Raw genomic sequence first — 56,383 nt, forward strand, 5'->3', positions numbered from 1 at the left:
AGTCCAAGAATAACTAACAAACTTTAACTTCAAACCATTCATTTCAAATTCATCATTACTATCTTCCATTTGTGTAAATCCATTTTTCTTTAACACTTTTTGAGAAGCTGTATTATTACTTGTTGTTTTCGCCAAAATTTGTTTGATGCCCAGTTCACTTACTTTTTCTAAAAGCAATTGCAAGGCTGTTTTGGCAATGCCTTTTCCGGTATGCTGCTGTCCTACTCTATAGCCCAGATGACCAGTTTTACTGTTTTTGTTTATATCAACTAGATTGATCCTGCCGAGAATAGTGCCTTCTTGGTCTTTAATTAAATAAAAATAGGAAATCCCTTCGCTCTGTTCTGCAAGCAGGGCTCGATGCCTGCTTCTAAAAATTTCAGGTTTATAATAATCATTTCCGCGGGAAAGAACCATTTCCTCGAAAAAGGCCCGGTTTTCCAGTTCAAATGCATATAGATTTTTTTGGTCCGTGCTTTTTAACTTTTCAATTGAGATATCCAATAATTATCTCCTCCCATTAGATAATCTGCTCTTTTGTATGCAGTATTGCAAAATCGTCATTCATTACTAGCTTTTTCGCGTTCTTCTCTCTCCAGTAAATATCTCTCATAAGCATCTTTTACTCCATCATTAATATCTACTGGCACTAAATGTTTATGTAGATCCCGCAATAAGATAAATGCTCTGAAAATTACTCCGACAATAATTGCATATAACATATACCAGCCAATAGGTCCAAAGTAAACTAAAATACCTAAAAGCCCGGCAAATAAAATACACCCTACTAACTTCATAACATCCTCCCTCACTAAGTAAACAGACTTTCAAGAATATATTGAATGGATCGAAAATATTGAAAATAAAATTTCGAGATTTTAGGAATCATAAACAGTGTTGCCAAAATAATTTAAAAAGAAAGGTTAATAGAGGTCAATTCAAAAATGATATGCTTCACAGGGATCGCTCTTTCCACATGTCTGGTGCTGATAAAATCGCCTCTACAAACGATCGTTACTACTCTCAACTCTCTTTTCGATCAGTTACTAGCTATTTATTCGTTGCTCTTTATATAATTTCCATAGCTGCAGTCCATCCGACTCAAAGCCATGATACGCTCCCATCCAGCGGGGATACGTCACAGGAATGACAGTGCAGATAAACTGGAACATAGTATATATGGATATCCCCCACAGTAATGACCTGATATCAGTATGCGGCCATACCCAAGCCATGCTTCCAAATATAACGCCAAGCAATAAAGATATAAGGGGCCCGCCTGCTAAAGCTGCTATCCTTTGCATCTTGTTCAGCTTACCGTCCCAGTAGGCAAAACCGGTGTAAGACCAGATAATATGGAAGTGCATCCTTCCCAGTCTAAAGTTTTCCTTATTGTCTTTTTTTCTCCCTAAATAAATATGTACAGGTGACTTGGATGTTGCCAGGACACCAAGCCCATGCCCCACCTCATGCAGCAGCGTGCAGAGTGGAATGATGATCACATATATAATGAACATTGCAAGCATGGATCTCCGCCCTTCTCTTCTCCTACAGATCAAATTCTTCCGTACCGCTTTCCAAGATCATAAAAGTTCCCTGCTCGCAGTCTATCTCAGCCAGGGCGCCATACGGCAAAATGAACTTAGGCTCAGTATGTCCGAAATTCAGATTATACAGGATCGGCAGTTCTTCCAGATCATATTCTTTCATGACAGAGCGAATTTCTCTTTTATATTCCTCGTAGTACTTCTCATCCTGCGGTTTGCCGAAAATGATCCCGTTTGCTTTATGCAGGATGCCTTGCGTTGCATAATTACGCAGCCAATACCTGATCATCTGTGGATCCGGCTTTTCTTCCGAAGTTTCAAAAAATAGTATGCTATTGTCCCAATGCTTGTTTTCCGGCCAAAGCGCGGTTCCCTTGGCAAACTCCAGCACTTCAATGCAGCCGCCTATTAAACGTCCTTGAGCTGTGCCTGAACCTTGAAGCACTTCATAACCGGCATTTTTCCGCATCGTCCGCTGTTTCCCTTTATTCTCTTCGATCCATTCCAGACGTTCACTTGTCCATTCATATCCCGGCTGGATTTCACCGATGATTTCATTCGAGAAGAGAGTCCGGTTCACCATTTCCACTGTGTAAGGATCCATTTCGATATTTTCAGCAAAATCGGTCAGGATTGCCGGGCCGTAAAATGAGGAAATACCTGCTTTCAGGCAGAATAAATGGGAAATCGTCACATCCGAGTAACCCATGAGAACCTTTGGATGTTCACGCATCACGTTGAAATCAATATACGGCAGCAGGCGGATGCTGTCTTCCCCTCCGATATTGGCGATAATCCCTTTGATGCTGTCATCTTCAAATGCCGTCATCAAATCTTCAGCACGGGCCTGAGGCGAATCATAAAGATAATCTGCGCCTTTTAAACTGTTTGGCATCGGCACCACTTCCAGCCCGAACACGTCCTCCAGTCTTTTGACTCCCTGTTCATAGCGCCAGCGCAGATTGGGTTCACCGGCGCCTCCCCACGACGTACTGACTGTTGCTACACGATCGCCAGGCTGCAGTTTTTTTGGTTTAATCAGCATAAGAATTTCCTTCCTTTCATTGCAGAACGCGTTTTCACTATAATACTTCGTTCAATTATTTCACTTTTCATAAGATTACACAACCGTCTCTGTATCAAAAAACGGACTGCAAGCCTTTGAGGGCCGCAATCCGTCTCATACTTCCTATTTAACATCTTTTTTGACAACTGCCACATGGACAATCTGCCCGTCTTTCGCTTCATTGACAACTGCGCTACCGGTAGACTGCCGATTCGTGTTCTTCAGCGACATTGGATCGATTTCTATCTTTTGATCCTTTGCTGTCAGCAATATAAACTGCTCGTCTTCATTCACCGTTATTGCATCTACAATATGATACGGATTGGTTTTCAGTTCTTTAAGGACCGTGACGCCTCTTAACGCCCTGGCAGCCGTTTCGAATTCTGCTACATTCATTCGTTTTACTGAACCGCGCTGGGTTGCTAAGAAAATATTTTTCGTTTTCTCCGTCACTACAATAAACGCTGCCAGTTCATCTTCCGGCTTCAAATTGATGCCTTTTACACCGCCTGTACGTATACCGGTGATCGATAATTCAGTTAAGCTGAAACGCAAAGCATAAGCCTGTTTGCTCACTAACAAGATCTCTTCATTACCCGCTGCGATCTGCGCTCCGGCCAGTGTCTCGCCTTTTTTCACATTCATTGCTTTGAATGAACGGTTATAACGCTGCACTTGGAAATCTGTCAGCTTGGACAATTTCACATTGCCGTTTGAGGCCGCAGTTAAAACGCTCAAGTTTTCGTCAAATTTTTCGAGACTGATCACGTCCACCAGTTCTTCGTTTGGCTCAAGGCTCACAATACTCGATACATGCTGACCTAAATCACGCCAGCGTATGTCAGGAAGCTCGTGGACAGGCTGATAGATGTAATTACCCAATGAAGTGAACAGCAGGAGATGATGCTGCGTATTCATCGCAGACTCCAATAAATAATAATCGGATTCTTTCATTTCCTGTCCCACACCATTGGACGCAGAATAAGAACGCATACTCGTACGTTTAATATAGCCGCCTTTCGTCACAGATACCATGACTTCCTCGCTTGGAATTAAAATATCCATATCTACTTTCAGCTCTTCTATCTTTTCAACAATGACAGAACGGCGAGGTTCGGCAAACTGCTTACGGATGGCTTTGATTTCTTTCACTAGCACAGCGATTAATTTCGACTCGCTTGCCAGAATTTCCTCAAGCTCGGCAATCAGTTTACGCAGTTCCGCTTCTTCCTGTTTCAATTCTGTAATATCAGTATTAGTCAGGCGGTATAACTGCAACGAAACGATCGCTTCTGCCTGTACTTCCGTAAATTCATACGCTGAAATCAAGTTCTGTTTTGCATCTTTTTTGTCTTTTGAAGCACGAATTGTCTTAATCACTTCATCGAGAATGGACAAGGCATGCATTAAGCCGTCGACGATATGCAGACGGTCTTTGGCCTTGCGGATATCGAAATTAGAACGTCGTGTGATGACGTCTTTCTGATGATCAATATATGCGTCAAGCAGCATCGGCAGAGACATCAGCATCGGCCGTCTGCCTGCAATGGCGATCATATTGAAATTATACGTAATCTGCAGATCAGTATTTTTGAGCAAATATTGCATGATCGCATGGCTGTCCATGTCCTTTTTCAGCTCTACAACAATTCGCATGCCTGTACGGTCGGATTCATCGCGAATTTCCGCGATCGCATCAAGTCTGCGGTCATGACGCAGCTCATCCATTTTTTTGACCAGATTCGCTTTATTTACATCATACGGGATTTCCGTAATGACAATTTGGGATTTACCGGCTTTTAACTGCTCTGTTTCCCATTTTGCACGAATAATGAAGCGTCCCTTACCCGTTTTATAAGCCGTTTTGATGCCGTCGGTTCCTTGAATAATGGCTCCCGTTGGAAAATCCGGGCCGGGAATAACCGTCATCAATTCTTCAACACTGACATCAGGTTTTTTTAGGCGCATCAAAACGGCATCGATCACCTCATGAAGAGCGTGAGGCGGGATGTCCGTTGCATATCCTGCTGAAATTCCCGTTGCTCCGTTGACTAAAAGGTTCGGAAAACGACCAGGCAATACGGTCGGCTCGAGTTCCGTATCATCAAAGTTCGGTGCAAAATCGACCGTTTCTTTACGAATATCGCGCAGCATCTCACTGGCGATCGCGGATAAGCGGGCTTCTGTATAACGCATCGCAGCTGCAGAGTCCCCGTCGACCGACCCGTTGTTTCCGTGCATATCAATCATTTCGTGTCGCAGTTTCCAGGATTGGCTCATCCGCACCATTGCATCATAGACAGACGTATCTCCGTGCGGATGGTAGTTACCGATCACGTTACCAACTGTTTTAGCTGCCTTACGGAACGCTTTTTCATGCGTATTTCCTTCATGGAACATCGCATACAAAATCCGGCGCTGAACCGGTTTTAAACCGTCACGAGCGTCCGGAATTGCGCGGTCCTGAATGATGTACTTACTGTAACGCCCAAATCGGTCGCCAATCACTTCTTCTAAGGGAAGATCTTGAAAAGTTTCTGAATGGGTCATTCCATATCCCCCTCAACATGTATAAATGCATTGTCTAAAATATTATGTTCTTCAATTAAGCCGAAATCGACATTTTCTTCGATCCATCTTCGGCGCGGTTCAACTTTATCGCCCATCAGTGTCGTCACACGGCGCTCTGATTTCGCACCATCTTCAATCGTTACGCGAATCAAGGTGCGCGTTTCCGGGTTCATCGTCGTTTCCCATAATTGATCGGCGTTCATCTCGCCGAGACCTTTATAGCGTTGGAGCATATAGCCTTTGCCGATCTTTTTCATGGCGGCGTCTAAATCGTCTTCAGTCCAGGCATACGCAAGCTTTTCACTCTTTCCGGAACCCTTAAACACTTTAAACAGCGGCGGCAGTGCGATATACACTTTTCCAGCCTCAATCAAAGGTTTCATATAGCGGTAAAAGAATGTCAGCAGCAGCACTTGAATATGTGCACCGTCTGTATCCGCATCCGTCATGATGATGATTTTATCATATGCGGCATTTTCAATTTGGAAATCTGCGCCGACGCCTGCCCCGATTGCATGAATGATCGTATTAATCTCTTCATTTTTCATGATGTCTTCGAGCTTGGCTTTTTCCGTATTGATCACTTTACCCCGCAATGGCAAAATCGCCTGGAATGTACGGTCACGTCCCTGCTTGGCAGATCCTCCGGCAGAGTCACCCTCCACCAGATATAATTCGTTTTTCGCGGCATTTCGTGATTGAGCCGGAGTCAGTTTCCCGGACAGCAAAGTATCTGATTTCCGTCTTTTTTTACCGGAACGCGCATCTTCTCTTGCTTTTCGCGCCGCTTCACGCGCCTGGTGGGCACGAATGGCTTTACGTACAAGGTTTGCACTTAATTCCGCGTTTTCCTCCAAGAAATACAGTAATTTTTGAGAAACCACCGCATCGGTCACAGTACGCGCTTCACTCGTACCAAGTTTGCCTTTCGTCTGTCCTTCAAACTGCAAGATTTCTTCAGGAATACGAACGGAAACAATTGCAGCGATTCCTTCCCTGATATCCGCTCCGTCCAAGTTCTTATCTTTTTCCTTCAGCAGACCTGCTTTTCGTGCATATTCATTCACAACACGTGTCATTGCTGCTTTCGCCCCGGTTTCATGCGTTCCGCCGTCTCTCGTCCGTACATTGTTGACGAATGAAAGAATCGTTTCTGCATAGCCGTCGCTGAATTGGAAAGCAAATTCGACCTCTATGCCGTCATTTTCACCTTCCAGATACGCCACATCATGCAGGACGTCCTTCTCTTCGTTCAAATACTCAATAAATGCTTCGATACCTGATTCATAATGAAAAACGTCTTTTTTATCGGTACCTTCTTCTTGCAGAACAATCTTTAAGCCTTTCAATAGAAACGCAGATTCACGCAATCTTTCAGCCAGCGTATCGTATTGATATTTAATCGTTGAAAAGATTGTGCGGTCCGGTTTGAAATGAATGATTGTACCTGTTTCTTTCGTTGTGCCGATCTGCTCAAGCGTCGTAGCCGGATGTCCGCCGTTCTCAAAACGCTGCCGGAATTTCTTGCCGTCACGGAAAATCGTCACTTCGAGCCATTCTGATAAGGCGTTGACCACAGATGCACCTACACCATGCAGACCGCCGGATGTCTTATATCCGCCCTGTCCAAACTTTCCGCCTGCATGCAATACAGTCAAAATGACTTCTGCTGTCGGTTTTCCTGACTGGTGCTTTCCTGTTGGCATGCCCCGTCCGAAATCCCGGACACTGACACTGCCGTCTGAATGAATGGTTACATCAATCTCTGATCCGAAGCCTGCTAATGCCTCATCTACAGAGTTATCCACTATTTCATAAACCAAGTGATGCAGCCCGCGGGTATCCGTCGAACCAATATACATACCCGGTCTTTTGCGTACGGCTTCTAAACCTTCTAAAATTTGAATGGAACTATCATCATATGTGTTTTGAATTTTTTCCTTCGCCAAAATGAAACCCCCGTCAAACAAATGTTCTCTTAATTTAATCATACCTCTTCTAATAAAAGCTGTCAAATCAACGTTTTCATGCAGTCAACTTATTGTATAGAAGAAATCTCAGGATTGCAATGCAGAAAAGATGACAACCTAATGAACGACAGCTTCCGACATTTCGAATAACAGGCTTTGCTATGGCCTGTGTAAATCAGTTATTGTTCCAAACTTACTCTTCTGCTAAACTTAATGCAAACAAGTAATCATGCAAAAGGGGTTCATTATGGAAACTTATCTAATCATTCTGGCGGCCTACCTGCTTGGTTCGATCCCGTCTGCATTATGGATCGGGAAACTATTTTATCAAACAGACGTCAGAGAGCATGGAAGCGGAAATATGGGTGCAACTAATACGTTTCGTGTATTGGGGAAAAAAGCAGGAATCATCGTTACTCTTCTCGATATTTTTAAAGGGACTGCAGCAGTGCTATTGCCGCTGCTTCCTTACTTTCACGACAATACAATTCATCCGCTGATACTCGGGATTGCGGCAGTTCTCGGTCACATCTTCCCTCTTTTCGCAAACCTCAGAGGCGGGAAAGCGGTAGCTACTTCCGGCGGTGTTTTACTTGGATATAATTGGCCAATTTTCATTTTGGTCGTCCTTACGTTTCTAATCGCATTGAAGCTGACGAAGATGGTCTCTTTAACTTCCATCATCGTTTCAGTGCTTGGGCCTGTGTACTGTCTGATTTATTATTTACTAACAGGCGACTTATACTTATTCCTGGTAATTTCGCTGATGGGCTTTTTCATTTTTTATAGGCACAGAGCCAATATTAACCGTATAAAAGAGGGAACAGAACCAAAAATAAAGTGGCTATAGGCTGCTTTGGGAGAAAGGGCGTTTTACTTCTTGAATATCAACATATCCGAAAATGCAGAACACTGGTTTAAAGATGAAATGGAAGCTTCACCAGGTGATTATGTAAAGTTTTTTGCACGTTATGGCGGATCAAGTCCCCTTCATGAAGGCTTTTCCTTAGGCATTACGAAAGAAATACCTGATGAAATAGCGGTGGAAACCGTTATGGATGGTGTTCATTTTTATATTGAAGAACGTGATATATGGTTTTTTGATAATCATGACTTGCAAGTGGATACTGACCCCGCGAGCGAAGAATTAGCTTTTTCATACAGTAAGAATTCCTGACATAATAGGACATATTAAACGGCAAGAATAACTTACAGGTTATTCTTGCCGTTTTTAAATCGAAGCAACTGCTCGAGACGCTGTTCTGCCTTCAATATCTCCATTTGCCGCTCTCCCAGCAGGTCAAAATGCGGATATTTCTCTCTTGCATGCATCCATTCAGGACGCAAGCCATATTGTCTTCCCCAACTGATCAGTTTCTCTATATCACAACATCCTGCCTTTGTGACAGTATTGACACCGGGAAACCGGTCATCAAGCCAGTAATGCGTCAAAAACGCGATTTCTCCCCGGCTTACCGCCTCTTTCCAAGCTTGCAGTTCCTGTCGCTTAATACCGAAAGCCATCAGTTTTCACTTCGCTGAATCTCTGCATATTTCGCATCCCATTGCGGATCGATTTTGCTTAATGAAACAGGACGGAAACTGCCTTTTTTTACTAAAACATGTTCAGATACAGCTGACGCTGCTACCACTCCGTCGGCATGCAGAATTTCGTAACCATAGACCGTACGCAGTCTGCCGTGCGATTCTACCCATGTCCGCACAGAGATGGTCTCTCCATATGTAATCGATGTCTTATACTTCACAGACAGCTCGGTAACAGGCGACAAATAACCGTCCTTCTCCAGCTGCGCATAATGAAACCCTAGATCCTGAATAAGTGATGTCCGACCAATTTCCATCCAAACTAAATAGTTCGCGTGGTAAACGACACCCATTTGATCGGTTTCTGCATAACGAACCTCAATTTCTTTTTCACTTGTAAACATTTTTCTTCACCTCATTATCCAGTATAGCGAACGAAAAATGACTTTGCTTGCTATAGCATTTCAAACATAGAAAAAAGATGTCCAACGGAGTCGGACATCTCTTTCTTATAGTATTATCAGTTTGTTTTCAACTTGTCGCGAAGAACCATTTGCAGGATTCCGCCGTGACGGTAGTAATCGATCTCCACTTCAGAGTCGAAACGTGCAAGCACTTCAAATTCAGTTTCCTTGCCGTCCGGAGCTTTTGCTATAACTTTAAGGATTGAACGTGGTTTTACGCCTTCAGCGATATTGACACAGATTTCTTCCTCACCAGTCAAGCCTAGAGATTCAACGTTCTCACCATTGATGAATTGCAGCGGAAGTACACCCATCATCACTAGGTTAGAACGGTGGATACGCTCGAAGCTTTCTACGATAACTGTTTTGATTCCCAGCAAGTTCGTGCCTTTTGCTGCCCAGTCACGAGAAGATCCCATTCCGTAGTCTTTACCGCCAAGAATTGCGAGACCTGTTCCGTCCTGCTGATACTTCATAGCCGCATCATAGATCGGCATAACTTCTTTGTTTGGCCAATACGTAGTGAATCCACCTTCAGTGCCTGCTGCGATTTGGTTACGAATACGGATATTCGCAAACGTTCCGCGCATCATGACTTCGTGGTTACCACGGCGTGAACCATAAGAGTTAAAGTTACGCGGCTCTACGCCGTTTTCGCGCAAGTAGATTCCTGCAGGTGTATTCAAACCAATTGCTCCGGCAGGTGAAATATGGTCAGTCGTGATGGAATCACCGAACTTACCGATTACACGCAGGCCTTTTAGCTGTTCGATATCCGTTGGTTCTTTCGAAAGGTTTTCGAAGAACGGAGGATTTTGGATGTAAGTTGAAGACTCATCGAAATCGTATAGAGAATCGTCAGTCGTTTCAATTGCATTCCAAGCTTCGTTTTCAGTGAATACGCGGGCATATTCTTTACGGAACAATTCAGGAGTAACTGTAGCGTTCAAAACATCATTGACTTCTTGAGTAGAAGGCCAAATGTCTTTGAAGAATACGTCGTTTCCATCTTTATCCTGTCCAATCGCATCTTTAGCGAAGTCGATGTTCACCGTTCCAGCCAGCGCATACGCAACAACCAATGGAGGTGAAGCCAAGTAGTTCGCTTTAACGAATGGGTGTACGCGGCCTTCAAAGTTACGGTTACCTGAAAGGACAGACGTTACTAGAAGATCTTCGTCACCGATTGTTTTTTCGATTTCCGGAAGTAATGGACCGGAGTTACCGATACATGTAGTACATCCGTAACCTACTGTGTTGAACCCGATTTTGTCCAAGTACTCAGACAAACCAGAATCATTCAAGTAGCCTGTTACGACTTTTGAACCTGGTGCCAATGAAGTTTTCACATAAGCAGGAGGCGTAAGTCCTTTTTCTACAGCTTTCTTCGCAACCAATCCAGCCGCTAACATTACGTAAGGGTTTGAAGTGTTTGTACAAGAAGTAATCGCTGCGATAGCCACATCGCCCGTTTTCAGGTCAACCTTGCGGCCGTCTTCAAACTTGATTGTGCCTTTTTTCTCAAGCTCTTTTGGTGTAAGACCGAAGCCTTGAGTCCCTTCTGGAGCAACAACTGCGTCTTTGAAAGACTGTTGCATTTCAGTCAATGGAATCAAGTCTTGCGGACGCTTAGGACCTGAAAGGTTTGCAGCGATATCACTTAGGTTGATTTCAACCACTTTTGTGAATGTCGGCTCTTCCTTTTCAGGTGTGAAGAACATATCATTTTCGATCAAATATTGCTTCGTTACAGCGATATGGTTTTCATCGCGGCCTGTTAAGCGCATATAGTTCAATGCTTCTTCATCAACCGGGAAGAATCCGCAAGTAGCACCATATTCAGGCGCCATGTTAGCGATTGTCGCGCGGTCGGCAAGTGGCAGTTTAGATACGCCTGGTCCGAAGAACTCAACGAATTTCCCTACTACGCCTTGTGCACGAAGTGTTTCAGTAACTTTCAATGCCAAGTCAGTTGCAGTCGTTCCGTCCGGAAGGTCTCCAACTAATTTAACACCGATTACTTCAGGAATTGGGAAATAAGAAGGCTGTCCAAGCATTCCTGCTTCAGCTTCAATCCCGCCGACGCCCCATCCAAGTACTCCGATACCGTTGATCATCGTTGTGTGGGAGTCAGTTCCCACCAATGTATCAGGGTATGTTTCGAATGTGCCGTCTTCACTTTCAACAGCGTGAACAACATTTGCAAGGTACTCCAAGTTTACTTGGTGAACGATACCCGTTGCAGGCGGTACTGCACGGTAGTTGTCATATGCTTTTTGAGCCCAGCTCAAGAATTGATAACGCTCAGCGTTACGCTCGAATTCAAGCTCCATATTCATTTGAAGAGCCTGCGGCGTGCCGTAGCTGTCTACCTGTACGGAGTGGTCAATAACCAGGTCCACTGGAATTTCTGGGTTGATCTTATTAGGATCTCCGCCTTGTTCCTTCATTGCTGAACGTAATGACGCAAGGTCGACTACAACAGGAACACCTGTAAAGTCCTGAAGGATAACGCGGGAAGGTTTGAACGGCACTTCAGCATCTGCGTTCTGTACAGTGCCCCATTTTGCCAGGTCTTCTACGTGCTCATCTTTGATTACGTATCCGTCGTGCTGACGAAGAACTGATTCCAGCAATACTCTCACTGAATAAGGAAGTTTCGAAATGTTTGAAAGGCCTGCTTCTTCTAAAGCTTTTAGGCGGTAATAGTTATATGTCTTTCCATTCACCTTGAAAGACTGACGGCTGTTGTGTAAATTGCTTTTTGCCATGATTTGGTCTCCTCCTTTATGTACTGAAAGATAATAAATACACATCTTTCCTCTACTCCATCATAGTATAGCAAAGAAGATTAGTAAAATACATATAAATTATAGGTTGATATAAGAAAAACCAATGACTAAATCAATTATCATTAAGTATTCTCAATTAGTTATTCCGATTCTCAAATAGACGGCAATACACTAGGAAGAATTTCCTTTCTGATACCTATCATACAAATTCTGTCTTTTAAAAGGGTTTTTTCCTCACTGTCTTTACACATGTCTGGATATTCAGCCGCCACTATGCCAGAATACTAGTAAGGAGCTGATAAAATTGAATAAAGCATTATTGGTTGTAGATTACACAGTAGATTTCGTGGCAATCGACGGAGCACTGACTTGCGGCGAGCCAGGGATTGCGCTTGAAGACTATATCGTACAGTTAACAGAGGATTTCCTCAAACAGCAGCAGCCCGTTTTCGTCATAAATGATCTTCATGAAAAAGACGATCCATACCATCCTGAAAACGCCCTGTTCCCTCTTCATAATATCCGGGGAACAGCAGGAAGAAATCTCTACGGCAAAATGAATGATCTTTACAAAGCGCACGAGCAAAAAATTATCGGGATGGATAAGACAAGATACAGTGCATTTGCCGGCACTGATTTAGATATTCAGCTGCGCGCACGCGGCATTACGGAAATTCATCTGACAGGCGTCTGTACAGATATCTGTATTTTACATACTGCAGTGGATGCCTACAATAAAGGGTATAAAATTTTCATCCATCAAGGCGGTGTTGCAAGCTTTAATCCGGCAGGCCATAACTGGGCACTGTCTCACTTCCAGAACACTCTCGGCGCTACTGTTTTGCCTAATTAACAGCCCAAAGTTCAGCAGTAAACAAACTGTCTGAACTTTTTTTATTTTCATCTTCAGGATAAAAAAGGTTTCATGTATTAAAAAAATGGTAATACAAATACTAAGCAAGAGATACACACAAATTCTTAAAGGAGATGAACAGCATGAGTTTTCTTTGGTTCTTAATTATCGGAGGCGTCATTGGTTGGTTAGCTGGACTTATTGTAGGCAGAGATATTCCAGGCGGCATTATTGGTAACATTATTGCAGGTATTGTCGGTGCATGGATCGGTGGTGCATTGTTAGGTGAATGGGGTCCGCAGATCTCCAGTTTCTACTTTTTACCAGCATTAATCGGGGCGATCGTACTTGTCTTTATCGTCAGTCTGATTATGAAGAGTATGCGCAGAGCATCGTAAATTTAGACATAAAAAGTGGAGTCTTCCTTAATTGGAAGCTCCACTTTTTTATTTTGCTGCTTGTATTTCCATTTCATTCGCTTTACGCTGCTCTTCAAATTCATTAAAAAACCAGAGCACATCTTCTACATACGTTTCACTGTGATTATAATGGAAGATAGCTTTTTCTATCTGACCGTCTGCCGCTCCGCTTTTGGACAGATAGTTCGCCGCACTGAATATCGCGTCTTCAATATTAAATGGGTCCGCGATTCCGTCTCCGTTTGCATCAACCCCGTAACCGCCATATTTTTTAATGACTGCAGGATCGGTTTTATCTTTTTCCGGGATACTTCCCTTCCCAAGTTCTTTGCAGCCCGGATAACCCCAGCCAACAAATGTACAGGGCATAAACTGCATTGGACCTTCTGCACCTGCCGGCGATACATCTGTATTCATAGTGGAAAATCGCGTCTCAATCCGATGATGTGCTGCGAGCAGTGTCCAAGGAATACCGTATTCTTTGCCCGCGGCGATGTAAATCGGAATATATTCCTCCGGGATTGCGGTACCGGTCTGCCTCTCCTGCATACTTAACAGAGTCGATGCAGATTTCCTGATGACGTCATTATTTTCAATACTTGTCCAAAGGATTGCAGCAATCGTGAAGACGGTGACGGCAACGGGTATTAAAAAGATCAAGAAGGCGATTTTTATACGAATTGACCGATTGACCTTTTTTTTCTTCATTGCCTCACCTCTTCCTCATCTTAGTTGCCTTCTTTAATCAGCGCTTTCATGTCTTTTACGATTGTATCATAAGGAACATCATCTCGCCCGTCATATAATTTTACGACTTCCCCATCCTGATTCACCAGGCCAAATGAAACACTGTGCAGCACTTGGTTACTGTTCGGAATTTCTTTCACGACTTGTTTGAATGAAGACGCCGCCAGCTTCTCGATCGTTTTCATATCATAGCCTGTGAGCAGCTCCCATTTATCACGCAGATGCTGATCGTCAACTCCGAGTTCCTTCTTATCATTGTCCGTAAGCGCAACAAATGCTTCCATATAATCTTTTAAAGCTTCCGGCGTATCCGTTTCAGGATCAATGCTGAAGGCCACTACTTTGTAATCCTCCACATTTTTTTCCTGCAATTTCTTTTGCAGCGTGAACATATTGCTCATCATCGGCGGGCACGCATCTTCACAAACTGTGAAAATAAACTGTGCCAGCCATACTTCGCCTTTCAAATCTTCATTCGACACTTTTTCATGATCTTGATTGGTAAATTCAAATGGTTCCACTTTGTACTTGTGATCAGGCTTAAATCCACCGCCGCACGCACTCAGCACGAGCACAAATATGAGTGTCAGCAGCACCAAAAACTTTTTCTTCATCATTGATTCCTCCACCTTGTAATAGTCACTTCATCATATCGAAAGTTCCTTTATCAAACAAGGCGGAGGTCTGTTCCTATTTGGCTAAACATTGACGGTTTCGTGAAGTTCTCATGAAGTTCAGCGATTTTTTATATCGGAGAGAACTTCATGGATTGCTTCAAGCTTTACTTCAAGCCTGTGCAGCAGGTAAAACGATACGAATATCGGAAATCCCACGTCCTGAATGAGTTGCAGCCAATGCTCCATTTGCGTCTCCTCCTTTCTTCTTTGGATGTAAAAAAGCCGGCATTCCGTAGAATGCCGGCTCCTGCTATTAACGTGTCAGTAGAACCTGCGTATCCCGCTCTACAATCCGTGCACTTTTAATTTGTGCCAACGGAGAATCTTCTACAACAAATACTCCGCTGTTGATCACTTGCTGCATAGCTGATTCCACTTGTTCCGCTGTTACATTGTCTCTTGGAGCCTCCACAGTCAATTTCACCGGTTCTTCAGCTGCCGTCAAAAAGTTCAATTCCAATACTTTTGCCATTTTCCCGTTCCTCCTTTTCTTCCTTAGTCATTTTGTATTTCTTCTGTTACGACCTTCTCAACTTTGATCAGCAAGTAGCTTGATAAAGAAGCTAATTGAGTCAATGCAATATGCAGGCTGTCTGCTGAAGACTGGCTATTGAGATTCTTGTACGTCTTGACCTTGCGGATGATGCTGCCCTTTTCATTCGTTCCAGCATTGAAGTGAATCTTGCCGGCTGCAGAATTGAATTCCAGTGTAGCTGCCATGTGTATCACCTCCTTTCACCCTCTATATAGAGTGAAAGATCAAAAAGGATACTTTGTTAGTGAAATATTTTTCAAATGATTCTATAATGGAGAGTAGAATGGAAGAGGTGAATAACTGTGCAGGACCTATTTATGTGGTTTATCTTATTCTGGGGCATTGTAATGATCGGTTTATTCGGTATCGGCGGATTTTTCATGTTCCGAAAGTTCCTGAAAGTCTTTCCGAAAGAAGACGGCAAATCGACATTGGACTGGGAAGAGCATTATGTCAACAAATCACTGCATTTATGGAACCCCGAAGCTAAAGGAATGTTAAATGAACTGGTTACGCCGGTACCTGAATTATTCCGTGATGTAGCGAAGCAGAAAATCGCTTCAAAAATTGGACAGATCGCATTGGAAGACCGCGCAAAAACAATTGAATTTGACCATATTATTAAAGGATATATTCTCGCGACACCTAAGCGGGATCACAACTTTCTTCGCAAAAAGCTGAATGAAATGGATGTCGACATGCAGCCGTATGAACATTTATTCGGCTGATAAGTGAAAAAGCAATCTGCCCATAAAAGGACAGATTGCTTTTATTTTATGTTTTTTTCGAGTTTCTTATATTTCACGAGCATCCCAATCCGCCAAGGCAGAATCATGGAGAATGCCAGAATGAAGAACATTCCGCCAAGCTCGCCCACATCAATTGAGTTGCTGAGTACGATTTTACCAATCATCCGCAAAATCAGCAGACTGAACAAAATAATAAGGAAAGCTTTAGACTTCTGTAAGTAAATCCCATCTTCCTTCATTTCGAACTTCGTTGTTTTGATTAAGAAAGCCGAGAAGATTAATCCGACGAGACTCGCTTCGAGAACCTGTGTCCAGGGAACCTGAAACTCGTCAAACAAGAACATCAGCATCCCGGTCGACATGAATAGCGGCGGCAAAATTATTTTCTTAACCTGTATCGGCTTATTCGATGCTTTCGCCCGCATCGTATAAACAAATGTTGTCATTACAAGAAAAATTACTGTCGAACCGATAATCAGATAGACCGGCGGAATGCTTGTGAAAATATAATCGACTAAATCTTGCGGCTTACTCATCTTCTGCTTTCCCCCACTCTTCCAGATCATCCAGCCGCCTTGTCAAATCATTCATTGGAACGATCCGTGCAAAACGCGCCATTTCCCTTTGCTGATGGAACAATAACACAACAGGGGCTGTAAAGAGTCCGAGCTGGCCTGCAAGTTCAGGAACTTCCGCGGCATTCACGCGGTAAAACGGAAATGCATAGGATTCCCCGAGTGCCGCCACTTGCGGATAAAGTCCTTCACAAACAGAACAATGATCGGTTTTTACAAACAACAGAAATTGCTTGGAGCTGTTCAATAGGGATTGCCACTCATTAAATGAATGAATCTCCTGCATACTGCACCTCTCTTCTGTTTGGTTACTTTTTCATTAGAAGCCCTGGAAATCACCGAAAATCGGGCTGAGCAGACTAGTGAAATAGACCATGCCGTTAAAGAACAGCACAATACCAAATACAATCATCAAATATCCGCCTGCCTTAGTGATCGTCATGCTGTGTCTGCGGATCCAGCTGATTCTTGTGATGAAGAATGACAGGAAGAAGAATGGAATCGCAAAGCCGAGCACGTAGAGCATCATATACAGCATACTCGAAGCCGGGTTCGTAGCCGCCAGGTAGATGATCGCACCGATTATGGGTCCCATACACGGCTGCCACCCTGCCGAGAAAGCAAGTCCGATCAGCGCTGTACCGAAATAACCTGCCGGACGGTTTTTAAATTGCAATTTTTTCTCTTTCATCAAAAATTCCGGTTTGAATAATCCGATTGTCATCAGACCAAAAATCACAATGAAAATCGCGCCAAGCTGACGGATTAAATCTTGATACTGTAAGAAAATCGAGCCAATGAACGATGTACTGAATCCCAGAATAACGAATACTACAGAGAACCCAAGTAAAAAGAACAGCGTATGTAAAATACCGGTACGGCTCATTCCTTTTGACTTATCACCCAAATCATCCAGTGACATACCGGTGATATACGATATAAAGGCCGGGTATAGTGGCAGCACGCAAGGAGAGATGAAACTTAAAAAACCTGCTCCGAACGCAAAGAATATATTAACATCCGCCCCCAAAGTAATTCCTCCTTCATGATCAGGAATAGTAGAAAGCTGACAGATCATTTCTGTTCTGTCAACTTTCCCACTCTATCGTACCAAAACTGTCTATAGATTACGCTTCATTTGTTTGTGAAATCTTTTTGACAATCTATCAGCTATTCTCCTGTACACCGTTTTGCAGTTCATACATCGTATAATACAATCCTTTTCTTGTCAGCAATTCAAGATGTGTCCCTTTTTCAACAATTTCACCGTGATGCAATACGAGAATCAGTTCAGCATCCTGTATGGTACTGAGTCTGTGAGCAATCGCAATCGTCGTGCGGCCTTCCCGCATTTTCGCCAAGCTTGACTGAATCGCCACTTCCGTTTCCGTATCAATATTCGCTGTCGCTTCGTCGAGCACTAAAATCTTCGGCTGCATGGCCATAGTCCGTGCAAATGCAATCAGCTGACGCTGGCCGCTCGAAAATGTAGAACCTCTTTCTGACACTTTGTGCTGATAGCCTTCCGGAAACTCCTCAATGAAACGGTCCGCCTGTACAAATTCAGCTGCTTCCCTGACATCCCGGTCAGTCAGCGCGGAATTATGCAGCCTGATGTTGCTCGCGATATCCCCGTAGAACATAAAAGGATCCTGCAGAACCAATCCAACTTTCGTTCGCAACTCTTCCATTGAATACTCTTTCAATGAAACGCCGTCTATCAGGATTTCGCCCTGCTCATATTCATAGAAACGCATAAACAGGTTAATGATAGAACTCTTCCCGCTCCCTGTATGGCCGACAAGTGCGACTGTTTCGCCGGCATTTGCAGTAAAGGAAATATTTTTCAGCACTTCGTTCCTTCCATCATAACTGAATGTTATATTGCGAAATTCGATCTTACCGTCCGTTATTTTTTCATTTGTTCCGGCCGTTTGGACAGGCTCCAGCTGCGGATCATCAATTAACGCGAAAACTCGTGATGCCGAAACGATTGCCTGCTGGAACATGGACATCCGCTGCATCACTTGCTGAACCGGCTGAAACAACCGAGTAAGCAGCGCAGTAAACGCATAGATAATCCCAACATCCACCGCAGTCGTCAAAGATGTCACACCAAAGTAACTGAGCGCTGCAATGACCGTGGCGGTATACAGCAAATCGATAAACGGTCCAAGCAGCAGACTGTCGAACTTGATGTTTCGCATCCCTGCACGATAATGCCCTTCATTGACCTCAATGAATTCATCAGACAGCCGCTTTTCCTGACGAAATGCCTGAATCATTCCCATTCCTGAAAGTGACTCGGAAATTTTCGCGTTCAGCTGACTGAGCCGTTCGCGAATATCCTGATAAAAATCCGCACTGTAATAACGGTATACCGATACAATCACCAGGAACAGCGGCAACAGCACCAATGTATAAAGTGCCAATCTTGCATCTAATGAAAACAGCGCAATGTAAACACCTATCAGACCGAAAATCGCCTGCAGAAAGGTTACCGCCACATTGTCAAACATTTCCTTGATCGACTCCGTATCATTCGTTACCCGTGAAACGATGCCGCCCGCAGGTGTCTGATCAAAATAACGTAGTCCCATTTTCTGTACTTTCGTAAATACGTCAATTCGTAATTGCTGGATAATCGACAGCGCAAGTTCCTGGAAACGCAGCGTTTCAAAATACAGCGCAATGACGTTTACCAGCTGCAGTCCCACATAAGCAATCGCAATGATCCAGACCTGCCGTGCAGGAAATTCACGCGGCACGACATAGTCATCGATAAATAGCTGGATGATCAGCGGACCGACAACTGTTGCCGTAACTGTAATCATCAGCAGAACCATCGCAATGAATGCACTTCGTTTAAATGGCAGTACATAACGCGCCAGTCGCATAAATGTTTTCAGCTGGTCTTTGGCTGACAGATTCACCTGCTTATTCATATGTCTCGCCTCCTTGCTCCACAATCGACTCAAGCTGCTGCAGTTCGTACATCTCTTTGTAGATTCCCTGCTTCTTCAGCAAGCTTTGATGATCTCCTATTTCTGCCACTTTTCCTTCTTCCATCACAATAATCTGATGTGCATGTTGAATCGCGCTCAGACGATGTGATGTGATGACAGTCGTCTTACCTGTCCGCTGCTCTTTTAATGAATGCAGAATAGCCTCTTCTGTTCTGGCATCGACTGCTGAGAGCGAGTCATCCAGAAGCAGCAGCTCCGGATTCATCAGCAGCGCACGCGCGATTGAGATTCGTTGTCTTTGTCCGCCTGACAGCGACACGCCGCGTTCTCCGACCATCGTTTCATACCCATCGGCGAACGCCAGAATATCTTCATGAATATGTGCCGCTTTTGCAGCCGCCACAATTTCCTGCTGATCAATGGCAGGATTTGTAAAAGCGATATTCTCACCCAGCGTTGTAGAGAAGAGGAAATGATCTTGCGGAACATAGCCGATCGCCTGCCGCAGACTTTCTTTCTTATACCGCGTGATCGGTATTCCGCCATACGTAATTGAGCCCGTATACCCTTCGAATTCACGCATGAGCAATTTCAGAATAGCGGTTTTCCCTGATCCTGTCCTTCCCACTATGCCGAGTGTCTCACCCTGCTTTAATGTAAAGTGAATATCCCGTAATGCCGACTCCGTATCGTCAGGAAACGTAAAGGTGCCAATATCAAATACAATATCTCCTTGAGGCAGCTCATCAACCGCGCCGGGCCGGTCCTGAATTTCCTGCTCTACCGACAGCAAGTCTTGTATTCTGCTGTAAGAAGCATTCCCGCGCTCCACGATATTAAATAAGAAACCTATGGCAAACATCGGCCATGTTAAAAGTCCGAGATATGAAATAAATGCAATCAGTTCACCAATCTTCAAGTCGCCGGCTATGATGAAACGGGTGCCGAAGACAAACGCCAAAATATAAGACACCGCAAAAATCAAGGCAATCGTCGGATCAAATAATGCATCGATTTTAGCAACCCGCATATTTTTTTGCACTACTTTTTCTGAACGTTCGGTAAACGCTTTAATATCTTTTTTTTGCTGACCGAATGTTTTCAGTACTTTGATGCCTGAAATACTTTCCTGCGTCTTGTCATTTAAATCCGAGAAGGCTTCTTGGGCAACCATAAAACGCCGGCGCAGCAACCGTCCGTAATAACTTGTCAGAATAACCATGAACGGAATCGGGATCAATGCAATCAGCGTCAATTTCCAGCTGATCGTCAATGCCATTGTCAAAATGACAAACCCGCCGGTCGACACTGAATCGGCAAGCGTCAAGATTCCCATACCTGCCGTCTGCTGTACAGCACTGATGTCGTTAGTCGCGTGCGCCATCAGATCCCCGACTCTCCTGCGCTGATAAAACGAGGGAGACATACGGGTAAAATGCTGGAATAAGCGCTCTCTCATTGTTCGTGCCAGATAAACGGCAGAACCAAAGATCATCACTCGCCATAAATAACGGCCCATGTACATCAAGACGCCTGCCGCCGCCAGAATAATCATCCATCGCTTCAGCATGCCCGCAGTGAGCGTTCCTTCTGCCACAGCATCGACAATCATTCCAATGATTTTCGGAGGTGCAAGCTGCAGTACCGCAACGAGCATTAAGGCAGTCACCCCGATAATATACTGCTTTTTCCGTTCTTTAAAAAACCAGCCCAAATCAACTAACACTTTCATATTTGTTCCTCCTTGCGTAAGACGGCCTAGTTTCTATTTGATTTTATCAGACTGCTTGCTATACCGAAAGTTCCGGAAATGCAATTTTTCGGTTTCTGAAATAATTCAAACAGCCTGCATCATTTATAATGACCGCCAATCAATTGATTCCTGCGGTAAGCAGTTCCTCCTGACGTAACAGAGACAGCACGCAGAATGGAGGCTGAGCCATATTTCATCCGCAGTTCATCCATTACACGTCCGATTTGCTGCTGTTTCCAGTTCGACGGTTCAAACAGACTGAGCTGCAGACCGTAAGATTCTTCGAGATTGGCAAGACTGACAGAAATGTGGCGGACCGGCCGGCCGTCGTGATGGATTTCTATCAGTTCCATACAGGTGCGGTAAACAATCATAGTTTGATCTGTTGCTTCCGTCAGCGTTTTTCTCCGGTTAAATCCACCGCCGAGTGCATGTTTTGAGTAGCCGAAAGAGAGCTGGACCGTCCTCCCTTTCTTGCCCGCCAGCCGTGTGCGCATTGCCGTATCCTCACACATTTCGAGCACCACCGTTAAAATTTCGTCCATTGTTATGTAATCGCGCAGCAATGTCTGGCCTTTCCCATAGCTGATCTGTCCTTCGATCAATACCGAGCCGAGCTCCGAATAATCAATACCGTGCGCATGATAATACAGCTGATTTCCCATGACGCCAAACTTCTTCTCAAGATGATCGAGCGGTGTGTGCGCCAAATCACCGACTGAATACACCCCCATATCCTCAAGCGTCCGTTCTAGCCTCCGTCCAATCCCCCACATATTACGAAGCGGCGCAATCGGCCACAGTTTCTCTGGTACATCCTCGTACGTCCAGTATGCCACTCCTGTTTTCTTCGCTTCCAGATCAAGCGCCAGTTTCGACAGCAGCATATTCGGCCCTACTCCGCAGGCAGAACGCAGCTGAAACTGCCGGTACAGTTCATCCTGTATCCGGTCAATCAGATTTTCTAAGGGGCCCCATAACTTTTCCGTCCCTGTAAAATCGACAAAACTTTCATCAATACTGTATACATGAATCGCTTCTTTCGGCACATAGCGGTTCAGCAGCTTTGTCAGCTCCATCGAGACATCAATGTAAAATTGCATTTTCGGTTCGATCAGCTGGATGCTCGGATCATTCGGAATTTCATACAGCCGCATGCCTGTCTTGATGCCGAACTGTTTTTTGAGCGGCGGTGAAGCAGCCAGGACAACGCCTCCCTTGCGTTCGATGTTGCCGATAATCGCAATCGGGGTTTCCATTACGTCAAGCCCTTCAATAGCTGCCGCGCAGCTTGCATAAAAACTGCGCATATCGAGACAGGCGATTTGTTTATTCGGTAATTGCTCCATATGGCCTTCACCCTCCGAAAGAACAAGTGTTCCTTTCGTTGTATTATACCCACCATCATGATGTTCAATCAATGGGAATTAGCGGGTTTGCTGCCTATTTCCGCAGCAACATCATGTAAGGCGTAAAAAAACAGCCAAACCTCTGCAGGTCGGCTGTTCCTATGCCAATCAGATCGTAATATCTTCTGGCGGCTGTCCTTTTTTATTCATCAGGCGGATTGATTCAGGCTCAATTTTCAAAATCACGAGATTCGGATCATCAGGTCCTTCAAACCAGTTTTTCATCTGGTCATTCCACATCTTTTCTTTCAGTCCTTCATCGGATGAAATGGAGACACGTCCCAAATATTCAACAAATGCGTCTCCGAATCCTTCCCCATCATAGCCAAGCAGGATATGCGTGTAAGGATTATCCTTCAGCTCATCCACCTTTTCAGTCTTTTTGTTAGTGGGTGTATACAGGGTCAATCCATCATTCATAAATGTCATATAGCGGGTGTATGGCTTATTATTGTCCACCGTCGCCATTGTCCCGATGAAACTTTCGTCAAGAATTTTCTTCACAGTATCTTTTGCAGTCATCTGCATCCGCTCCTTTCGCGATTACTTCTACTATTCCCATCCGAACTATTTTTAAACAATGGAAGAAAGCCGCGGTACATTAAAGCGTACTTCATACAACTACTCAGGATTTTCACCAAAGTCTGTCCAGGATAACTTGTTTGGTACACTGCAGAACAATTTACATGATGCTCAATAGGCTGATTGGCCGTAACAAAAGAAAAGGATGAGCCTAAATCAAGAAAGTTTTTTGGAATTATAACCTCGGTTTCCATACGGCTGAAGTTTTTCGAGCCACTTATTCTCCAGATCAGCCAGCGCTTCTTTTTCATTAAAATAGAGACTTTCTTTCTTTTCCAGTGTTTCTAAGATATCTATTTGAAAAGCTTCTTTGCCAAATGCTTTCCAATCTTTCTGAAGCTGCTCATTTATATAAACGCCCGTTTCCAAACTGAATTTCACACCGTTCAGTGTCTTGAAATTCCGTGTGCTTCCTATGAAAACCTTTTGATTGGCATTGTTCTTAATTTGAAAAACACCAGCTTCAATTGTAGTCTCCTTATAAATCTGTTTCAATTCTTTTTTTCGATCCATTTTGCCATTCCTGCCTTCGTTTAACTTATTTTAGCCAATACTGGCTTCCGTCCTGTGCACGATCCAAAAATCCATATTCAATTAAATACCTTCTGATCAACACATAATCTTCATAAATAGCTTTCAAGATGTTATTTATTTCCTGCTCATTGTAGGTAATTTCAGGACTAAACTGTTTTGCAATCTCCCGTAGAACAATCAGACGTTGTTTTTCCTTCGGGGGGAACTTTTTAATGGGACCGCCGCTTCCTTCAATGAAGAATTTTGCAATCGTTTCCTTTTGCTCTTGTTCCGTAATATTATATCGGCTGTCGATCAGTCTTGCGGTAGTATGAGGATGCACGAAAGCCGGGGCGAGGTCGTCCCGTTCATTCAGCAGTTCCATCATGGCTAAAAATGTCTTGGCCTGCCGTTCTTTCTCCTTTAATACAAACCGATGATGCCGGACTGTAGAAAGACTTCCAATTTCAAGTTCCTGCTGAATCTCTTTATCACTCTTCCCCCGATAGAATAGACGAAGAAGGTCCCTTTGGTGATCTGTGAGACCCGTCAGCTTCTTATCTAACCCGGTCAAATAATCAAATACAGAACAGTGAGTGCATTCAATATGAATTCTCATGTATCTCTCTGCATCATAAAACATATTCTCATAAGGATAAATAATTCCTTTTTCTGTTTTCGTACCGCACAGCAGACAAATATAAGTATCCTCCTGTTCGATATAGCCTTTCTTCATCTCAGATAAAGAAGAATTCCAAAAAAGCGCTGATAGCTCCATATGCAAACACATCCATTTAATATTTGAATTAAAGCAAACAAAGTATATACTCGTTTACTTTATATCTGTTATATTAAACTTCTTATGAGGAAACGTCAACAAGAAATACAAACACATCTAACGCTTGTTTGATTAATAACAAACAAAACAAGTAATAATTTGCATTAATTGCTTTATAATTAGAAACAGCCTGGCACAACTCGCCAAACAAGAAGGCTCATGGTACACTAACCAAAAATACACAACACGGAGGCTGAGAACCATGTGTTTATTGGCTTTTCAATTACAAAAACACTCTAAATATAAACTTATTATGATGGCAAACCGCGACGAAACATACAATCGGCCGACTGCCCCTGCTGATTTCTGGCCGGATCATCCTGATATCCTGGCAGGACGCGACCTGGAGCAAATGGGCACATGGCTCGGCATCAATAAGCGGGGAAAGATCGCAGCTCTGACAAATTACCGTGATTTCTCTCTTCCTGAAACCGGCGGGCAGTCACGGGGGCATATCGTCTCTTCCTATCTCCAATCGAATGAAACACCTGAATACAGCGGGTTCAATGTGCTGGTGGGATCCAGTGAAGAACTGTACTATTACTCCAACATCGAACAGAAAACCGAACACCTAAAAAACGGCACACATGGTCTGAGCAACGCCTTCATGAATACGCCGTGGCCGAAAACGGAAGCGGTAAAAAAACTTCTATGCGATTATGCAGAAAGCACAAATGAAATTGATGTAGATGTTTTATTTAATATGATGCAGCGCGCAGAAAGGTTTCCATCTGAGCAATTGCCGGACACAGGTGTCGGAGGAGAACTGGAAAGTATGCTGTCTTCCATATTCATCGCTTCAAAAGAATACGGCACCCGTTGCACGACAGTCCTGCTGGTAGATTCAGAAGATCAAGTATACTTTGAAGAACGAACATTCAAAAACGGTGTATTTGCCACAGCACAAAAATTCAGCTTTAAAATTGAAAACCCGACTGCATAAATATGCGGCCGGGTTTGTTATCTTTATAACACATTTATACTATTTTCATATACCAATAAAATCATTATATTTCCATCTTCACATCACTATATCCATATATCTTTTAAATTCAGCCAATGCTATTTCTTTATCCCCCGTAATGAAAAGACGTTTTCCTCCAGCTTCGATAATCCGGTAATGTCCTCCTGCAGTATGCTGCTGCAGACGATATTGCTGCCACTGACCGACTTCCGTCCACCAATTAACCGCAGCTGCAGAGCCGATCTCGCGTGAATGAATCACCGGATGCACAGCAATCTCCGCCAATTCTACCGGATCATCCCCCATGACTGACCGCAATAACGAACTTTCCCGGAACAGCGCACAAACCGCAGCCGCAACCGTCCAGCTCAGCTCTTGGCGGCCTTTCTCCAATTGGACAAGCGTCTTCTTTGAAATCCCCAATATCTCCGCCATCTGATCCTGCGTATAATTCATTTCCGTACGAACCAGCTTCAATCGTGGAAGTATTAAATCAATCACGGTCTGTTTATTCACCTAAGCACCCCTTTTACACTAAAAGTGTATTAATACACTTTTAAAGTATTTAGTTACTTTTAGAGAAGTAAGTAATAAATATTGTAATTAGTAGTAATGATGTACTCAGTCTATCATATAAACAAAGGCTTTACATACTCAACTTTTGGACTGCAGGCATAGAAAAGCCTGCTGAATTATTGCGTTCAGCAGGCTGATGACAAATCATTTATTCGGCCGCGGTAGCTCTCCATCCGCTAATGTCTTCTTCTAACGGAATCTGTGCGGCACGAGCTTTCAAAGCGGAGTAGAAGAACAGGGCTACTAAGAAGATCGAGATGACAGAGGCACCTATATACGAAACATTCATCAGCAATCCAAATCCAATGGCCGCGTTCAGGATGTAGGTGGTCGTCGCCATCAGCATGAACGTGCCGGGAAACCAGTAATTCTTCAAAAATACCGAACAGACTAAAAAAAGAGAATCGCAGTCATTTGCTGTCTGCGATCCAGTAACTCCTGATAGACCATGTTTTGAAAAAGTCGAAACCGCGTCAAAATGAAAGCGACAGCGATGATCATCTCGACCCGCTCAAACATGATAATGAGTAAATCAAACATCGCCATCCTCCATTCTGCCGGATCGGGTAACTCTATTTGGACCTCATCGCTTTATTGACAACTGCCACTACTTCCGTGCGCGACATTTTCTCCCGTCCTTCTTTCAGTGCATCTAATGTACTGTGTGCTAAAGCGAGGGGAATTTTACAGAAGTTCAGTATCGTTTTTGTCTCAATGTCTGTAATATACTTGTCTGCCAGTTCGAGATTTTCTTCCGCATAGCTGAACATTTGCGGCAGTTTCCAGTCATTCGGGAAGAAATCCACATCGCGTTCCGCATCTTCTTTATAGTTGCGGAGAATGTTGACGGACTGCAGACCGCGGCCGAATCCAATCGCCAGGTCCCTGTCTGTTTCCGTGCCGTCATACCAGCGCCAGATATCTGTCAGCATGACGCCTACTAAACCGGCAACATAATACGTATAATCGTCTAAATCTTCACGGGTTTTGACTATCCAGTCCTTCTCTGCCCATTTCGCCATACCTCTGCCCATAATCGCAGTCGATTCAAGCACTTTATCGGTTACCGTTTCGGGACAGAATTCCACCCAGTCAGCCAGACGAAGAGTGACCTCGGGCAGCAGCGAGCGGTATGGCGAATACAGTTCATCAAGCGCAGGTTGAATCGGTGCGTTCTCCGCAATTTTATTCTCGAGTATCGTACAGGTTTCATTAAGCAACACAATTTTGTCTGCTGATTCAATTTTTTCATGGTCTTCTATCTCGTCGATCGCACGCATGCATAAATAAGCTGATGCTACGGCCTCTCTTACGTTTGGTTCAAGGAGTTTGATAGGTATAAAGAAAGTACGGCTCGTTTCTTTCAATACTTTCATTGCTTCTTTTTGTAGTTTCGTGTCCATTTTCACTTCAAAATCCCTCCATCAATCACTGTGCGTAATTCTGCATTCAGTATGACAATATTTAAATAGATTTTTACATTATATCATTCATTCTAACATTAAGTCGTTTTGAAAGGATTGTCAAAATCCAATGAAAAAAGCTGAATATCCTTGTGGGGAGATTCAGCTTGCTGAAGAATGCCAGTGCGAGCAGCAAGCTGCACATAATAATCAAAGTGAGCAGGATCTGCTGAAGGCCAGTATATACTTATGAACTGGTTCACATGAATGCAGTTAGTTTCCATTTTCTATATGGTTCCTAACCGGCCATTCATCGCTATTTTCACTCAGATAACGTATAATAGAAATAGCAAAAGAAGGAGAATTCATTTTTCCCTTAGTATAAAAAAGAGGTGTCATTACTTGAAGCAATTCGAAACAGCATTACCTGAGCAGTATGAAACATTAAAAAAACAGGCCAATTATACGTCTAGCTGGCGAAAGCGTTTAGATGCAGTCGAAACGTTATCGGCTTATCAACATGAAAAAGTCATAGATTTATTAAAAAATCGGATGCAGCATGATACCGTCAACAAGGTGCAATTAGCAGCCTACGAAGCACTGGTGGCGTTTGGTGAAGACGCAGACAAACCGTTGCCTGCACGTTTTGATATTATCAAAGGCACAGACAAAATTTTCCTGCGGGTGAAAAAGAGCTTGCCGAAGGATCATACTGCAGCAGACTTTGCGGATAAACTGAAACGTATGCGCTTAGATGTCTTTGATGCCTATGAAGGTGACAAAGGTGCACAATTTATGAACTGGTTAGAAGAACGCTGGGCTAAACTGTAATCAGCAGTTTTACAATTAATGAAGAAAAGCCATTCTCTCCGTTTAATGGAGGGAATGGCTTTTCTTAATTTACGGCGTGGTTCATGGAAACTACTATCAAAATACAATGCTTCTGCCCTTTGATCATCTATCTTTATTGTTTTCGATTACTTCTTATAAAAGAAAGACCGGCCGAGACGTTCCACTGCTGAAGGAGCGAGGGCATATAACTTACTCGTCAGACCCATGATTTTAGGCAGATTCACTTCCCGTTTCGGCTGACTGATCAACTCCATAATAGAGTGCACAACACTTTCCACCGACAGCAGCCGGGCCCCGAGCGCTTGCTTATAACTGCCCGTTAGATCCGCTGAATCGATGAACGGCGTGTCAATCGGTCCTGGATGAATTACGGAAACATCAATCTGATAAGGCGCTGCTTCCATCCGCAGTGCATTCGTATAGCCGATTAATGCATGCTTTGTCGCAGCATACACAGACGTTTTAGGGGTAGCCACCTTTCCCGCCTGTGAGCCAATGAATAATAACTGTCCGCTTCTGCGTGCCATCATGGCAGGCAGAAGTCGTTTCGTCAGCTGCATCGGAACGAGTACATTCGTCTCTAGCATCGCTTCCATTTCTCCATCTGAAACCTCGTGGGCTAAATTAAATTTCCCCACTCCAGCAGAAAAAACAACCACGTCTGGTTTACCAATACGTGATACGAGCCAATTCAGCTGCTCCACATCCCGAAGATCTGCACAAAACCCTTCGACACCAAGCTTTTTAAGATGCTCGAGCGCCTGTGCATTACGCCCAGTTGCCATAATATGCAAACCCGGCACACCGGCAAGCCGTTTCGCTAATGCAAAACCGACACCGCTCGTCGCACCCGTGATCAAAATGACCTTATCTGACGGCATACTGATGAACTCCGTTGTCATCCAATATTTCGTCAATGAGTTCTTTATCGACTAAATAATCCAGCTGGCCGATCGTTTCAGACAATGTCAGTCCCAGTTCTTTTTCATAGACTGCCGGGAATAGACGTTTAGTTAGCTCAAAAACAGTATGCGGCTGCTCTTTCAGCATGCCCAGAACTTTCATCGCACGGTCCTCCTGTTTTTGAAGACGTTCTGTAATTAACGAATAAGCGTTCAGCACTTCTCCGCCATGTCCCCCATAGACAATGCGGACCGGCAGATCTAACAGCCGGGAAAGTGATGCATTATATTGAAGTAAAGCTTTAGGACGTCCCTGCTCTTTCTCAAACGGCGGTTCTATCAGCGGATTCGATGAAACTTTCTCCAATAACAGATCTCCGCCGAGTAAAATGCCTTCTTTTTCATTAAATAAGGACAGATGGCTTTGTGCATGACCGAGAGATTCCTGCACTTTCCAGCCAGGATGACCCGGCAGATCATCTCCCTCGCCCATTATCCGGTCAACCGGACGATTGCCCATCAAGTCGACTGAACGGCGGAAACGTTTCACCCATTTCAAATACTCTTCAGGGACGCCTTCTTCATGAAGATTCTGTTCGTAAAAACGATCATGCCGATCCAGAAATTCCTGATCACGCGACAGCCAGTAATTCAAATAAGGATGGCCGAGTATTTCTGCACGGTCGAACGCTTCAATCCAGCCGCAATGATCGGGGTGGTGATGTGTAACGAATACTTGCTCAATATCACTGAATGTATAGCCGAGCTCTTTCAGTTTCAGACGCAGCACTTCATGCGCCTCCGGTGTTTTTGTTGCTGCATCAACCAATGTCAGCGCATCGCCTTTCAATAAAAAGCAATTGACATCCCCTACCGCAAAAGGCGTAGGTGTAATTATTTTTTCTATCATACAATTTCCTCCTAATAAATGAATGACTGTTCAGTCTATTGTACTCTCTTTTAACGAAGGCGTCACGCATCGTTCCTCCATTTTGTTAAATAATTCACACAGAAATGAAACCTAAATCGTTATCCACCGTATGTTATACTACAAGAAATAGCGATTTATGCAATACATTGTCTATATGGAGGGATAGTAATGGGTATTTTCAATTTTTTCAAAAACCAATTTATCGAAGTAATAGAATGGCAGAATCAGGATGCCAATACGCTAGTCTATCAATTCCCTGTTCATAATAACGAGATCAAAATGGGAGCCGAACTGACAGTCAGAGAATCACAGGTCGCAATCATAGTCAATGAAGGCGAACTGGCAGATGTATTCGGTCCCGGCCGCCATATTCTTTATACACAAAATATGCCGATTCTGACAAAACTTAAGTCTTGGAAATATGGTTTTGATTCACCTTTTAAAGCGGAAGTCTATTTCATCAATACAAAACAGTTTATCGATCAAAAATGGGGCACTTCCAATCCGATCATGATGCGAGATCAGGATTTTGGAATGATCCGTCTTCGCGGTTATGGAATCTATTCGTATCGCGTATCCGATCCGGTCGTGTTCCTGCGTGAGCTTTTTGGAACGAACAGTTCATATGATACCAATTCAGTGGAAGGCCATTTGAAAAAAATGATTATTTCGGGGCTGTCTGACTTATTTGCAGAGTCTCAGATTCCGGCCCTTGATCTCGCGATGCATTACGACGAATTAAGTGAGCAGGGCAAACTGAAGATGAGTCCGAAATTCGCTTCATTCGGATTCGAGATCACCGGGCTTTATATAGAAAATCTCTCGCTTCCAAAAGAAGTCGAGGAAGCAATGGATAAACGGACAACGATGGGCGTACTCGGCAATATGCAGCAGTATCAGCAATACCAGGCTGCTGAAGCGATCCGGGATATAGCAAAAAATGACTCAGGCGGCGGGTTGGCAGGAGCAGGGATGGGCATGGGTGCCGGTGTCTCAATGGGTCAGGTAATGGCCAATGCCATGAATCCGAATAACCAGCCTGCACAGCCGGCGGCACCAACAAAGAGCTGCCCACATTGTCAGGCGACGTTAAATGCTGACGCCAAGTTTTGCGGTCAGTGCGGCAAGTCTGCGGAAACAGAAAAAGTGCCATGCATCAGTTGCCAAGCACCCCTTCCGAAAGACGCTAAATTCTGCAGTATATGCGGCACTGCGCAAATTAAAGAAAAAATTTGTCCGAAATGTTCGCACGCCAATCTGCCGAATGCAAAGTTTTGTGCAGATTGCGGAGAAACGTTAGACGTAAAGTGAGGGATGAATCGTGACTTCATTTGATGACCAGCAAACTGCTTTAAAAGAAGACACAGAAAATATTAAATGTCCTTCATGCGGCGGCAATACGGAGTTTGATCCTGCTTCAGGCAGTTTAAAGTGCCCTTTCTGCAGTCACGAAATCCCGATCGAAGCCACATTTGATCAGAATGTCGAACTGGACTTCGAAAAAGCCGGCACCGATCTGAACCATTTATGGAAAGATGATGTCCGGGTATTTTCCTGCAGTAACTGCGGGGCGGAATCCGTGCTTGACGCAAATGTTGTGGCAGATTTCTGTTCATTTTGCGGCTCCTCGCATATCGCTGTGACCGAACATGATGCAGGCATTGCACCGGGACTAGTCATTCCTTTCCATGTTTCCAAAGAAGAAGCGCATGCGAAATTCCGGGATTGGATCAAGGGGCATTTCTTTGCACCTTCGAAATTAAAAGAAACCTACCGTCTGAATAAAATTTCAGGCGCCTACCTGCCCTATTGGACGTATGACAGCAAGACCTTTTCTCATTATGTCGTCCGGGTAGGAAACTATTATTATGTAACTGAAACACGTACCATATATGAAGACGGCAAACCTAAAACCGTAACGGAACAAGTCCGGAAAATCCGATGGCACCAGCAAAGCGGTAATTACCGAAAGTTTTTTGATGACGTATTAATCAAAGCGTCGACTACTGTAGATGCAAAGCTGCTGCAAAAAGTGCAGCCTTTTCAGCTGGACGCATTAACTGATTATAAAACGGAATATATGTCCGGCTTTTTAGCGGAGCGCTATTCGGTCTCCTTGCAGCAAGGATTTAAAAAAGCACAGAACTATATGGAACAGCGAATTGTCAGCGGAATTGAAGGCAGCGTAGCGGGCGATATTGTGGAAGTAGTCAATGTTTCTACTGATTACTCAGACATTACCTATAAACATTTGCTGCTTCCTTTATGGATCTCTTCCTTCCAATTCAATCAAAAAGTATATCAGTTTATCGTCAATGGACAGTCAGGAAAAGTATCAGGCAATTATCCAATCAGTTTCATAAAAGTGGCGCTCGTTTCAATTGGTGTCCTGATTGTTATATTTATCATCTATCTGTTTGCCCAAGGCTGACAGAACGTCCTGCCTGTTTGACATTCAGTTACGTACATGACATAATTCAGTGAAATTAAAAATGAACGAGCAGTAAGGATGGATAGAGATGGAAAAGATTTTATTTGTAGGAGCCGGATCGATGGCGGAAGCAATTATCGCCGGCATTGTGGAACAGGAAGTACTGCCTGGAAAACAAGTTTACGTCATGAATCGTTCAGACTCTGACAGACTTTGTCATTTAGAATCACGATACGGCATTACGAAAGTTTGTGAAGACCGTTCATTCATGAAAGAAATCGACTTAGTGGTATTGGCAACTAAACCGAAAGATATTCAGCAGGTTATGCAGGATATCCGGCCGTTGCTTACAGAAAACACAGCTATTCTTTCTGTTATAGCCGGTACTTCAATCGATACTTTTGAAAAGGGTCTTGGGAAACGGCCGATTGCCCGGTCCATGCCAAACACTTCCGCAACCATCGGTAAATCAGCAAGTGGAATCGCATTCAATGAAGAAGTCTCACTAGAGATGCAGCAGTCGATTTTGAACCTGCTGGGTGCGATCGGTATTGTAAAAGTGGTGGATGAAGACGAACTCCACATCGTCACAGCCCTTTCCGGCAGCGGCCCGGCCTATATTTATTATTTGGTCGAAGCGCTTGAAGAGGCGGCGGCTGCACAAGGTCTGCAGGCGGCTGTTGCACGCGAATTGATTTTGCAGACGCTTGAAGGGGCTGCAGCCATGTTGAAAACTACTGGTGAAGAACCGAGTACTCTGCGCATGAATGTGACAAGTCCCGGAGGCACGACGGCAGCCGGATTGCAGGCATTGGAAAGTCACGACTTTAAATCGGTGATCGCAGACTGTATCAAGAGTGCAGAAGCGAGATCACGTGAATTAGGTGTATTATCTTAATGAAAAAATAAGCAGCCAGTCCCTTGATTCAGGGCCAGGCTGCTTATTTTTTAGTCAGACAAGTCAACTCATTATTTTTCCATTGAAAGCGCATAAAGTCTTCTGCAATCGATAGATGTGGAAATACCGCTTCCCCTTCCGCCAGAAATTCTGGCATCTCCCCCGGCAGGAAACGTGCACTGATATGATTGACAATCAAATTTTTAACATGTGCTCGTTTGGCAATCGTTGCCGCCTCCACAATAGTGGAATGTCCGAACTCTTTTGCGCCTTTTGCGTATTCATTCGTAAAAGTCGCTTCGTGAATAAGAATGTCTGCACAGTCAGCCAGTTCAACAGCAGCTTCACAGTAAGATGTGTCGCCAATCACCGTAATGATGAACCCTTTTTTTCGTTCAGTTGTAACATTCTTGCTGTAAACTGTAATGCCGTTTTCCAATAGGATATCATGTCCATCCTTCAGCTTTTGCAGCAGCGGACCCTTTGGCACACCTTTCTCAACAGCCTTGTCGATCAGCAGAGTGCCGGGCAAATCTTTCTGTTCAATTCGATAGCCAAAGCTCCTGACGACGTGCTGAACCTCTTTCGCATATACTCTGAATTCATTGCTTTCCAACAACAGGCCATCTGTTACTTCATGGATATTCAGCTTGTAAGGAAGATGCGTTCCTGTCACTTTATACGTATGCTCCAGCCATTCTTTCAAGCCGGCAGGCCCGTATAGATCAACAGGGTCCACCCCTCCCAGAAATGCGCGGGAACTGAGAAACCCCGGCAAGCCGAAAATATGGTCACCGTGCAGATGAGTAATGAAAATTTTCGTGATTTTACGCGGTTTGATGTGACTGTGCAAGAGTTGATGCTGTGTTGCTTCACCGCAGTCAAACAGCCAGTTTTCTCTGTTTTCATCCGTCAGATCCAATACAAGAGCAGATGTATTGCGCTGTTTTGACGGCATGCCAGCTCCAGTGCCTAAAAATTCAATATCCATCATTCTCTCTCCTTCCTACTTATTTGACCATCCTTTTTTAATAACCCCATCACCGAAACGTTCAGTCAGATTTGAAACAAGCTGATCCATCTGAAATTCTTTTTCCAGCTGTTCGTAATTATCAAATGTCAGCTGCTCAACCATTTCATGCCGTTCGATTACGTTTCCGACTGTTACACCCAGCAGCCTGACAGGTTCATTGTTCCAGTGTCTTATAAATAGCTCCAACGCGACGGCGGTAATATCATCCGCTGCATAGACCGCTTGATGAACCGTTCGGCTTCTTGATGTATTTTGCCAGTCCGAATAGCGAATCTGTATCGTAATAGTCACACCCGCTAGCGATTTGGCCTCCAGCCGCTTTGCTACTTTCACCGCCAAACGTTCAAAAATCGGGATACACTCATCAAGTTCTGTCAGATCAATCGGCAGAGTAGTGGAACTACCGATACTTTTGCGCTCATCCGCACTTTCAGGATCAATTGGACGTGTGTCGATTCCGTGGGCACGTTTCTGCAGGCGAACACCATTCTTCCCCAATAAACCTTCAATTGTAATTTTCTCTGCTGCTGCCAGATCTCCAATAGTTTTAATGCCTGCATTCTGCAATTTCTCTTCCGTTCGTTTGCCGATGCCGTGCATTTCAATGACCGGCAGCGGCCACAGAATCTCCGGAACCTGCCGCTTGCGCAAAATGGTAATGCCCATCGGTTTTTTCATATCAGAAGCGGTTTTGGCCAGGAATTTATTGGGCGCGATTCCGATGGAGCACGGCAGATCCAGTTCTCTCAAAATCCGCAGCTGTATTTCTGATGCCAAATCAAAGGCATTTGTCAGCCCGCCGATCTCCGTCGTGTCGATATAGGCTTCATCTATAGATACAGGCTCGACCCATTCTGTGTAGCTGCGCAGAATTTCAAACACCGAATCAGACATTTGGCGGTAAAGCTCATGACGGGGCGGCACAATTGTCAGTTGAGGACAGAGCCGTTTCGCTTCCCCTACAGTCATCGTAGTATAAACTCCATATGCCCTTGCCTCATAAGAACAAGTAACAAGAATGCCTCGTCGTTCTTTTGGATTACCTGCTACAGCAAGTGGAATTCCTTTTAATTTTGGATCAGCCACTTGTTCGACTGAAGCGAAAAAACTGTTCATATCAAGATGCATGATGACTCGCGGACTCGCTGAAGTGAGTTCCATCATATATACACCATTCTTTCTTTAATTTATCGAGCGGCTGAATCAACAGAAAAAAATGGCAAACCAGCTTCAGCCTGCCACTTTTTCAAAGTCTATGTCACTTGCTGAATGTATTCATCATCTTGCTGATCTTGATCTTATTCTGCTGACTGGCGCTGTTCTTTCATATAAGCCGAAATTTCATCCATGCCTGAAAGTGAAGTTGCCAAAATATCCGGGTCGATAACCGTAATCACTCGGTCTTCCAGATTTGCGACTGTAGTGAAATAAGGCGTCTTGGAATAGGCTTTCAGCGCAGTAGAAGTTAGTTTTTCTTCCGGCAGCTCCAAAATTTCTTTTGCGTCTAGTACTAGCAGCCCGACTTCCAGCTGATTCGTCGTTAACACCACGACATGTGATTCTTCGTCCCGCGGAGTAGGTTTATGATATAGAATTTGACTGAAATCTAAAATTGGCACCAATTCTCCTCGTGCCTTCATCAGACCAAGTAAGTATTCAGGCAGATGGGGAATCGGCGTGATGTATTCAAGTTTCTCTATGGAAACAACTGATTCTACAGGCAGCGCATATTCTTCATTTCCAGTCCGCACAATAACAGTTTGCATAGTTGCCCCTTCTTTCATACAGTGGGTTTGAAGGATCAGTCAGCTTTCTTAGATGTCTGCTGTACGATCTCCAGTAATAATTCTGCCAACTTATTCAGTTCTTCGACAGGCATACGTTCATTTTTGGTATGAATTTCTTCATATCCGACAGATAAAGTAACAGTCGGGACTCCCATACCGTTAAATACATTTCCATCGCTTCCGCCGCCGCTCGTCATAATGTTCGGCTCGCGTCCGATAGTTCGAATAGCTTCCATCGCAACTTGCACGACCTGCTCATCTTCGGATAAATTAAAACCGGGGTACATCAGCTCTGTTTTCGTCTCCGCTCTACCGCCGAGTGTACTTGTAGTAGACGCAAATTTTTCTGTCATCAGATCGATTTGCTGCTGCATTTTATCAGGATTGATCGAGCGCACTTCTGAAAGAATGAACGCTTCCTCGCAAACGATATTTGTCGCTTTACCGCCTTCAAATCTGCCGATATTAGCTGTTGTCTCGTCATCGATCCGTCCAAGCTTCATTCCCGCTATCGATTTCGCAGCGAGAGTGATCGCGGAGATTCCTTTTTCAGGAGCCACACCGGCATGGGCTGTCTTTCCATAGATTGTCGTCCAAAGTTTCGACTGGTAAGGAGCCGCGGTAACGATGCCGCCTACTTTTCCATCACTGTCGACTGCGAAACCATATTTAGCTTTCAACAGCTTCGGATCCATTTCTCTCGCTCCGACCAAACCGCTTTCTTCGCCTGCTGTAATAATGAACTGAATATCTCCATGTTTGTTGCCCTGTTCCTGAAGGATTTTCGCAAGTTCCAGCAAAGCGGCGATTCCTGCTTTATCATCCGCACCTAAAATGGTTGAACCGTCACTGTAGATATAGCCGTCTTCTTTTACGACAGGCTTAATTTGCCGTCCAGGGACGACAGTATCCATATGACAAGTGAAATAAATAGGGTCTGCCGATGAATTTGATCCCTTCAAATTGGCAATCAAGTTTCCTGCCCCGTGTCCTGTTTTCTTGCTCGTATCATCTTCTGTTACATCAAAACCGAGTGCTTCCAGTTTCTTCTTCAATACATCTGCAATCTGGCGTTCATTCTTCGTTTCAGAATCAATCTGTACTAATTCTAAAAATTCATTTAGCAATCGCTGTTCATTCACCAAAAAGACTCCCTTACTTATAGAGGTATATTTCCGTGTTTTTTCTTTGGACGATCTTCGTGTTTATTACGCATCATTTCGAGTGCCTGCAGTAATTTAATACGAGTTTCACGCGGATCGATTACATCATCAATCATACCATGGGAAGCAGCAACGTATGGATTTGCAAACTTTTCACGATATTCTTCAATTTTAGCTGTGCGCATCGCTTCAGGATCGTCACTGTTCGCAATATCCCGTGCAAAGATAATGTTCGCGGCGCCTTCTGCTCCCATTACCGCAACTTCTGCATTTGGCCAGGCATAAACAACGTCTGCACCGATTGATTTAGAGTTCAAAGCTACATACGCACCGCCAAATGCCTTACGCAAAATTAATGTGATTTTCGGAACAGTCGCTTCCGAATATGCATAAAGAATCTTTGCTCCATGACGGATGATTCCTCCGTGCTCCTGTTTGATTCCAGGGAAGAAACCCGTTACGTCTTCAAACGTGATCAATGGAATATTGAATGAATCGCAAGTGCGGATAAAACGCGCAATTTTATCAGAGGAATCGATATCCAATCCGCCAGCCATTACTTTCGGCTGATTACAGACGAATCCAACTGTTTCGCCTTTCATCCGTGCATAGCCGACAACAGCGTTTTTTGCGAACTCCGGCTGTATTTCAAAGAATGACCCTTCATCGACAACATGCTCCAATACTTTACGCACATCATAAGGCCGGATAGTTTCGAATGGCACTACATCCGCTAAATCTTCGCGATAGTCATTTTGTTCTTCATAAGGCTGGATCGGTGTCTTTTCCGTGTTATTCTGCGGCAAATAAGACAGCAGGTCACGGACTTTATCCAATACTTCATGCTCGTTTGCTCCACGTAAATGCGCGTTTCCGCTAATCGTATTATGGACTTTTGCTCCGCCGAGCCCCTCTGAAGTGATTTTTTCACCTGTCACCGTTTCGATAACTTTCGGTCCGGTAATGAACATCTGGCTGGTCTGGTCCGTCATAATGACGAAATCTGTAATCGCAGGTGAATAGACGGCGCCGCCTGCACACGGTCCAAGAATGACGGAAATCTGAGGAATTACACCTGAATAAATCGAGTTGCGGTAGAAAATCTCACCGTATCCGTCCAGCGACAGCACGCCTTCCTGGATACGTGCACCGCCCGAGTCATTCAGCCCAATAAAAGGCGCCCCGTTTTTTGCTGCCAGATCCATGACATTCGCTATTTTCATCGCATGCATTTCTCCGAGCGCGCCGCCGAATACAGTGAAGTCCTGAGAGAATAAGTAAATTGGACGGCCGTGGATTTTTGCATAGCCTGTTACGACACCGTCGCCGGGACCAACTTGTTTGTCCATGCCGAAGTCGATTGTCCGGTGAACAACAAATGGATTTAACTCTACGAAAGACCCTTCATCCACTAACAGTTCAATCCGCTCGCGGGCTGTAAGTTTGCCTTTTTCATGCTGTTTAATGATCCGTTCGTCTCCGCCGCCCAGCTCAATCTCACGTTTCTTGTCATACAGCTCATTAATTTTATCGTAAATATCCATCTCTTATTCCCCCTTTGTCTTTTCACATAATTCATATAGCACGCCATAAGATGATTTCGGATGCATAAACGCGACTTCCGCTCCGCCTGCTCCCGGTTTCGGCTCATCCTGCAGCAGATTTACCCCTTTTTCTTTCAACTCTTGCATTCTCGTACGAATATCCGAGACGCCAAAAGCAATATGGTGAACCCCTTCACCGCGTTTTTCAATAAATTTGGCAATCGGACTGGCTTCGGACATCGGTTCCAGCAATTCGATCTTCACATTATGTGCGTCAATGAAAGCGACTTTAACGCCCTGGCTTTCCACTTCTTCGATCGCCATAACTTCCAATCCGAGTGTATGTATGTAGTATTCTAATGATTCTTCCATATTTTTTACTGCAATCCCTATATGATCGACTTTATTCACGCGGCATTTCCCCTTTGCCCAGATAGTAGTAATTCAATCTCCGAACGGCCATTCCAGTTGTAAAAGTACGTAATTCTGTTAAAATAAAGCTATACCTATCTCAACATGTAAGGAGTTTAGTTGAATGAGTAATAAAAAAGTTCAAAAAGTCATTGTCTATATTATGGTCGCCGCTATGGTCGCTTCCACCCTGTTCATGGGTCTCAGCATGCTCTTTTAATGTAATGACAGTTCGCATGGTAATCATGCGAACTGTTTTTTTATTTGGATAAAACGATTAAAGTTCTTCGCAGTGCTCTTCAAATTGGCTCTGAAGATTTACGACAACTGACATCGGGTCGTGGCCTTCAATTTCAAAACGGCCGACTTCTGATACAAGTTCTCCATCTTTAAGCAATGCAAATGACGGGGAAGAAGGAATGTGGTCTTCACCAAAGTGCATACGCGCCTGTGCAGTTGCTTCTTTATCCTGTCCTGCAAACACAGTAACCAGATGATCCGGACGCTTGTCATAATGTACTGCATGAGCTGCCGCCGGACGTGCGATTCCCCCTGCACAGCCGCACACTGAGTTCACCATAACTAGTGTCGTTCCGGAACGTTTGAAAGCTTCCTCCACTTGTTCAGGTGTCTGCAATTGCTCATAGCCGCTCGCTTCCATCTCGGATCTCGCCTGGCTCGTAATATCGTTCATGTAAAAATCAAAGTTCATAGTCATGTATAGTATCTCCTTTCAATATAATTAATTTTGATCGCCACAGCCACATTTCTCAATGAACCGGCCATCTTCTTCAATCATAGCATAAACAGCCCCGAATCAAGAAGGAAACAATCGGTCTATTGCTCCTGAAACTGTCACGCTTCCGTCAAGCAGTTCCTGTTCTAGCCCTTTTACCTGATTCTTGCGTCCTTCTTCCGCAAAAAACGAATCGATTAGATGATCTTTTATCATCGAATGAAACCAATCTTTCGTTTGAAGCTGTCTTCTCATATTCCAATAATTATTATCCTGCATAGCCTGCCGGAACTCTAAAATAGTTTCCCATACTTCCTGCAATCCGGTATGTTCAATAGAAGAAACCGGCTGGGCAGTAGAAGTCCAGCCCGGAGAAGCCGGCTGCAGCATATGAAGGATCCGTTTATATTCACGTACGGTCTTTTTCACCATCGGCATATTGCCGCCGTCATTTTTATGAACCACAACGCCGTCTGTCAGCTCCATGATGCCCTTTTTCATCCCTTGCAGTTCATCCCCTGCACCAGTCAGAACGAGCAGCAGGAAATAATCAACCATGCCCCGGACAATGGTTTCTCCCTGTCCGACACCGACCGTTTCAATAAGAATCACATCATATCCCGCCGCTTCACAGAGCAGCATTGTTTCACGGGTTTTCTTATGCACACCGCCGAGCGTACCAGCGGACGGCGATGGACGGATAAACGCATTGTTATGGCGTGCCAACTCTTCCATCCGAGTCTTATCACCCAGTATGCTGCCGCCTGTCAGCGTGGAACTGGGATCGATCGCAAGAACCGCGACTTTATGGCCCCTATTCGCAAGCATCAATCCAAATGCTTCGATAAATGTACTCTTACCTGCTCCCGGAACACCAGTAATGCCGATGCGAATACAGTTTCCTGTCTTTGGCAGTAATTTCGTCAGTACTTCCTGACCAAGTTTCTTATCACTCTGTTTCGTACTTTCAAGCAGCGTGATGCCTTTTGCTAAATGAAGCCGGGAACCTTTTTCGATTTCCGTGCGTAAAGACTCCAGATCTTTTTCAGGAGAAGCTTTCTTAACAAAGCGCTTACGTGAAGAGGCTATAAACCCGTCATGTGTCGACTCGATACCGCGCATGACATGCATGGCTGAATCATCTGCTCCATTTTGTCTGTTTGTCAATCCGTCACTTCCTCGTACCCCAGTTGTCTGTAGATTTCTTCAATGACTTTTTGGGCTGCCACCGGAATCACTGTACCAGGTCCAAAGATGGCGGCTGCACCATTTTTACGCAAGAAATCATAATCCTGTGCCGGTATCACTCCGCCTACGACAACTAAAATATCTTCACGGCCAATTTTCTTCAGTTCTTCACGCAATGTCGGCACCAGTGTTTTATGTCCTGCAGCCAGTGAACTGACGCCGATCACATGCACATCGTTTTCTGCCGCCTGCAAAGCGGTTTCTTCAGGCGTTTGAAATAACGGTCCGATATCCACGTCAAATCCTAAATCGGCAAACGAAGAGGCGATCACTTTCGCACCGCGGTCATGTCCGTCCTGTCCCATCTTTGCAATAAGAATGCGCGGCCGGCGACCTTCATTCTCCAAAAACTCCTCTGTCATGTCTGTAACTTCCTGAATCTCTTCTTCATTCGAGAAATTAGAGCTGTATACACCGCTCACTGAACGGATCACCGCCTTATGACGTCCTGAAACAGATTCAATCGCATCGGATATTTCACCAATTGTTGCACGCGCTCTTGCCGCGTCAACTGCCAGTGCGAGAAGATTTCCCTCTCCGCTCTCTGCAGACTCGGCAATCGCCTTCAATGCATCTTCGACATTCTGCTCATTGCGATCGTGTTTCATTTTATTGATGCGGTCAATTTGTTTCTGACGCACGAGTGTGTTATCAATATCGAGAATATCAATCGCATCTTCTGTATCCAGGCGGTATTTATTTACACCGACAATTGTTTCTGCTTTAGAGTCTATTTTCGCCTGACGTTTTGCTGCCGCCTCTTCAATTTTCATTTTCGGCAACCCTGTCTCAATTGCTTCTGCCATTCCGCCAAGCGACTCAATTTCTTCAATTAAATCCCATGCTTTTTCCATCAGTTCTTCAGTCAGTTTTTCCACATAATAAGAGCCGCCCCATGGATCGATTACTTTCGTCATCATCGTCTCTTCCTGAAGAAATAACTGGGTATTCCGGGCAATCCGTGCGGAAAAGTCTGTCGGCAGTGCGATTGCTTCGTCCAGTGCGTTGGTGTGCAGTGACTGCGTATGGCCCATCGCAGCTGCATTTGCTTCAACAAGTGTGCGTGTGACGTTGTTGAACGGATCCTGTTCCGTCAGGCTCCAGCCGGATGTCTGGGAGTGTGTGCGCAGTGCAAGTGTTTTTGGATTTTTCGGATCGAATGACTGCATCATCTGCGCCCAGATTTTTCTCGCTGCTCTCATTTTCGCAATTTCCATGAAATAATTCATGCCGATCGCCCAGAAAAACGACAATCGCGGAGCAAATGAATCAATATCGATTCCTGCCTGCAGACCCGTCCGCACATACTCCAACCCGTCCGCCAATGTATAGGCAAGCTCGATATCTGCTGTAGCACCAGCTTCCTGCATGTGATACCCAGAAATCGAAATCGAGTTGAATTTCGGCATATTTTTTGACGTATATGCAAAAATATCTGCAATAATCCGCATGGACATAGCCGGCGGGAATATATACGTATTTCGCACCATATATTCTTTCAGGATATCGTTCTGAATCGTTCCTGAAAGTTTTTCAGCAGGAACGCCCTGCTCTTCTGCCGCGACAATATAAAATGCCATAACAGGCAGTACAGCGCCATTCATGGTCATCGAAACAGACATTTGATCGAGCGGTATTCCGTCGAATAAAATTTTCATATCTTCAATCGAATCAATGGCAACGCCTGCTTTCCCCACATCACCGGTTACCCGCGGGTGATCGGAGTCATAGCCCCGGTGAGTTGCCAGATCAAAAGCAACAGACAGACCTTTCTGCCCCATTGCCAAGTTTCTTCTGTAAAATGCATTACTTTCTTCAGCAGTCGAGAACCCTGCGTATTGTCTGACTGTCCATGGGCGCGCCACATACATCGTCGGATAGGGACCGCGGGTATTCGGCGCAATTCCCGGATAGTCTTGTAAATGTTCTGTTGCCTCAACATCTTCCGCTGTGTAGACAGGAGAGACCTTGATGCCTTCATTTGTAGTGAAATCTTCTTTTGTCTGTGCAAATTGCGACAGTTCATTCAATGACTGCTCAATATTCACTTTACGAAAATCGGGTTTACTCACCTGGGAGCCCCCCTTTCTTGATGTGTGCAATTTCATTCAACTTGTCGATTTTATCCTGTCCCGCAAAAATGAAGCCGTGCAGACCAGCAGCAAGCCATTGATCTTCAACATCCTGATCGTATTTACCTGCTGCATCGATTACACAGTTCGTTTTCTGCATGTTAAGGAATTCGGCAATAACCTCTTCTGACTGCGCTGCCGAAGCACAAAGCACTGCATAATCAGGCTGCTGTTCGCTAATCCAACCGAGCGCTTGATCAATTGATTCGAATGAAGGGCTCCATTGCGCTTCAATTCCGCCGACTGCCAAAAATCCACTGACAAAGTCAGCACGCGGCTTATAATCTTTCAGGGCACCGAAATTGATCAGGACCGTTTTCGGCAGACTTTCCTGCTGACGCGCACGAAGATTTTCAAAAGGCTCTGCTAACCGTTTCGTCACGGCAATTTCCGGTGATTCTGCAAGATTTATATCCGTTAACTCCGCATAGACATTCGTTCCGATCATTGTCTTTTTGCCGACAGCTGCTTCCTTCTGCCGCTGTGCAAACTGCCTGCTGAGTTCGCCTGACTGCAAGTATGACTGGTAACCGCCCATCTCCTCGATTGTCAGGAACTTATCCCACGACTTGCGAACCAATTCAGCAGTTAATGTCTCAATGAAATAGGAACCGCCTGCAGGATCGAGCACTTGATCAATATGTGTTTCCTCTTTCAATATCAGCTGAATATTTCGGGCATATCGATTGGAGCCCGGCGATGTGCCGGTTAAAACATCATGCGGCAGGACAGTCAGCCAATCTGCTCCTCCAAGAACAGCAGCAAATGCCGCATTTCCACCGCGCAGCAAGTTTACATACGGATCAAGTTTCGAATAAGAACGCAATGAGGTAATGGCCACCAGCGGAACCTGTTTCGCGTTTGCCACGCCATAGGCATCGTTGAAAAGTTTCCACAAAACGCGGAACGACCGGAATTTCGCAATTTCCATGAAGAAATGCGTATCTGAAGCAAATCGTGCATAAAACCCTTCAGTGAACTCTTCGAATGAACCGGCTTCCTCGGCCTTTTCAGCAGCAATTGCCAAACTTAACGCCAATTCCGTTACTGCATCTGCACCTTCATGATGTACTGTCCATAAGTCAGCGCCTTTTGTACGGATATTAGGGAATTTGCCAGGAAGAACAGCGGTATCGCTTATCACTATCCCTTTGACTGCAGCGCGATCAGATTCCTCAACAAATGTAAAGGCTTGCATAATAGGATCGTCTTTTTCAATATCCATGAGCAGAACCGGATGCTTTGTCAGCAATTGTGCTAACTGCCGCAATTCCTCTTCCGTCCAGACCATTGCTTTTAACCCGTTATATGTGATTGCCTGATTGCCTCTTTCCAGCGACTCTGTCAACTGAAGAAGAAACTGCTCTCCATTTTCTGCAGCGGCAGGCTGGGCAATTGTCCAGCCAAATTGCGGCTTCGTCACACGCGAAATCTGCTGCTGGTCAATATCTTCTTTCGTATATAAAGGAAGCAAATCAATTCCTTCAGCAGTTTTAGTCAGCAGGGATTCAAAAGATTTCCCTTTCAATGACTGAACAGCCGCTTCCTTCCATTCATCATAACTCGGCGCCTCAAATGCAAAGGCTTTCATATTATGTATCGGCATACTGGTGCTCCTTCCATCTTGTAAACCTTCATTAGTTCTAGTGTACCGCAGTGTGCTAGATGAAGAAAGAGGCAAATTAGAAGTTATTAGCTAATTTGCCTCTTCACAATAACATGTGCTTGACAGTCTATTTCATGGATTTGACCGTGATTGCGCAGTATAGAATGGTAGGTGGGTAGAAGACCGTTCCCCTGCGTTCCAGGCGGACGCGTTCTGGAGGGCCCGCGGTGAGCCAACTTGGTCGCTGCGCTCCCGCAAGTTGTCTCACCTGTCGGGCTGATCCTCCCAGAGTCGCCGCCTTCCACTCCGGTACACTGGCTGGTGTTTTAATAATTTTTGTGCGAGAAGGCAGTAGGAGCAAAATATCTGAGACTATTACGATAGGTAAGGCGTTTTATGCAATACTTAGCATTCTGCAAAGGTTTAGATCCTTGTGATAAAAGTGTTTACAAAGTCGAGAAACGAAACCACGCCAACTTAACTCATACTCTGCCGAAAGGCAACACGACATACATTTTCTAGCAAAAGCGTAGGCGCAACTGCGGGGTCGGCCGTTGCGAAGCGAACAGCGAAGGGTTCGCTTTGCCGTATTTCTGCGTTCTTTGCAGAAATTAAGGCAATGATGCATGCCCTTCGCCAGTAGGCTTATCGCGTAAGGCAATCCCCCAGCGCCGAAGCGGATTTAAACTGCAGCATCATTTTCGCAATACAGACATGACAAGTTTTCAAGAACCGATTTTGGTACAGACCGAATTTACCTAACTATTAAAACTTACGTTGAAAAACAACCTTCAGCAATAATCTGAAGGTTGTCAGGCATTAATATAAAGAAGTCTGGTCTTTCGACATATTCTCCAATAATTCTTTCACACGCGCAAGGAATCTTCCGCAGACTAATCCATCGAGCACGCGGTGATCGAGTGATAAACATAAATTGACGATATCACGAATGGCGACCATGCCGTTATTCATCACAACCGGGCGTTTTACGATCGTCTCCACCTGCAGAATAGCAGCCTGCGGATAATTGATAATCCCCATTGACTGCACCGATCCAAATGAACCCGTGTTATTGACTGTGAACGTGCCGCCCTGCATATCTTTCGTCTGCAGTTTACCATTGCGCACTTTACCTGCCAGTTCGTGAATATCACGGGCCAGCGCTTTTATCGTTTTTTCATCAGTCTGCTTAATGACCGGTACATAAAGTGCTTCGTCCGTCGCCACGGCGATCGAAATATTGACGTCTTTTTTCATGACGATTTTGTCGCCTGCCCACATGGAGTTGACAGCCGGAAATTCTTTCAGCGCCTGTGAAACGGCTTTGATGAAAAAGGCGAAATACGTTAAGTTAAATCCTTCTTTTTCTTTGAATTCATCTTTCACACCATCACGCAGAGCCACTAGTTCCGTGACATCCACTTCGATCATTGTCCAGGCATGGGGTGCCTCTGTTACGGAACGCACCATATTTTTTGCAATCGCGCGCCGGATACTTGTTACCGGAATTTCAATATCTCCGTTTTCAAGCTGTACATTCGGCGTGACATTCTGTTCGAAACCAGACTTTTCATTATCTGTATAAGTCAGCTCCTGTTGTACCGGCTGTTTTTCTGAGGCAGCAGACGGCTGTTCCGTAACCGCCTGAGCCGTTTGAGACCCGCCGTCTTCAATGAAAGCCAATAGGTCTTTCCTGGTGATTCGACCTTCTCTGCCAGAACCCGATACTTGAGACAGATCAATCTCGTGTTCTTGTGACAGTCTTAAGACAGCAGGCGAATAGCGGCCTGCGGCTTTTCCTCTAGCAGCAAGTTTCGCTGACGGTTTTGCCGGTTGCGCTTGCTGTGCACTTCGTTCTTGCTCAGGTCGAACGGTTGTTTCTGCAGATTCCACAACCGGCTGCTGCTGTGCAGCTGTACCTTCAGCTTCAATCAGGCAGACTGTCCCGCCTACTTCAATTGTCTCGCCTTCATTTGCAATAATCTCCGTGATTTTCCCTGCAAATGAAGAAGGTATTTCAGCAGTCACTTTATCAGTTGTCACTTCAGCCAATGCATCATATTTTTCAACCGCATCACCGGGCTGCACGAGCCACTTTTCAATAGTTCCTTCTGTGACACTCTCCCCCAGCTGCGGCATGGTAATTTTTTGGATTGCCATCCTACGCGCCTCCTTAGACTAGAATTCCGCTAATTCCCTTGCTGCTTTTTCTACCTTTTCCGGATTCATCATAAAAAACTTTTCCATCGAAGGCGCGTAAGGCATAGCAGGTACATCCGGTGCAGCCAGCCGTTTGACCGGGGCATCCAGTTCAAATAGACAATGCTCCGCAATGATGGCAGCCACTTCACTCATAATACTGCCTTCGAGATTATCTTCCGTCACCAATAATACCTTGCCTGTTTTGGAAGCGGCTTCGATAATTGCTTCACGGTCCAGCGGATACACTGTTCTTAAATCCAGAAGGTGAACCGAAATCCCGTCTTCCTGTAGACGTTCTGCAGCTTGCAGGGCGAAATGGACGCAAAGACCATACGTAATGATTGTAATATCATCACCCTCGCGCTTGATGTCTGCTTTTCCGATCGGCAGTACATAATCTTCATCAGGCACTTCGCCTTTTATCAAACGGTACGCACGCTTATGTTCAAAGAACAGAACAGGATCTTCATCCCGCACAGCCGCTTTCAGCAAACCTTTTGCATCATACGGAGTGGAAGGGATGACGATTTTCAGACCAGGTGTGGATGCGAACATCGATTCCACAGACTGCGAGTGATAAAGCGCACCGTGTACGCCTCCGCCAAATGGTGCCCGGATTACAATCGGACAAGACCAGTCATTATTTGACCGATATCGGATCTTCGCGGCTTCTGAAACAATTTGATTCACAGCCGGCATAATGAAATCCGCAAATTGCATTTCTGCAATCGGCCGCATGCCGTACATCGCAGCACCGATTGCGACTCCTGCAATGGCAGATTCTGCAAGAGGAGTATCGAGCGAACGGTATTCGCCAAACTGCTCGTATAAGCCGATCGTCGCTTTGAATACACCACCTTTTCGGCCGACATCTTCTCCAAGTACGAATACTTGATCATCACGTTCCATTTCTTCTTTCATTGCCAGGTTAATGGCATCGATAAATGAACGAACGGCCATTATGCTCCGCCTCCTTTTTCCTCATAAACATAACGCATCGCATGTTCAGGTTTTGCATAGGGAGCTGCTTCTGCATATTCCGTCGCTTCATCGACAATTTCTTTAACCCGCTGTTCTATTTCATCATGCTTGTCTTCAGTTAACAGCTCTGTTTCCTGTAAGTAATGAAGAAAAGTCAGTAAAGGATCAAGTTTTTTTTCATTTTCCAGCTCTTCTGCGTCACGATACAAACGCTGGTCATCATCTGAAGAATGCGCCGTCAGCCGATAGCATACTGCTTCAACTAGCGTAGGACCTTCACCGCTTCTCGCACGATCTGCAGCTTCCTTCACCGCTTCATACACCGTTAAAGGATCAGTGCCGTCCACGGTGATTCCTGGCATTCCATACCCTGCTGCGCGGTCAGATACGTGTTCGCAGGCCAGCTGTTTACTGACAGGAACAGAAATTGCATATTTATTATTTTCCACCATGATGACAGCCGGCAGTTTATGCACGCCGGCAAAGTTCATCCCTTCATGGAAGTCTCCCTGATTGGATGAGCCTTCGCCTAACGTAACGAACGTAATGAAATCTTCTTTATTCATTTTCGCAGCCAGCGCCACTCCCACTGCGTGCGGCAGCTGTGTAGTAACTGGAGAAGACCCGGTAATTATGCGATTTTTGCGCTGACCAAAATGTCCGGGCATCTGTCTGCCGCCCGAGTTTGGGTCTTCTGCTTTCGCAAATGCCGACAACATCAGCTCTTTGGGTGTCATGCCAAAATGCAGCACAATTCCCATGTCCCGATAGTATGGCGCAATCCAGTCTTTCTTATGATTCAGGGCAAATGCCGCTCCCACTTGGGCAGCTTCCTGTCCTTGACAAGAAATGACAAACGGTATTTTCCCTGAACGGTTCAGCAACCACATGCGTTCGTCCAAACGCCGTGCCATCAGCATTGTTTCGTACATTTGCAGCACGGCTTCATCTGTCAGACCCAATTCGATATGACGATTATTCATTCTGCTTCCTCCTTCACATGTGAATGGCAATGCCTTCAACAGCCAAAGCCGCTTCGCTGAGTGCTTCAGATAATGTCGGGTGCGGGTGTATCGCAGAAGATACTTCCCAAGGAACTGCATTGAGAACCATAGCAAGACCGGCTTCGGAAATGAGATCTGTAACATGCGGACCTACCATATGAACGCCGATGATATCGTCACTGTCCTGATCAGCCAGAACTTTCACAAAACCTTCTGCATAACCATTCACCAATGCTTTTCCATTCGCTTTAAATGGAAACTTTCCTACTTTCACGTTGATCCCGCGTTCTTCTGCCTGCTTTTCTGTCAGACCGACAGCAGCTGTCTCCGGAAACGAATATACACAGCGCGGAACTGCATCCATATCCAAAGGTTCACGCTTGATACCCGCTATATGATCGACAGCAAGTAGCCCTTCATGCTCCGCCATATGCGCCAATTGAAGTCCGCCGATCACATCTCCGATTGCATAAATATGCTGGTCTTTCGTTTGATAAAATTTATTCGTCTGAATCGTACCTTTTTCCACTTGGATTTCAGTGTTTTGCAAACCGATATCATCGATGACTGAGTCCCGGCCCACAGATACTAGCAGTCTTTCACTGCTGACTGAATATTCCTGCGCACCCATCTGGTAAGAAACCGTCACTTCTCCTGGTTGCTTCTGAATAGAATCCGTTCGAATTGCTGCACCTAATCTGAATGTCACACCGCGCTTTTCCAGAGCCTTCTGGACTGTCGCTGCGACTTCATGATCTTCCGTCGCCAAAATGCGCTCCAGACGATCCAGTACAGTGACCTGCACACCAAAGTCATTCAGCATAGATGCCCATTCAATTCCGATGACACCGCCGCCAATAATCGTCATAGAAGAAGGAAGCGCCTTCATTTCCAGAGCTCCCTGTGAAGTCAGAATCTGCTCTTCATCAATATCCAATCCCGGTAAAGTTTTCGGTTTAGAACCTGTAGCAATTATCAGGTTTTTTAAAATAAGAATTTCATTTTCATCACCGTTGTCCATCTCAACTGAAATGGTCCCCGGCATTGGAGAGAAAATCGAAGCTCCCAGTATTCTCCCTGTTCCGTGAAAGACATCAATCTTCCCTTTTTTCATCAGGCTTTCAACACCTGCATGCAACTGACTGACGATTTGATTCTTTCTTTTTTGCGCTTGGGAAAAGTCCAGCGACACATCCCCCGTATTCACACCGAATTCACTCGCTTCGCTGCTGGCAGCCCGAAAGACTTCAGCGCTTTTCAGTAAGGCTTTACTTGGGATACAGCCGCTATGCAGACATGTTCCGCCAAGCTTTGATTTTTCGACGATAGCTGTTTGCAACCCGAGCTGTGCTGCACGGATGGCTGCCACATAGCCACCTGTCCCGCCGCCTAATATGACTAAGTCGTATTCCTTGCTCAAATAATCGCACACCTTTCACCGACAAATTTAAATTCTAAAAAATAATAGTAGACATGCACGTTCAGCGGTGGGTTGTCTGTTCAGTGCCCACCGCTGACTTCTTTTTGTATATTTATTTACTTTTTGTCTGATAGAATACTCTTTTCACTTCGCAGGAATGTATTTCTTGTCGCAGCCACCCTCGCCATTCTCTCTTCCGCCAAACGATCTGCTGCCTGATAGGAAGGAATACCGTCCCGTTTAGAAATTTCAAATATTTTTAGGATCGTATCATAAATGCCTTCTACACGTTTTAATGCACGTTCTTTATTATAGCCTATGAGTTCATCGGCTACGTTGATGACACCGCCAGAATTGATGACGTAGTCCGGCGCATAAACAATTCCCATTTCATGAAGCCGGTCGCCGTGTTCAGGGTTTTTCAATTGGTTATTTGCTGAACCTGCAATGACTTTCACTTTGAATTGAGGGAGAGTTTCATCATTGATAACTGCACCGAGTGCACACGGTGCAAAGATATCCGCTTCCTGTGAATAAATTTCATCTGTTTCAACAGCTATTGCTCCGAATGCATCCACTGCCCGTTGAACAGCCTCTTTATTAATATCCGTAACAATCAGCTTGGCGCCTTCACTATGTAGATATTCACATAAAGTATATGCTACATTCCCTACTCCTTGGACCGTGATGGTCTTTCCTTCCAATGAATCATCACCAAATGCTTCTTTTGCCGCAGCCTTCATTCCTTTGTATATACCAAGTGCTGTAACAGGTGATGGATTTCCTGAGGAGCCTGTGCCGGAAGATATGCCTGTGACGTAATCTGTTTCCAAATGGATCAAGTCCATATCAAATTCAGTTGTCCCTACATCTTCAGCGGTGATATAGCGGCCGTTCAGCCCTTCTATATAGCGGCCCAGCGCACGGAATAATTCATCGTTCTTATCTTTTTTTGGATCGCCGATGATGACTGTTTTACCGCCGCCTAAATTTAACCCTGCAGCAGCGTTTTTATATGTCATGCCTTTTGCCAGACGCAGTGCATCCTCAATTGCCGCTTCTTCACTGTCGTAGGTCCACATGCGTGCTCCGCCAAGTGCAGGTCCAAGCGTTGTATCATGTATCGCGATAACCGCCTTTAATCCGGATGTTTTGTCATAACAAAGTACAAGCTGTTCATAATCGTGATCTTCCAAATAAGTGAATAATTCCATTGCTATCCCTCCAAGTAAGTAAAATTAGATTTCTATGTAATTAATTTTAGGTTTCTTATAGACAGAATGCAACTTTGACAGCCAATCATTGATTTTCCTGCGTGTTAACATATTGTCTACATCTCCATCGTACATGATGGCACGGTCCTTGACAATCCATCCTTACACGGTAAAATTAATTAGGTAAGGGGTTGAAGATTATGGCACGTCTTGCTGCGTTTATTGTTCTGCTGATTCCAGGAATTGCAGCAGCTCTTGGTATTAAATTAATGCGCGATTCATTATTTGGACATTTATTTCAGCCATTTCCATTCATTTGGATGCAATTCTTAGGCGGCTTACTGCTTTTTGTGGCAGGTTTAGGATTCTTCGCAGGTTTTCTTCTGCGGCGTGACCGGAGAAGCGGCAGAGCAGCTGACCGATTCAAAAAGGACATGAAATAAAAGGACCAAGGTATATCGCTTACCTTGATCCTTTTATTTTTTTCTGGACACGTTTCGGATAGTCTGTAATCCAACCAGTAATTTCCGGAGCGGATGCGAGAAAAGACTCGGCTCCTGTTACGCCGTACATTCGCAACTTCTTGCCGCTGGACTTGAGATGTTCCTGATAAGGATCTTTCCATAATCGCTTATGAAAGTGGAATGCATCTACTTCATATGACGTTAAATCCGCCCAGTCAACAGAATTCTTTTTCAGCAACAGTGCAGTTTCCATATGGGTGTCCAGCTCTTTGACTAACTGAAGCGTTTGATAATCAAAAGAGGAAATATGAACATCCGCAAGCCCTTCTGTATAATGCAGGATCTTCTCAATTGCTGCAGGCTGACCGTATACAGTCTCTTTTAATTCAATATTCAGCGACAATTGGTTTTCAATACAAAAAGACACCACATCAAATAAATTAGGTACAGGCTGCCCAAAAACTCTCCTGCTTCCTGTTTTCCCCACCTTGATATGCCGCAGTTCTTCTGAAGTTATGTCGTTGATCTGCCGTTCTACTCCTGTAACGCGGGACAGCCGATCGTCATGAATGACCACAAGTGTTCCGTCCTTTGTTTGCTGGACATCTAATTCTATGCCGTCAGCTCCCTGTTTTACAGCGGCTCGGAACGCGCCCATCGTATTTTCAAAATGACTCCCTGATGCTCCGCGATGTGCAAACACCTGATTATTAGACATTCAAAACCCCTTCGCCAGTCAGTTCAAATACTCCTTTTGTTTCACGATTCAACATAGCAGACATTTTACCGATCTGCAGATTCACGCCCGGATATGCCTCCCTTGTCACTTCTATTTTGGGAGAGACGGCAGTCTGAACCAGTTCAAGTTTTGTTTTGATCGTTTGGTCAAGACTCATGATTTGCTGCTGCTTTGCTTGGATTGTAGTGCCCATCTTATCAAGCATCTCCAGCTGAGCTGCAGATAAACTGCTTTTTACTGTTTCCATCTTCCCCATTGTCAACTCTATTTTCTTTAGTTCTTCATGCTCATTTTTCAATTGTTCCGCCAAACGTTGAATCTCTTCCAGCTCACCCTCTTTATCCACACCTTTAACCGTGAGCTTAGTTAATCGTTCGTGACTATTCCCTGCAAACGCGCACTCGATGGAAAATAACGCCTCTGTAATGCCGCCGATGACTTTCCCTTTATGACGGTCAATGCTGATATAGTCTGCATAAATTTCAGACCCCAATGAATACAGGCCGATATTGACCTGTTTCCCATAAATTTTTGCATTGTTTGCATGTTTGACGAACACAGAGTTTTTGGCTTCGATCACCGTCTCACCCGCTCCAAAAACGCCACCCTTAATATAGACGTCTCCTTCTTCAGAACGAATTTCTTTGGCGTTGGTAATACCTTCTTTTCCTTCTATTGAAATATCACCAGTAGCATTGACCGAAAAACCTGCCTGCACAGTGCCGTGAACTCGTACTGCGCCGTCAAATGTAATAGATCCAGTCTTGGTTCCGACATCCTCCGGTATAATCAGTTGCTTGCCAACAGCCAGCAGGCCATTCGTCTGCTCCAGCGCACCCCCATGCAATGCCCGCAAGACGACTTTTCCTTCTTCTTGGAATTCTCCGACTGACTGGCGGTCATAAACCAATTTGATATCTTCGCCTCTTTTTGCAGCAATTATATTTCCGAAAATGTCGAATCCCGGAACGCCCTCTTGAGCAGGTATCTTTTCGCCAAGCCAATCATCTTTCGCAATCGACGTCACAAAATTCAGTTCGTAATGGTCTACCGATCCATCTTCCCGCAATATTGGTTTACGGTCGGGCATTTCAATGTACGAGACACTGGCATCCTGGCCTTTCACCGGTTCCCGGCCGACAGCAGCCAACATCGGATTGCCTGGAACGAAAGGCATTTTATAAAGCAGTTCTTTACTATAAGATACACCTTTAGATTCCAGCAGTCCGATTGCCTGGTCTATATATAGCTCTCTGTTAGAAGCATATTCTTCTGTAGTCGCATGAATATATAACTCGGCCTTCATTTTGCTTGGTGAAATATATAATTCACAGGGTGCAGAAAATATGCCGATTTCATGTTCTCCTTCAGTTTGCAGCGCTTTCATTAATTCTTTGAATGAGTGTAATTTTAATCTTGGAAGATCCGCTGTCAGCGCATCAAATGACTTTATGGGAAAACCTTGTTTTACAGTTCTCATAATTACTTTATTATTCTCTTCTAAAAGGATAAAATGTTCATTTTCTACTAACAACAAAATCCCTCCTCATATTATACAAGTATAAGAGATTAAGTTTAGAAAGGGATAGTCCTTTATATCCAAAATACCGATAAATAAGTATTTTTTCTCACAAGTACGAACTTTTTCTTCCATTTATAATTATAATCTAACTATTCTCCCAGATACCCTCAGCTTACCATATGTTCCAAACGGATTTTATCTGCAATCATTGCAATAAACTCAGAGTTTGTCGGCTTGCTTTTTAAGTGGTGTACTGTGTACCCGAATGTTTTGGAAATTAAATCATAATTCCCTCTGTTCCACGCTACTTCAATTGCGTGGCGGATTGCCCGTTCGACACGGGATGGCGTTGTATTATACTTTTTCGCAATATCCGGATAGAGAATTTTTGTAACAGATCCTAGCAGTTCCACATCCGTATAAACCATTTGAATGGCTTCACGCAGAAATGCATAGCCTTTAATATGAGCAGGTACCCCGATTTCTTTAATCATCGACGTGATCGCCGTATCAAGAACTTTTTGCGTCACAGCGCCAGTTGGCTGTGACGGCTGTTGTACAGCATAGGAGGAGTTATTTGTCTTTGATTTTCCGGCCGCCTTGAATATTTGCCCAATCAACCGATCTAATTCAAAAGGCTTCAGCATGAAATATGAAGCACCTAATCCTGCAGCTTGGGACATCACGGTCTCCTGTCCAAAAGCAGTGAGCATCATGATCTGCATATCTCCCTTTGAATTGGTCTCATGCAAAGTTTCCAGCACGCCGATTCCGTCCAGATGCGGCATTATAATATCCAATAATAAAATATCCGGACGTTCCTGTTCCAGCATGGATAAACAAATCTGTCCATTGTTCGCTGTCCAAATCACTTCTATTTCCGAATACTTTTCAAAATAAGACGTCATCATTTTTACTAATTCTTTATTGTCATCCACAATTGCTATTTTTACTTTTTCCATTCCCGATTCCCCCCGAAATAAAGTCGACATGATTTTTGTCTTTGTCTAACGTTGTTTGTCTCTTCATATCGTAAGTGAAAATTTTGGTAATTTCTACTTTAACTTCGAATTTCATTCAAAATGTTACTTCTGTACGACGGTTTCTATCTATTTCGACTTTTTTCTGTTTTATTCTTATTCCTGTCGAATAAATCTAAAAAAATGACCTGCGCTGGAATCCGCGCAGGTCATTTTTCACTTCTTTTCGTTCATTCTCATCGTTTTGAGGAATAAACCGGCACCTTTTTCCGGCTCATCGACAAACATATGCGTAATCGCACCGACGAATTTTCCGTTCTGGATCACAGGACTTCCGCTCATTCCCTGTAAAATACCGCCCGTTTTCTTCAACAGCTTTTGATCAGTTAAAAGGATTTGGAATTGATCTTCCTCCAGCTTGGTGATCTGTATCTGGAACTTTTCGACGTTCGAACCCTCTACAGTGGTGAAGATTTCCGCAGGGCCGACATTCACTTCCAATGGCTGCATAATTTCAAGCGGTTCGGCCAACACTTTACTGTAGGCGTTCTTCCAGTTGCCAAAAATCCCATAAATACTGTTGGTCCGAATAGTTCCAAGTAAATTATTCGGATCGACTATTGAGGAAATTTTATAGCCCGGAAAACCCGGAGAACTTTTCTTGATCTG

Annotated in this window: 61 protein-coding genes (1 of these 61 cut by a window edge); 13 read left to right on the forward strand and 48 right to left on the reverse strand. The window is 44.5% G+C overall.

What is annotated here, in order from left to right; genetic code table 11:
• From NCCP2331_RS03220 to parE, 6 genes are all read right to left on the reverse strand, one after another.
• Positions 1-504, reverse strand: a 504-nt coding sequence (locus tag NCCP2331_RS03220; RefSeq protein ID WP_251668484.1) for a GNAT family N-acetyltransferase, incomplete at its 3' end; no start/stop codon positions are given.
• 56 nt (positions 505-560) lie between these two features.
• Positions 561-797, reverse strand: coding sequence for an ATP-dependent Lon protease (locus NCCP2331_RS03225; protein WP_153722430.1), 237 nt, complete (start codon positions 795-797; stop codon positions 561-563).
• 249 nt (positions 798-1,046) lie between these two features.
• Positions 1,047-1,526: a hypothetical protein gene (locus NCCP2331_RS03230; RefSeq protein WP_251668485.1), complete on the reverse strand. Its 480-nt coding sequence runs from the start codon at positions 1,524-1,526 to the stop codon at positions 1,047-1,049.
• A 22-nt stretch (positions 1,527-1,548) separates the two neighbouring features.
• On the reverse strand, positions 1,549-2,592 hold the full coding sequence (locus NCCP2331_RS03235; RefSeq protein ID WP_251668486.1) for a S66 family peptidase: 1,044 nt from the start codon (positions 2,590-2,592) through the stop codon (positions 1,549-1,551).
• A gap of 144 nt (positions 2,593-2,736) precedes the next feature.
• Complete coding sequence (parC, locus tag NCCP2331_RS03240) at positions 2,737-5,163, reverse strand: DNA topoisomerase IV subunit A (protein WP_251668487.1); 2,427 nt, start codon at positions 5,161-5,163, stop codon at positions 2,737-2,739.
• Entirely contained in the window at positions 5,160-7,175 is a 2,016-nt protein-coding gene (parE, locus tag NCCP2331_RS03245) for a DNA topoisomerase IV subunit B (RefSeq protein WP_228551084.1), read from the reverse strand. Before parE ends, parC begins: the two co-directional genes overlap by 4 nt.
• 226 nt (positions 7,176-7,401) lie before the next feature.
• Here parE and plsY point away from each other — a divergent pair, with 226 nt between their 5' ends.
• Positions 7,402-8,004 carry a glycerol-3-phosphate 1-O-acyltransferase PlsY gene (plsY, locus tag NCCP2331_RS03250; RefSeq protein WP_251668488.1) on the forward strand — a complete coding sequence of 201 codons (603 nt, stop codon included), beginning with the start codon at positions 7,402-7,404 and terminating at the stop codon, positions 8,002-8,004.
• Between the two features lie 30 nt (positions 8,005-8,034).
• Positions 8,035-8,331, forward strand: coding sequence for a HesB/YadR/YfhF family protein (locus tag NCCP2331_RS03255; RefSeq protein ID WP_251668489.1), 297 nt, complete (start codon positions 8,035-8,037; stop codon positions 8,329-8,331).
• Positions 8,332-8,363: 32 nt separating this feature from the next.
• On the opposite strand, the gene NCCP2331_RS03260 is transcribed toward NCCP2331_RS03255, so the two are convergent.
• The 3 genes from NCCP2331_RS03260 to acnA all read right to left on the reverse strand — a co-directional run bounded on the left by NCCP2331_RS03260 (position 8,364) and on the right by acnA (position 11,934).
• A complete protein-coding gene (locus tag NCCP2331_RS03260; protein ID WP_251668491.1) occupies positions 8,364-8,678 on the reverse strand; it encodes a hypothetical protein in 315 nt (104 codons plus the stop codon).
• A complete protein-coding gene (locus tag NCCP2331_RS03265) occupies positions 8,678-9,103 on the reverse strand; it encodes an acyl-CoA thioesterase (protein ID WP_251668492.1) in 426 nt (141 codons plus the stop codon). Before NCCP2331_RS03265 ends, NCCP2331_RS03260 begins: the two co-directional genes overlap by 1 nt.
• 116 nt (positions 9,104-9,219) lie before the next feature.
• On the reverse strand, positions 9,220-11,934 hold the full coding sequence (gene acnA, locus NCCP2331_RS03270; RefSeq protein WP_153722423.1) for an aconitate hydratase AcnA: 2,715 nt from the start codon (positions 11,932-11,934) through the stop codon (positions 9,220-9,222).
• A 325-nt stretch (positions 11,935-12,259) separates the two neighbouring features.
• On the opposite strand from acnA, the gene NCCP2331_RS03275 reads away from it, so the two are divergent.
• Positions 12,260-12,808 (forward strand): cysteine hydrolase family protein, encoded by a 549-nt coding sequence (locus tag NCCP2331_RS03275; RefSeq protein ID WP_251668493.1) that lies wholly within the window; start codon positions 12,260-12,262, stop codon positions 12,806-12,808.
• 143 nt (positions 12,809-12,951) lie between these two features.
• Positions 12,952-13,206, forward strand: coding sequence for a GlsB/YeaQ/YmgE family stress response membrane protein (locus tag NCCP2331_RS03280; protein ID WP_153722421.1), 255 nt, complete (start codon positions 12,952-12,954; stop codon positions 13,204-13,206).
• 48 nt (positions 13,207-13,254) lie between these two features.
• On the opposite strand, the gene NCCP2331_RS03285 is transcribed toward NCCP2331_RS03280, so the two are convergent.
• The 5 genes from NCCP2331_RS03285 to NCCP2331_RS03305 form a co-directional block, all read right to left on the reverse strand.
• Positions 13,255-13,935: a lytic transglycosylase domain-containing protein gene (locus NCCP2331_RS03285; RefSeq protein ID WP_251668494.1), complete on the reverse strand. Its 681-nt coding sequence runs from the start codon at positions 13,933-13,935 to the stop codon at positions 13,255-13,257.
• A 20-nt stretch (positions 13,936-13,955) separates the two neighbouring features.
• Entirely contained in the window at positions 13,956-14,591 is a 636-nt protein-coding gene (locus tag NCCP2331_RS03290; RefSeq protein ID WP_285835508.1) for an SCO family protein, read from the reverse strand.
• 117 nt (positions 14,592-14,708) lie between these two features.
• Positions 14,709-14,837, reverse strand: coding sequence for a YvrJ family protein (locus NCCP2331_RS03295; protein WP_153722419.1), 129 nt, complete (start codon positions 14,835-14,837; stop codon positions 14,709-14,711).
• 67 nt (positions 14,838-14,904) lie between these two features.
• Entirely contained in the window at positions 14,905-15,123 is a 219-nt protein-coding gene (locus NCCP2331_RS03300; protein ID WP_153722418.1) for a DUF2922 domain-containing protein, read from the reverse strand.
• Positions 15,124-15,146: 23 nt separating this feature from the next.
• Entirely contained in the window at positions 15,147-15,371 is a 225-nt protein-coding gene (locus NCCP2331_RS03305) for a DUF1659 domain-containing protein (RefSeq protein WP_153722417.1), read from the reverse strand.
• 132 nt (positions 15,372-15,503) lie between these two features.
• Here NCCP2331_RS03305 and NCCP2331_RS03310 point away from each other — a divergent pair, with 132 nt between their 5' ends.
• Positions 15,504-15,914: a DUF2621 domain-containing protein gene (locus NCCP2331_RS03310; protein WP_153722416.1), complete on the forward strand. Its 411-nt coding sequence runs from the start codon at positions 15,504-15,506 to the stop codon at positions 15,912-15,914.
• 41 nt (positions 15,915-15,955) lie between these two features.
• Here NCCP2331_RS03310 and NCCP2331_RS03315 read toward each other — a convergent pair whose 3' ends face one another.
• The 9 genes from NCCP2331_RS03315 to NCCP2331_RS03355 all read right to left on the reverse strand — a co-directional run bounded on the left by NCCP2331_RS03315 (position 15,956) and on the right by NCCP2331_RS03355 (position 24,511).
• Positions 15,956-16,471: a CcdC family protein gene (locus NCCP2331_RS03315; RefSeq protein WP_251668495.1), complete on the reverse strand. Its 516-nt coding sequence runs from the start codon at positions 16,469-16,471 to the stop codon at positions 15,956-15,958.
• A complete protein-coding gene (locus NCCP2331_RS03320; protein ID WP_251668496.1) occupies positions 16,464-16,796 on the reverse strand; it encodes a thioredoxin family protein in 333 nt (110 codons plus the stop codon). Before NCCP2331_RS03320 ends, NCCP2331_RS03315 begins: the two co-directional genes overlap by 8 nt.
• Before the next feature lie 33 nt (positions 16,797-16,829).
• Positions 16,830-17,540 (reverse strand): cytochrome c biogenesis CcdA family protein, encoded by a 711-nt coding sequence (locus NCCP2331_RS03325; protein ID WP_153722413.1) that lies wholly within the window; start codon positions 17,538-17,540, stop codon positions 16,830-16,832.
• A gap of 136 nt (positions 17,541-17,676) precedes the next feature.
• Positions 17,677-19,455 carry an ABC transporter ATP-binding protein gene (locus NCCP2331_RS03330; protein ID WP_251668497.1) on the reverse strand — a complete coding sequence of 593 codons (1,779 nt, stop codon included), beginning with the start codon at positions 19,453-19,455 and terminating at the stop codon, positions 17,677-17,679.
• Positions 19,448-21,208: an ABC transporter ATP-binding protein gene (locus NCCP2331_RS03335; protein ID WP_251668498.1), complete on the reverse strand. Its 1,761-nt coding sequence runs from the start codon at positions 21,206-21,208 to the stop codon at positions 19,448-19,450. Before NCCP2331_RS03335 ends, NCCP2331_RS03330 begins: the two co-directional genes overlap by 8 nt.
• 119 nt (positions 21,209-21,327) lie before the next feature.
• Positions 21,328-22,578 carry a Y-family DNA polymerase gene (locus NCCP2331_RS03340; protein ID WP_251668499.1) on the reverse strand — a complete coding sequence of 417 codons (1,251 nt, stop codon included), beginning with the start codon at positions 22,576-22,578 and terminating at the stop codon, positions 21,328-21,330.
• A gap of 168 nt (positions 22,579-22,746) precedes the next feature.
• Positions 22,747-23,160 carry a pyridoxamine 5'-phosphate oxidase family protein gene (locus NCCP2331_RS03345; RefSeq protein ID WP_251668501.1) on the reverse strand — a complete coding sequence of 138 codons (414 nt, stop codon included), beginning with the start codon at positions 23,158-23,160 and terminating at the stop codon, positions 22,747-22,749.
• Positions 23,161-23,376: 216 nt separating this feature from the next.
• Complete coding sequence (locus NCCP2331_RS03350; RefSeq protein WP_251668503.1) at positions 23,377-23,733, reverse strand: GIY-YIG nuclease family protein; 357 nt, start codon at positions 23,731-23,733, stop codon at positions 23,377-23,379.
• Positions 23,734-23,758: 25 nt separating this feature from the next.
• Positions 23,759-24,511, reverse strand: coding sequence for a DUF2087 domain-containing protein (locus NCCP2331_RS03355; protein WP_251668505.1), 753 nt, complete (start codon positions 24,509-24,511; stop codon positions 23,759-23,761).
• A gap of 262 nt (positions 24,512-24,773) precedes the next feature.
• On the opposite strand from NCCP2331_RS03355, the gene NCCP2331_RS03360 reads away from it, so the two are divergent.
• Complete coding sequence (locus NCCP2331_RS03360; RefSeq protein ID WP_251668507.1) at positions 24,774-25,514, forward strand: NRDE family protein; 741 nt, start codon at positions 24,774-24,776, stop codon at positions 25,512-25,514.
• 78 nt (positions 25,515-25,592) lie between these two features.
• Here the strand turns inward: NCCP2331_RS03360 and NCCP2331_RS03365 are convergent, their stop codons facing one another.
• The 4 genes from NCCP2331_RS03365 to NCCP2331_RS03380 form a co-directional block, all read right to left on the reverse strand.
• Complete coding sequence (locus tag NCCP2331_RS03365) at positions 25,593-26,051, reverse strand: helix-turn-helix transcriptional regulator (protein WP_251668514.1); 459 nt, start codon at positions 26,049-26,051, stop codon at positions 25,593-25,595.
• A gap of 208 nt (positions 26,052-26,259) precedes the next feature.
• Positions 26,260-26,451 carry a hypothetical protein gene (locus tag NCCP2331_RS03370; protein ID WP_251668516.1) on the reverse strand — a complete coding sequence of 64 codons (192 nt, stop codon included), beginning with the start codon at positions 26,449-26,451 and terminating at the stop codon, positions 26,260-26,262.
• 50 nt (positions 26,452-26,501) lie between these two features.
• A complete protein-coding gene (locus NCCP2331_RS03375; protein WP_251668518.1) occupies positions 26,502-26,651 on the reverse strand; it encodes a hypothetical protein in 150 nt (49 codons plus the stop codon).
• A 32-nt stretch (positions 26,652-26,683) separates the two neighbouring features.
• Entirely contained in the window at positions 26,684-27,520 is an 837-nt protein-coding gene (locus NCCP2331_RS03380; RefSeq protein WP_251668519.1) for a squalene/phytoene synthase family protein, read from the reverse strand.
• A 124-nt stretch (positions 27,521-27,644) separates the two neighbouring features.
• Between NCCP2331_RS03380 and NCCP2331_RS18375 the strand changes: the two genes are divergently transcribed.
• Together NCCP2331_RS18375 and NCCP2331_RS03385 are read left to right on the forward strand one after the other, a co-directional pair.
• On the forward strand, positions 27,645-27,767 hold the full coding sequence (locus NCCP2331_RS18375; protein WP_264879179.1) for a hypothetical protein: 123 nt from the start codon (positions 27,645-27,647) through the stop codon (positions 27,765-27,767).
• Positions 27,768-27,916: 149 nt separating this feature from the next.
• The gene (locus tag NCCP2331_RS03385) at positions 27,917-28,345 is read left to right on the forward strand and encodes a HEAT repeat domain-containing protein (protein ID WP_251668521.1); all 429 of its coding nucleotides are present in this window, start codon (positions 27,917-27,919) and stop codon (positions 28,343-28,345) included.
• A 146-nt stretch (positions 28,346-28,491) separates the two neighbouring features.
• On the opposite strand, the gene NCCP2331_RS03390 is transcribed toward NCCP2331_RS03385, so the two are convergent.
• Positions 28,492-29,247 (reverse strand): SDR family NAD(P)-dependent oxidoreductase, encoded by a 756-nt coding sequence (locus tag NCCP2331_RS03390; protein WP_251668523.1) that lies wholly within the window; start codon positions 29,245-29,247, stop codon positions 28,492-28,494.
• A complete protein-coding gene (locus tag NCCP2331_RS03395) occupies positions 29,234-30,178 on the reverse strand; it encodes an MBL fold metallo-hydrolase (RefSeq protein WP_251668526.1) in 945 nt (314 codons plus the stop codon). Before NCCP2331_RS03395 ends, NCCP2331_RS03390 begins: the two co-directional genes overlap by 14 nt.
• 189 nt (positions 30,179-30,367) lie before the next feature.
• Between NCCP2331_RS03395 and NCCP2331_RS03400 the strand changes: the two genes are divergently transcribed.
• The 3 genes from NCCP2331_RS03400 (at position 30,368) to proC (ending at position 33,528) form a co-directional block, all read left to right on the forward strand.
• Positions 30,368-31,510 carry an SPFH domain-containing protein gene (locus tag NCCP2331_RS03400; protein WP_251668528.1) on the forward strand — a complete coding sequence of 381 codons (1,143 nt, stop codon included), beginning with the start codon at positions 30,368-30,370 and terminating at the stop codon, positions 31,508-31,510.
• 10 nt (positions 31,511-31,520) lie between these two features.
• Entirely contained in the window at positions 31,521-32,630 is a 1,110-nt protein-coding gene (locus NCCP2331_RS03405) for a Trm112 family protein (RefSeq protein ID WP_251668530.1), read from the forward strand.
• Positions 32,631-32,718: 88 nt separating this feature from the next.
• Entirely contained in the window at positions 32,719-33,528 is an 810-nt protein-coding gene (proC, locus tag NCCP2331_RS03410; protein ID WP_153722395.1) for a pyrroline-5-carboxylate reductase, read from the forward strand.
• A gap of 43 nt (positions 33,529-33,571) precedes the next feature.
• Here the strand turns inward: proC and rnz are convergent, their stop codons facing one another.
• The 6 genes from rnz to mce all read right to left on the reverse strand — a co-directional run bounded on the left by rnz (position 33,572) and on the right by mce (position 39,466).
• Positions 33,572-34,519, reverse strand: coding sequence for a ribonuclease Z (gene rnz, locus NCCP2331_RS03415; protein ID WP_153722445.1), 948 nt, complete (start codon positions 34,517-34,519; stop codon positions 33,572-33,574).
• A gap of 15 nt (positions 34,520-34,534) precedes the next feature.
• Complete coding sequence (locus NCCP2331_RS03420) at positions 34,535-35,725, reverse strand: DNA polymerase IV (RefSeq protein WP_153722394.1); 1,191 nt, start codon at positions 35,723-35,725, stop codon at positions 34,535-34,537.
• Between the two features lie 134 nt (positions 35,726-35,859).
• The gene (locus tag NCCP2331_RS03425; protein WP_228551083.1) at positions 35,860-36,327 is read right to left on the reverse strand and encodes a chemotaxis protein CheW; all 468 of its coding nucleotides are present in this window, start codon (positions 36,325-36,327) and stop codon (positions 35,860-35,862) included.
• 35 nt (positions 36,328-36,362) lie between these two features.
• The gene (locus NCCP2331_RS03430) at positions 36,363-37,490 is read right to left on the reverse strand and encodes a M20/M25/M40 family metallo-hydrolase (RefSeq protein WP_251668532.1); all 1,128 of its coding nucleotides are present in this window, start codon (positions 37,488-37,490) and stop codon (positions 36,363-36,365) included.
• A 17-nt stretch (positions 37,491-37,507) separates the two neighbouring features.
• Positions 37,508-39,055, reverse strand: a complete 1,548-nt coding sequence (locus NCCP2331_RS03435; RefSeq protein ID WP_153722391.1) for an acyl-CoA carboxylase subunit beta — start codon at positions 39,053-39,055, stop codon at positions 37,508-37,510.
• Between the two features lie 3 nt (positions 39,056-39,058).
• Entirely contained in the window at positions 39,059-39,466 is a 408-nt protein-coding gene (mce, locus tag NCCP2331_RS03440; RefSeq protein ID WP_153722390.1) for a methylmalonyl-CoA epimerase, read from the reverse strand.
• A gap of 124 nt (positions 39,467-39,590) precedes the next feature.
• Between mce and prli42 the strand changes: the two genes are divergently transcribed.
• Complete coding sequence (gene prli42 / locus NCCP2331_RS03445; RefSeq protein ID WP_153722389.1) at positions 39,591-39,686, forward strand: stressosome-associated protein Prli42; 96 nt, start codon at positions 39,591-39,593, stop codon at positions 39,684-39,686.
• 57 nt (positions 39,687-39,743) lie between these two features.
• Here the strand turns inward: prli42 and NCCP2331_RS03450 are convergent, their stop codons facing one another.
• The 9 genes from NCCP2331_RS03450 to NCCP2331_RS03490 all read right to left on the reverse strand — a co-directional run bounded on the left by NCCP2331_RS03450 (position 39,744) and on the right by NCCP2331_RS03490 (position 52,009).
• On the reverse strand, positions 39,744-40,184 hold the full coding sequence (locus NCCP2331_RS03450) for a BrxA/BrxB family bacilliredoxin (RefSeq protein WP_153722388.1): 441 nt from the start codon (positions 40,182-40,184) through the stop codon (positions 39,744-39,746).
• A 99-nt stretch (positions 40,185-40,283) separates the two neighbouring features.
• Positions 40,284-41,333, reverse strand: coding sequence for a methylmalonyl Co-A mutase-associated GTPase MeaB (gene meaB, locus NCCP2331_RS03455; RefSeq protein ID WP_153722444.1), 1,050 nt, complete (start codon positions 41,331-41,333; stop codon positions 40,284-40,286).
• Positions 41,334-41,365: 32 nt separating this feature from the next.
• A complete protein-coding gene (gene scpA, locus NCCP2331_RS03460) occupies positions 41,366-43,522 on the reverse strand; it encodes a methylmalonyl-CoA mutase (RefSeq protein WP_153722387.1) in 2,157 nt (718 codons plus the stop codon).
• Positions 43,515-45,188 carry a methylmalonyl-CoA mutase family protein gene (locus NCCP2331_RS03465; protein ID WP_251668534.1) on the reverse strand — a complete coding sequence of 558 codons (1,674 nt, stop codon included), beginning with the start codon at positions 45,186-45,188 and terminating at the stop codon, positions 43,515-43,517. The genes scpA and NCCP2331_RS03465 overlap by 8 nt, the downstream gene beginning before the upstream one ends.
• An 819-nt stretch (positions 45,189-46,007) precedes the next feature.
• Positions 46,008-47,348, reverse strand: a complete 1,341-nt coding sequence (locus tag NCCP2331_RS03470; RefSeq protein WP_251668537.1) for a dihydrolipoamide acetyltransferase family protein — start codon at positions 47,346-47,348, stop codon at positions 46,008-46,010.
• A gap of 18 nt (positions 47,349-47,366) precedes the next feature.
• Complete coding sequence (locus NCCP2331_RS03475) at positions 47,367-48,350, reverse strand: alpha-ketoacid dehydrogenase subunit beta (protein WP_153722384.1); 984 nt, start codon at positions 48,348-48,350, stop codon at positions 47,367-47,369.
• Positions 48,350-49,354, reverse strand: coding sequence for a thiamine pyrophosphate-dependent dehydrogenase E1 component subunit alpha (locus NCCP2331_RS03480; RefSeq protein ID WP_251668538.1), 1,005 nt, complete (start codon positions 49,352-49,354; stop codon positions 48,350-48,352). The genes NCCP2331_RS03475 and NCCP2331_RS03480 overlap by 1 nt, the downstream gene beginning before the upstream one ends.
• A gap of 13 nt (positions 49,355-49,367) precedes the next feature.
• On the reverse strand, positions 49,368-50,795 hold the full coding sequence (lpdA, locus tag NCCP2331_RS03485; RefSeq protein ID WP_251668540.1) for a dihydrolipoyl dehydrogenase: 1,428 nt from the start codon (positions 50,793-50,795) through the stop codon (positions 49,368-49,370).
• Between the two features lie 116 nt (positions 50,796-50,911).
• A complete protein-coding gene (locus NCCP2331_RS03490; protein WP_251668541.1) occupies positions 50,912-52,009 on the reverse strand; it encodes a Leu/Phe/Val dehydrogenase in 1,098 nt (365 codons plus the stop codon).
• A gap of 200 nt (positions 52,010-52,209) precedes the next feature.
• On the opposite strand from NCCP2331_RS03490, the gene NCCP2331_RS03495 reads away from it, so the two are divergent.
• A complete protein-coding gene (locus NCCP2331_RS03495; RefSeq protein ID WP_251668544.1) occupies positions 52,210-52,452 on the forward strand; it encodes a DUF2627 domain-containing protein in 243 nt (80 codons plus the stop codon).
• Between the two features lie 19 nt (positions 52,453-52,471).
• Here the strand turns inward: NCCP2331_RS03495 and NCCP2331_RS03500 are convergent, their stop codons facing one another.
• The 4 genes from NCCP2331_RS03500 to NCCP2331_RS03515 form a co-directional block, all read right to left on the reverse strand.
• On the reverse strand, positions 52,472-53,191 hold the full coding sequence (locus NCCP2331_RS03500) for a glycerophosphodiester phosphodiesterase family protein (RefSeq protein ID WP_251668546.1): 720 nt from the start codon (positions 53,189-53,191) through the stop codon (positions 52,472-52,474).
• Positions 53,184-54,746, reverse strand: a complete 1,563-nt coding sequence (locus tag NCCP2331_RS03505; RefSeq protein WP_153722378.1) for a flagellar assembly protein A — start codon at positions 54,744-54,746, stop codon at positions 53,184-53,186. Before NCCP2331_RS03505 ends, NCCP2331_RS03500 begins: the two co-directional genes overlap by 8 nt.
• A 155-nt stretch (positions 54,747-54,901) precedes the next feature.
• Positions 54,902-55,696, reverse strand: coding sequence for a sporulation transcription factor Spo0A (gene spo0A / locus NCCP2331_RS03510; protein ID WP_153722377.1), 795 nt, complete (start codon positions 55,694-55,696; stop codon positions 54,902-54,904).
• Between the two features lie 234 nt (positions 55,697-55,930).
• Positions 55,931-56,383 carry the final stretch of a SpoIVB peptidase S55 domain-containing protein gene (locus tag NCCP2331_RS03515; protein WP_251668548.1) on the reverse strand. 507 nt of this gene lie beyond the right edge of the window, so the window shows 453 of its 960 coding nt (coding positions 508-960); its start codon lies beyond the right edge, outside the window; it ends in the stop codon at positions 55,931-55,933.

Source organism: Sporosarcina sp. NCCP-2331 (assembly GCF_023707945.1).
In the GTDB taxonomy this organism is placed as follows: domain Bacteria; phylum Bacillota; class Bacilli; order Bacillales_A; family Planococcaceae; genus Sporosarcina; species Sporosarcina cascadiensis.

What these genes read in the sequence shown, in the direction of transcription:
- NCCP2331_RS03285 (WP_251668494.1), bottom strand. Translation starts at nt 13,935, where the DNA reads ATGAAGAAAAAAAAGGTCAATCGGTCAATTCGTATAAAAATCGCCTTC.
- NCCP2331_RS03500 (WP_251668546.1), bottom strand. Translation starts at nt 53,191, where the DNA reads ATGTCTAATAATCAGGTGTTTGCACATCGCGGAGCATCAGGGAGTCAT.
- NCCP2331_RS03375 (WP_251668518.1), bottom strand. Translation starts at nt 26,651, where the DNA reads ATGTTTGATTTACTCATTATCATGTTTGAGCGGGTCGAGATGATCATC.
- rnz (WP_153722445.1), bottom strand. Translation starts at nt 34,519, where the DNA reads ATGGATATTGAATTTTTAGGCACTGGAGCTGGCATGCCGTCAAAACAG.
- NCCP2331_RS03395 (WP_251668526.1), bottom strand. Translation starts at nt 30,178, where the DNA reads ATGATAGAAAAAATAATTACACCTACGCCTTTTGCGGTAGGGGATGTC.
- NCCP2331_RS18375 (WP_264879179.1), top strand. Translation starts at nt 27,645, where the DNA reads ATGAAAAAAGCTGAATATCCTTGTGGGGAGATTCAGCTTGCTGAAGAA.
- NCCP2331_RS03470 (WP_251668537.1), bottom strand. Translation starts at nt 47,348, where the DNA reads ATGGCAATCCAAAAAATTACCATGCCGCAGCTGGGGGAGAGTGTCACA.
- NCCP2331_RS03235 (WP_251668486.1), bottom strand. Translation starts at nt 2,592, where the DNA reads ATGCTGATTAAACCAAAAAAACTGCAGCCTGGCGATCGTGTAGCAACA.
- NCCP2331_RS03295 (WP_153722419.1), bottom strand. Translation starts at nt 14,837, where the DNA reads ATGGAGCATTGGCTGCAACTCATTCAGGACGTGGGATTTCCGATATTC.
- NCCP2331_RS03230 (WP_251668485.1), bottom strand. Translation starts at nt 1,526, where the DNA reads ATGCTTGCAATGTTCATTATATATGTGATCATCATTCCACTCTGCACG.
- NCCP2331_RS03290 (WP_285835508.1), bottom strand. Translation starts at nt 14,591, where the DNA reads ATGATGAAGAAAAAGTTTTTGGTGCTGCTGACACTCATATTTGTGCTC.
- NCCP2331_RS03355 (WP_251668505.1), bottom strand. Translation starts at nt 24,511, where the DNA reads ATGGAGCTATCAGCGCTTTTTTGGAATTCTTCTTTATCTGAGATGAAG.
- NCCP2331_RS03420 (WP_153722394.1), bottom strand. Translation starts at nt 35,725, where the DNA reads ATGATGGAACTCACTTCAGCGAGTCCGCGAGTCATCATGCATCTTGAT.
- NCCP2331_RS03315 (WP_251668495.1), bottom strand. Translation starts at nt 16,471, where the DNA reads ATGAGTAAGCCGCAAGATTTAGTCGATTATATTTTCACAAGCATTCCG.
- NCCP2331_RS03360 (WP_251668507.1), top strand. Translation starts at nt 24,774, where the DNA reads ATGTGTTTATTGGCTTTTCAATTACAAAAACACTCTAAATATAAACTT.
- NCCP2331_RS03300 (WP_153722418.1), bottom strand. Translation starts at nt 15,123, where the DNA reads ATGGCAAAAGTATTGGAATTGAACTTTTTGACGGCAGCTGAAGAACCG.
- NCCP2331_RS03340 (WP_251668499.1), bottom strand. Translation starts at nt 22,578, where the DNA reads ATGGAGCAATTACCGAATAAACAAATCGCCTGTCTCGATATGCGCAGT.
- NCCP2331_RS03370 (WP_251668516.1), bottom strand. Translation starts at nt 26,451, where the DNA reads ATGGCGACGACCACCTACATCCTGAACGCGGCCATTGGATTTGGATTG.
- NCCP2331_RS03450 (WP_153722388.1), bottom strand. Translation starts at nt 40,184, where the DNA reads ATGACTATGAACTTTGATTTTTACATGAACGATATTACGAGCCAGGCG.
- NCCP2331_RS03480 (WP_251668538.1), bottom strand. Translation starts at nt 49,354, where the DNA reads ATGAATAATCGTCATATCGAATTGGGTCTGACAGATGAAGCCGTGCTG.
- NCCP2331_RS03260 (WP_251668491.1), bottom strand. Translation starts at nt 8,678, where the DNA reads ATGGCTTTCGGTATTAAGCGACAGGAACTGCAAGCTTGGAAAGAGGCG.
- proC (WP_153722395.1), top strand. Translation starts at nt 32,719, where the DNA reads ATGGAAAAGATTTTATTTGTAGGAGCCGGATCGATGGCGGAAGCAATT.
- NCCP2331_RS03425 (WP_228551083.1), bottom strand. Translation starts at nt 36,327, where the DNA reads ATGCAAACTGTTATTGTGCGGACTGGAAATGAAGAATATGCGCTGCCT.
- NCCP2331_RS03495 (WP_251668544.1), top strand. Translation starts at nt 52,210, where the DNA reads ATGGCACGTCTTGCTGCGTTTATTGTTCTGCTGATTCCAGGAATTGCA.
- NCCP2331_RS03335 (WP_251668498.1), bottom strand. Translation starts at nt 21,208, where the DNA reads ATGAAAGTGTTAGTTGATTTGGGCTGGTTTTTTAAAGAACGGAAAAAG.
- NCCP2331_RS03400 (WP_251668528.1), top strand. Translation starts at nt 30,368, where the DNA reads ATGGGTATTTTCAATTTTTTCAAAAACCAATTTATCGAAGTAATAGAA.
- NCCP2331_RS03490 (WP_251668541.1), bottom strand. Translation starts at nt 52,009, where the DNA reads ATGGAATTATTCACTTATTTGGAAGATCACGATTATGAACAGCTTGTA.
- NCCP2331_RS03350 (WP_251668503.1), bottom strand. Translation starts at nt 23,733, where the DNA reads ATGGATCGAAAAAAAGAATTGAAACAGATTTATAAGGAGACTACAATT.
- NCCP2331_RS03265 (WP_251668492.1), bottom strand. Translation starts at nt 9,103, where the DNA reads ATGTTTACAAGTGAAAAAGAAATTGAGGTTCGTTATGCAGAAACCGAT.
- NCCP2331_RS03305 (WP_153722417.1), bottom strand. Translation starts at nt 15,371, where the DNA reads ATGGCAGCTACACTGGAATTCAATTCTGCAGCCGGCAAGATTCACTTC.
- spo0A (WP_153722377.1), bottom strand. Translation starts at nt 55,696, where the DNA reads ATGGAAAAAGTAAAAATAGCAATTGTGGATGACAATAAAGAATTAGTA.
- meaB (WP_153722444.1), bottom strand. Translation starts at nt 41,333, where the DNA reads ATGCATGTCATGCGCGGTATCGAGTCGACACATGACGGGTTTATAGCC.
- plsY (WP_251668488.1), top strand. Translation starts at nt 7,402, where the DNA reads ATGGAAACTTATCTAATCATTCTGGCGGCCTACCTGCTTGGTTCGATC.
- parE (WP_228551084.1), bottom strand. Translation starts at nt 7,175, where the DNA reads ATGATTAAATTAAGAGAACATTTGTTTGACGGGGGTTTCATTTTGGCG.
- NCCP2331_RS03225 (WP_153722430.1), bottom strand. Translation starts at nt 797, where the DNA reads ATGAAGTTAGTAGGGTGTATTTTATTTGCCGGGCTTTTAGGTATTTTA.
- NCCP2331_RS03330 (WP_251668497.1), bottom strand. Translation starts at nt 19,455, where the DNA reads ATGAATAAGCAGGTGAATCTGTCAGCCAAAGACCAGCTGAAAACATTT.
- prli42 (WP_153722389.1), top strand. Translation starts at nt 39,591, where the DNA reads ATGAGTAATAAAAAAGTTCAAAAAGTCATTGTCTATATTATGGTCGCC.
- NCCP2331_RS03475 (WP_153722384.1), bottom strand. Translation starts at nt 48,350, where the DNA reads ATGGCCGTTCGTTCATTTATCGATGCCATTAACCTGGCAATGAAAGAA.
- acnA (WP_153722423.1), bottom strand. Translation starts at nt 11,934, where the DNA reads ATGGCAAAAAGCAATTTACACAACAGCCGTCAGTCTTTCAAGGTGAAT.
- NCCP2331_RS03310 (WP_153722416.1), top strand. Translation starts at nt 15,504, where the DNA reads ATGTGGTTTATCTTATTCTGGGGCATTGTAATGATCGGTTTATTCGGT.
- parC (WP_251668487.1), bottom strand. Translation starts at nt 5,163, where the DNA reads ATGACCCATTCAGAAACTTTTCAAGATCTTCCCTTAGAAGAAGTGATT.
- NCCP2331_RS03435 (WP_153722391.1), bottom strand. Translation starts at nt 39,055, where the DNA reads ATGGATATTTACGATAAAATTAATGAGCTGTATGACAAGAAACGTGAG.
- NCCP2331_RS03320 (WP_251668496.1), bottom strand. Translation starts at nt 16,796, where the DNA reads ATGCAGGAGATTCATTCATTTAATGAGTGGCAATCCCTATTGAACAGC.
- NCCP2331_RS03390 (WP_251668523.1), bottom strand. Translation starts at nt 29,247, where the DNA reads ATGCCGTCAGATAAGGTCATTTTGATCACGGGTGCGACGAGCGGTGTC.
- NCCP2331_RS03465 (WP_251668534.1), bottom strand. Translation starts at nt 45,188, where the DNA reads ATGCCGATACATAATATGAAAGCCTTTGCATTTGAGGCGCCGAGTTAT.
- NCCP2331_RS03280 (WP_153722421.1), top strand. Translation starts at nt 12,952, where the DNA reads ATGAGTTTTCTTTGGTTCTTAATTATCGGAGGCGTCATTGGTTGGTTA.
- NCCP2331_RS03345 (WP_251668501.1), bottom strand. Translation starts at nt 23,160, where the DNA reads ATGACTGCAAAAGATACTGTGAAGAAAATTCTTGACGAAAGTTTCATC.